We start from the raw sequence: 56493 nt of genomic DNA on the forward strand, positions 1-56493 counted from the left end.
CTTCCAGCTTGGGGTACAGCGCGTAGATGCGGTTGAAGATGCGCAGCAGGGTGGACTTGCCGCAGCCGGACGGGCCGATCAGCGCGGTGACGCGCTTCTCGGGGATTTCCAGCTCGATGTTCTTCAGGGCGTGGAATTTGTCGTAGTAGAAGTCCAGCCCGCGCGCGGCCAGCTTGATCGGCGCCGGGGTCTGCAGGCTTTCATGCGAGGCCGGGACCACGATGCGCTGCATCGGCACGGCGTTGGAGAGGTCGTTCATGGCGAGGTCCGCGGAAAGGTCAGTCATGGGAGATACGGTTGCGCAGCAGGATGCCGCGCGCGGAGAGGCTGACCAGCAGGACGAACACGGTCAGCACCAGCGCACCGGCCCAGGCCAGCGTCTGCCAGGATTCATACGGGCTGCCGGCGAACTGGTTCATCACCACCGGCACCGAGGCCATCGGCTGGAACACGTTGCTGTTCCAGTACTGGTTGCCGAAGGCGGTGAACAGCAGCGGGGCGGTCTCGCCGGAGATGCGGGCCAGCGCCAGCAGGATGCCGGTGACGATGCCGGCGGCGGCACTGCGGTACAGCACCTGCACGGTCACCTTCCACTGCGGGATGCCCAGCGACAGCGCCGCTTCGCGCATCTGCGAGGGCACCAGGCGCAGCATCTCATCGGTGGTGCGCACCACCACCGGCAGCACGATGAAGGCCAGCGACAGCGCACCGGCGAAGGCCGAGAACTGCCCGCCGGTCTGCATCACGTACAGGGTGTAGACGAACAGACCCAGCACGATGGAGGGCGCCGACAGCAGGATGTCGTTGACGAAGCGGACCACCGTGCCGGCCTTGCGGAAGTTGCCGTACTCGGCCAGCCAGGTGCCGGCGAGCACGCCGAGCGGGGTGCCGATCGCGATCGCCAGGCCACACATCACGGCACTGCCGAAGAACGCATTGGCCAGGCCGCCGTCCTGCATCGGCGGCGGTGTCATCTTGGTGAACAGGTCCAGGTTGATCCCGGCCAGGCCCTTGGAGGCCAGCGTCCACAGAATCCAGCCGAGGAAGAACAGGCCGAACAGGGCGGTCAGGCAGGACAACAGCAGCGCGACCACGTTGACGATGCGGCGGCGCAGGTACAGCGGCTGGGAAGCGGTGTTGACGACGGCGGACATCAGTTGCCCTCCTTGCGGGACAGACGCATCAGCATCAGGCGGGCGATCGCCAGTACGACGAAGGTGACGATGAACAGGACGAAGCCGAGCAGCAGCAGCGCCGAGCGGTAGGTTTCGGTGGCTTCGCCGAAGTCATTGGCGATCAGCGCGGCGATGGTGGTGCCGGGCTCCAGCAGCGACGGCGACAGGCGCACGCTGTTGCCGATCACGAAGGCCACCGCCATGGTTTCGCCGAGCGCGCGGCCCAGGCCGAGGAAGATGCCGCCGATCACCGCCGAGCGGGTGTAGGGCAGCACGATGTCCCAGCTGACTTCCCACTTGGTGGAGCCCAGCGCATACGCCGATTCCTTCAGGCGGGTCGGCACGGTGAGGAACACTTCGCGCATCACCGAGGAGATGAAGGGGATGACCATGATCGCCAGCACGAAGCCGGCGGTGAGCACGCCGATGCCCAGCGGCGGGCCCTGGAACAGCGGGCCGATGATCGGCCACTCGCCCAGGGTTTCGTTGAGCGTGGGCGTGACGTACTCGGTCATCACCGGGACCAGCACGAACAGGCCCCACATGCCGTAGATGATCGAGGGGATGCCGGCCAGCAGTTCGATCGCGGTACCGATCGGCCCGCGCAACCAGCGCGGCGCCACCTCGGTGAGGAAGAAGGCGATGCCGAAGCTCACCGGTACGGCGATGACCATCGCGATCAACGCGGTGACCAGGGTGCCGTAGATCGGGGCGAGGGCGCCGAATTTGTTCTCGACCGGATTCCATTCGGAGGAGTAGAAGAAGCTCAGGCCCTGTTCCTGCAGGGCATGGCGACCGCCCCACAGCATCGAGAGCGCAGCGCAGGCCAGGGCGGCCAGCACCAGGATGACGGTGGCGATCAGCACCCAGCGGAACAGCTTGTCGTTGCGGGCATCGCGCAGGTCGCGGGTGGACGGTGCGGGGACTGGCTGGGCAATGGCATTCATGGCAAAGGCTGGGGCCCAAAATGAGGTGAGGTAGTGCCAGGCCGGGCCTGGCAGAACGGTGGCATGGTGCGAAGCAGCGGACCCGCGCAGTGCGCGGGTCCGCTCCGGATCACTTGAATTCAGCGGTCCAGTACGCCTCGATCTGGGTCACCAGTTCGGCCGGCAGCGGCACGTAGTGCAGTTCGTTGGCCTGCTTCTGGCCGTTTTCGAAGGCCCACTTGAAGAACGCCAGGGTGTCCTTGCTGCGCTGCGCATCCTTGGGCTGCTTGTGCATCAGCATGAAGTTGGTGGCGGTGATCGGCCACGCCTGGTCGCCCGGGGCATTGGTGATGACCAGGTTGAAGTCCTTGGCGCTGGCCCAGTCGGCGCTGGCGGCCGCGGCGGCGAAGGTCTCGGCGGTCGGCTGGACCCAGTTGCCGGCGGCGTTCTGCATGGAGGCGTACGGCATGCCGTTCTGCAGGGCGTAGGCCAGTTCGACGTAGCCGATCGAGCCCTTGATCTGCTTCACGTAGGAGGCCACGCCTTCGTTGCCCTTGCCGCCGACGCCGTCGGGCCACTGCACCGAGGTGCCTTCGCCGACCTTGCTCTTCCAGTCCGGGCTGACCTTGGACAGGTAGTTGGAGAAGTTGAAGGTGGTGCCCGAGCCATCCGAACGGTGGACCAGGGTGATCTTGCCGTCGGGCAGCTTCACGCCCGGGTTGGCGGCGACGATGGCCGGGTCGTTCCAGGTCTTGACCTTGCCCAGGAAGATGTCGGCCAGCAGCGCGCCGCTCAGGCGCAGCTTGCCGGCGTCGAGGCCTTCGATGTTGACGACCGGGACGACGCCGCCGATGGCGGACGGGAACTGCCCGAGGCCGGCCTGGGCGAGTTCTTCGCTGCTCAGCGGCTTGTCGGTGGAGCCGAAGTCGACGGTGCCGGCCTTGATCTGGGCGATGCCGCCGCCGGAGCCGATGGACTGGTAGTTGATCTTGGCGCCGGTGGCGGTGTTGTAGTCGGCCGACCACTTGGACACCAGCGGGAAGATGAAGGACGCGCCGGCGCCGGAGATTTCGGCGGTGAGCTTGTCGCCGGCGGCCGGGGCCGCGGCGGGAGCATCGGTGGCCGGCGCGCCGGCCTGGCCTTCGGCGCCCGGCTTGCAGGCGGAAAGGCCCAGCGCGATGGCCAGGGAAAGGGCGGTCAAGCCAGCCGTGTGCAGTTTCATGCGTCACTCCGTAGCGGGATAGGGGCCGGTCTCTCCGGCGACGCTGCTATGAAATGATGTTTTTGTTACAGCCGTATGACGGTGTGACCTGGGGCACGTGGAGGGCTTGTGGGGCGTGGGTTTCCCCAAAATCCCAAAGCGGTACGCATGAAGCGCGGGGTGCAGGGTGCGCCTTGGCTGGGCGGGGGTGTGGGGTGTGGGGGGGCACGCGGCAACTACGTGCTGGGTTGGCCCTTGGGGCTTGGGGTTGCCCAAAATCCTGGAGCGGGAAGCGGGAAGCGGGAAGCGGGAAGCGGGAAGCGGGAAGCGGGAAGCGGCGGGTGCAGGGTGCGGCTTGGGTGGGCGGGGGTGTGTGGGTTCGCGGGACACGCTGCAAGTACATCCTTGTAAGCTCGCGTACGCCATCCATGGCGTACGACGGTCCCGCGAACCCACACACCCCCGCCCCAGACAGTGGGCCGGTGGCCATGGGCACTACCAACAACCACAGCCAACAACCACTACCAGAGCCAACCACACGGTCACTGACGTCGGAGCGGTCGCATTCCCAAACACGTGACTTGCATGAGGCAGCGCGTCTGCTCCCCTGTGAGAACCGGAAAACTGTCGGGGCGGGTGGGGGGCCTCCATCGCATGGATGCGGTGGTGGAGCTTGCATGGACGTACTTGCAGCGTGCCCCGGCTACCCACCCCCACCCGCCCAGCCCCCGGAGCCAACACAGCACGACGTTTTCTGCTCGGCTCTGCTCTGCGCTTTCCGTTTTTAAAAGAAAAGAACCACAAAAAGAAAAGGCGCGGATCTTTCGATCCGCGCCCGGCGGCGGCAGGGGGAGAGAGGACCTGCCGCCGCCATTGCCTCGTTGTTACCCGCCCTGCGTACCGACCCGCGGTCGGCACCTGCAAGGGGTACTCAGTACTTCAGGTTCTGCGACCAGTAGGTCTCGATCTGCTTGACCAGGGTGTCCGGCAGCGGCACGTAGTCCAGCTGCTTGGCCTGGGCATCGCCGCTCTTGTAGATCCAGCGGAAGAAGTCCTGGGTGGCCTTGGCGTTGGCGACGTTCTTGGGCTGCTTGCGCACCAGGATGAAGTTGGTGGCGGTGATCGGCCATGCGTCGGCGCCCGGGGCGTTGGTCATGACCAGATAGAAGTCCTTCGCGCTGGCCCAGTCGGCGCTGGCGGCCGCGGCGGCGAACGAGGTATCGCTCGGCAGCACCACCTTGCCCGACGCGTTCTTCATCGCCGCGTAGGACATCTTGTTCTGCAGCGCGTAGGACAGTTCGACATAGCCGATGCCGCCCTTGATCTGCTTCACGTAAGCGGCCACGCCTTCGTTGCCCTTGCCACCGATGCCGACCGGCCACTGCACCGAGGTGCCTTCACCGACCTTGCTCTTCCACTCCGGGTTGACCTTGGAGAGGTAGTTGACGAAGTTGAAGGTGGTGCCCGAACCGTCCGAGCGGTGCACCACGGTGATCTTGCCGTCGGACAGCTTCACGCCCGGGTTCAGCGCGGCGATCGCCGGGTCGTTCCAGGTCTTGATCTTGCCCAGGAAGATGTTGCCCAGGGTCGGGCCATCCAGCTTCAGCGCACCCGGGGCGATGCCGGCCACGTTGATCACCGGCACCACGCCGCCGATCACCGACGGGAACTGGGCCAGGCCGGCCGCCGCCAGTTCTTCCGGCTTCAGCGGGGCATCGGAGGAGCCGAAATCAACGGTCGCCGCCTTGATCTGGGCGATGCCGCCGCCGGAACCGATCGACTGGTAGTTGACCTTCTTGCCGGTCGCGGTGCTGTAGTCGGCCGACCACTTGGACATGACCGGGTAGATGAACGAGGCGCCCGCGCCGGTCACATCGGCGGCGTTGGCGGCGAACACGGACGACGCGGCGAGGACGGCAACGGCGGCGCGCGACTTGAAGGCGTGGATCACGGGGTGGCTCCTGGGATGGATGACGGTGCGGGGTGTCCCGCCCGGCGCTCATTCCATAACCATTCGATGACAGTGCAGCGACTGTCATATGACGGCCTGGTTACATGCATCCCGGGGTGCCGGTCACAGCGGCTGCAAGGCCGCCGGAACCGTGTACTGGCGACCGTCATAGCGCAGCACGCGGCGCTCGCCTTCCACCGGCGTGTCCTGGTCGTGACAGTCTTCGCCGTCCATCCAGCTGCGCGTGCTGACCCGGCGTTCGCGCAGCACCAGGTCGGCCAGGCCGTTCCTTGCCTGGGGGCCGACCGCCACGGTGCGTGACACCTCGGTGGACTCACCGGCGCAGCGCGTGTCCCATTCGGCCTGGAACCGCCGCACGACGATCGGTGCGCCGAGCACGCGCAGCGCGCCTGCCTGCAGTGCCAGCAGCTGCAACTGCTCTTCGCTGAAGGGATTGGGGCCGGAACCATTGCGTCGCTGCACGCGCAGCCCGAAGGCGAGCGTGCCGGGCGCGAGCTGGTAGCGCGCGGTATCCAGCTGCATGCCGTCGAAGAAGATCGCATCGCTGTCCAGCGCACCGGGCAGCACCGTCCACGCGCGCGGTGCCAGCGTGTCGCTGTCGATCACCATGACCTCCACATCGCCATCGCGAGAATCGTTGTCGCCGCCATCGCGCCACACCGGCGTTGCCAGCAGGGTCAGCTCGGGGCGCGCCGGCCATCGACGGCAGACGCTGGCGGCGGTGTCGCGGCTGTAGCCGAGGCGATCGGGCAGCACGTTGTCCGCCCGCCCCACGTACGCCTCCTCCGCCGCCGCCCGGGCGTCGTGGCAGTCCTGCGCGTGGGCGGGCAGGGCAGCGCCGCACACGGCGGCCAGCAACAGCGACAGGGCGATACGCATCGGATTCCATCCATGGGCAGGGGCGCCCAGCATACCCGCGCATTCCGCGGCGGTAGAGCCACCCCATGGGTGGCTGCACGCGGTGCCGGACAGTAGAGCCACCCCATGGGTGGCTGCACGCGGTGCCGGACAGGTAGAGCCACCCGATGGGTGGCTGCACGCGGTGCCTGAGCGGAGCGCAGCCACCCATCGGGTGGCTCTACAGGGGCACAAAAAAGGGCGCAGCCCAAGCTGCGCCCTTTCTGTCACACCTTTGCCGCAACGCTTACCAGAAGAACTGCAGGCGCGCTTCGAGGATGTTCGGGTCGTCGTTGACGAAGGTGCGGGCGGTGGAGCTGTACTTCTTGCTGTCCACCATCACGTAGTTCAGGGCGAACTTGGTGTTGGAGCGCCAGTAGTAGTTCACGCCCACGGTCCAGATGTCCATCTTGCCGCCCAGCACGCCATCGACGATCGGCGGGCGACCGGCGACCGGGTTGGCCGCCAGGTTGCCGTCGTTGAGGTCCATGTGGTCGTAGCGCGCGCCCAGCTGCCACATGCCACGGCCCGGCTCGTCCGGCAGGCCGGTGGTCGGGGTGCCGCCCTTGTAGCCCCAGGTCTCGCCGCTGATGTTCCACAGGCCGCTGACGTAGTAGCCGTCGCTGCTGTAGTTGTCGTGCGCGTAGCGCTTGGCCTTGCTGGTGTAGTACTCGGCCTGGGCCTTGAACGGGCCGCCGATGTACATCGCTTCGGCGCCGATCGTGCTGACGCGGTCGGTGTCGACCAGGTTGCCGCTGTCGACCAGGCGTGCGGTGGCCAGGTCGGCGTTGGGACGGGCGCGCACGCGCAGGGTGTCCGCGTCGGTGTCGTAGTCGACATAGCTCAGGCCGAAGTGGAGGACCTGGCCCTTGTCGTTGATCGGTGCCCAGGTGCCACGCGCGCCGTAGCCGCTGCCGTGGGCCAGGTTGCGGGTCAGCTCGCGACCGAAGGCGCTGGCGGTGACCGACCAGTTGTTGTCGCCGATGCTGTAGGCGCCGCCGAGGCGACGGGCCACCGCGTAGGTGTTGGTGACCGCGGCCTTGGAGATGAAGTCGTTGTTCTTGGTGCTGGACAGTTCTTCCAGGCTGTTGGGCTGCTTGAACTGGCCGAACTGCACGAAGTGGTTGGCATTGCCGGCCAGCTTGTACTTCAGGTTGGTGTCCAGGAACTTGTCGGCCTTGGCGTCGTAGCCAACCACCCACTCGATGTTGCCCGGGCCCTTGCCCTTGAGCACCAGCTCGGCGCGGCGCAGTTCGAACTCGCTGTCCTTGCCGTTGCCGGCATCGCCGCCGTTGAGGTCGGTCAGGTCGTTGTCGAACCAGTTGCCGTCAGCCTGGACCAGGCCTTCGAAGGTGATCTCCGAGCCGCCGATCACGTCGATGGCCACTTCGGCGTGTGCAGCCGGGACGAACAGCGCAGCCGCAACGGCCGCAGTCAGGAGTTGGCGATGCAGTTTCATGGAGAGCCTTGCAGGCAGGTGGGAAGTTGCTGCGCAGGCTAGTTAGTGAAGATTGCGTAAATATGACAGTTTCGGACAAACCGACGGCCGGCCGGGGCCCAGCCACGTCAGGGCCCGCCATTGATGCCCGACGCAGATGACGGCCGGGTTGCGCGGATATGGCAGTCGCGACCGCGCCTCAGGCGGCGGTTTTCTGCTTGAACCGGCACAGGTCGCGGATCACGCATTGCGGGCAGTCCGGCTTGCGCGCCTTGCACACATAACGCCCGTGCAGGATCAGCCAATGATGGGCATCGAGCAGGAACTCGGCCGGGATCACCTTCACCAGCAGGTCCTCCACCGCGCGCACGTCCTTGCCCGGGGCCAGCCCGGTGCGGTTGGAGACGCGGAAGATGTGGGTGTCCACGGCCATCACCGGCTCGCCGAACGCGGTATTGAGCACCACGTTGGCGGTCTTGCGCCCGACCCCGGGCAACGCTTCCAGCGCGGCGCGGTCGCGCGGCACCTCGCCACCGTGCTGCTGCACCAGCAGCGCGCAGGCGGCGATCACGTTCTTGGCCTTGGCGTTGTACAGCCCGATGGTGGCGATGTATTTCTTCAGGCCGTCCTCGCCCAGGTCGAGGATCGCCTGCGGCGTGTTGGCCACCGGGAACAGTTTGCGCGTGGCCTTGTTGACGCCCACGTCGGTGGCCTGCGCCGACAGCGTGACGGCGACCAGCAGTTCGAACGGCGAGCTGTACTCCAGTTCGGTCTTCGGGTGCGGGTTGAGTTCGCGCAGGCGCGTGAACATTTCGACCACGTCGGCCCGGGGCATGCGCGCGCTGCGCGGCGCAGGCTTGGCCGGCGCGGATGTCTTCACGGTACTCATCAAGGGATTTTTCCGGCGGCCTTGGCTTTGGCGCGCGCCAGGATCGCGGCGGCGGCGGGCGGCAGGGCGGGTTTCAATGCAGGGGTGGGCGCGGGGGGCGCACGCCGCGCGTCCCGTTCGGCGGCGCGACGCGCCAGCCGCTGGCTGCGCTGGCGGTAGCGTTCGCGCGCGGCCCAGGCGCGTTGCAATTGTTGCTGGGCATGCAACAGGCGCGCCGGCAGGTCGGGGTGTCCGGGCAGCAGGTCGACGTCACCGGGCTGCGGCACGTAGTCCATCAGCCCGGCGTCGAGCGCGGCGTCGAGGTCGTCTTCAAGCACCAGGTGCAGCAGGCGCGCGGGCAGGGCGGGATCGGCGTGCGGCATGGTTCAGCGGTTCTGGAACACCGGCGGGCGCCGGGCAAGGAACGCCGCGGTGCCTTCGCGCATGTCTTCGGTGGCGAACATCAGACCGAACTGCGCGCTCTCGTACTCCAGCCCTTCGCCCAGCGCGCATTCGCCGCCGACGTGGATCGCGTCAAGAATGCCGCGCAGCGCCAGCGGCGCGGCCGTGGCCAATTGCGACGCCAGTGCGGCCACGCGTGCGTCCAGTGCCTCCACGCCCACCACTTCATTGACGATGCCCAGCTGCAGGGCGCGTGCGGCGTTGATCGGGCTGCCCAGCAGGCACAGTTCCAGCGCGGCGGCGCGGCCACACAGGCGCAGCAGGCGCTGGCTGCCGCCGAAGCCGGGGATCAATCCCAGATTGATCTCCGGCTGGCCCACGTTGGCCGTGTCCGCGGCGATGCGCAGGTGGCAGGCCATGGCCAGTTCCAGGCCGCCGCCCAGCGCAAAACCGTTGATCCGGGCCAGTACCGGCTTGGGCATGCGTTCGATGCGGCGCATCACCTGCTGGCCCAGCAGGGAGAAGTCACGTCCCTGAACCGGGCTCAATCCGTTCATTTCAGCGATGTCGGCGCCGGCGACGAAGGCCTTCGGCCCGGCCCCGGTCAGCACCACCACGCGCACGCCCGGGTCGGCGGCGGCGTCTGCAAACGCGGCGTCCAGGGCCTCCAGGGTGGCGCGGTTGAGCGCGTTGAGCTTGTCCGGGCGGTTCACGGTGACGGTGCGGACCGCGCCGTCGTCGGCGATCTGGACCGGGGCGGGGGCGATGGGGGCGTCGACCACGGCGGGGCTCCTGAAAACGTTAAAAAAAAGTGATGTTGAACTCTTGAAACGAAGTCAGGTCAGAGCCTGCGTCGTTAGTGGCGGTTCAACGTTGCGGCGGCTATCCTAACCCGTCGCCTCAGGGCGGCCCAACGCGTCCTGAGTTACCACCCCTGGAGAAAAGTTTGATGAAGTTGCGTTCTATCGCGGTCGCCGTCGCGGCCCTGGCCCTGACGGGCAATGCCTTCGCCCAGGACACCTCGTCCGAAAAGGGCAAGCTGAGCTATTACTTCGGTTACGACTACGGTAACAACCTGGCTGAACTCACCTCGCGTGGCGAGCAGCTGGACATCAACTCGGTGGTGAAGGGCCTGCAGGATGCCTACGCCAAGAAGCAGCCGTCGATCACGGCTGAGCAGTTGAAGCCGGCCGTCGAAGCCTTCCAGAAGCGTGAGCAGGGTCGTGCCCAGGCCGCCAAGGCCGAGTACGAAAAGGCTGCCGCTGAAAACAAGACCAAGAGCACCCAGTTCCTGACCGCCAACAAGGCCAAGGCCGGCGTGCAGGCGCTGCCGAGCGGCGTGCAGTACCGCGTGATCGAAGCCGGCAAGGGCGCCAAGCCGACCCAGGCCAGCACCGTGCAGCTGGAAGTCGCCGGCCCGTACCCGTATGGCACCCGTCCGACCGATGCGCGCCCGGCGCAGCAGATTCCGTCGATCAAGGTCAGCGAAGTCGAAATGAAGGCCATGCGCGAAGTGCTGCTGCAGATGCCGGCGGGTTCGAAGTGGGAAGTCACCCTGCCGCCGGAACAGGCTTACGGTGCCGACCCGCGCACCCCGTTCCCGCCGAACGTGGCCGTGCAGTTCGAAATCAAGCTGATCAGCGTCAAGTAAGCAACAGCGGTCAACCAGAACGCGCCGGTAGTTTCTACCGGCGCGTTTTTTGTTTCCGGCATCCACTGCCGTCGCCGCATCCGCCCGCCAATCGCGCTACTGTTGCCCGGTGAATCCCACGGAACGTCCCACCCATGCGATACCCACGCCCTGCATCGGCCTCTGCGCACTGGACCGCGCCGGATACTGCGCGGGCTGCCTGCGCAGCGTGGATGAAATCACCCGCTGGTCAACCATGAGCCGACACGAACAGGACCACCTCATGCAGCACGCGCTGCCGCTGCGCGAGCAGTTGCGGCAGGCACTGCATGGCTCGCCGGTGGAGCACGAACGCCTGCTGCGCGCGCTGCACCCGCTCGATCAACCGCCTGCTGGCGATGGCTGGAACCGCAGCGAACTGAGCGACCTGCTGCCCCCGGGGCCGCCGGTCGAGGCGGCGGTATTGGCCGGCATCGTGCCGCGCGCCAGTGGCGCGCAGGTGATCCTGACCCGGCGCACCGAAACCCTGCGCCAGCACGGGGGCCAGGTCGGTTTTCCCGGCGGACGTACCGAGCCGGACGACCGCGATGCGGTGGCCGCGGCGCTGCGCGAAAGCCAGGAAGAAATCGCCTTGTCGCCCGGGCAGGTGCAGGTGCTGGGGTACCTGGATCCGTTCGTGACCATCACCGGTTACCGGGTGATGCCGGTGGTGGCGGTGATCGATCCTGCGTTCGTGGCGGTACCGCAACCGGAAGAGGTGGCCGACGTGTTCGAAGTACCGCTGGCCTATCTGATGGAGCCGGCCAACCTGCACCAGATCGAGATCAACCACCGCGGCCGCGTCCGCCACGTCCTCGAATACGGCTGGCCCGGCCAGCGCATCTGGGGCGCGACCGCCGCCATCCTCTACAACCTGCGTCGTCGCCTGGAGCAGACCGAATGAATGCCGCCGTTCCCACCTGGACTACCCTGGTCGATGCGGCCGCGCTTGCCGACGTGCTGGGCCGCGACGGAACCCGGGTCATCGATGCGCGCGCCACCGCCAGCACCGCGGTGCGCGTGGTGGATGCGCGGTCCTCGCTGGCCGATCCCCCATCGGGCGCACAGGCGTATGCGCAGGGGCATCTTCCCGGCGCGTTGCATGCCGACCTCAATGGCGACCTCGCCGACATGGACAAGGTCGGCCACGGCCGCCACCCGCTGCCCGACAGCGACGCATTCGCGGCCACCGTCGGCCGTTGGGGCATAGCGCCGGACACCCAGGTGGTCGTGTACGACGCCGGCGACGGCAGCATGGCCGCCGCGCGGCTGTGGTGGTTGCTGCGCCTGCTGGGGCACACCCGCGTGGCGGTGCTGGATGGCGGGCTGGCGGCATGGACGGCGGCAGGGCAGCCGCTCACCCCGGCGCTGCCGGACGTGGCGCCGTTGCCGGCCTACCCTGGCCGCTTCGACCAACGCCAGATCGCCTCGGTGGACGAGATCGCCGCACGGCTGAAACACGCCCCCGGCTGGTTGCTGGACGCGCGCGCCGGCGAGCGCTTCCGTGGTGAGGTGGAACCGCTCGACCCGGTGGCCGGGCATGTGCCTGGCGCGGTCAACCGGCCCTTCGCCTTGAACGTGCACGACGGTCGCCTGCGCCAGGCGGCCGAGCTGCGCGCGGCCCTGCAAGCGTTGATCGGCGCGCATGATCCGCAGCAGGTGGTGTTGATGTGCGGCTCGGGCGTCACTGCCTGCCACCTGCTGCTGGCGATGGAAGTGGCCGGCCTGCACGGTGCCCGGGTCTACGCTGATTCGTGGAGCGGCTGGGTCGGCGATGCCTCGCGCCCGGTTGCCACCGGCGCCTGATCAGCCGCGCAGTTCCTGCAGCGGTGCCGCCGCCAGGACCCGCGGCCAGGGGAACAACGGGCCGGGATCGCGCTTGCGCGGCACGCGCCGCTCGGGATCGTCGCTGGCCACTTCCTCGCGGGTGTCCAGCCACTCGTGGCCGGCGATGTGGCGCAGGCTTGGCACGGCCTGGCACAGGTGCTGCAGCAGGTCGATCAACGCGGCGATCTGCGCATCGGGGTAGGCCTCGTCCATGGCCTGGTGGCGCGAGTCCAGCCAGTGCGGATAGCGCCCGCGGTTGACCAGCTCGATGCCGATCGAGCGCGGGTTGAACCCACTGACATGGTGGGCCACGCGCTCCAGTGCGACGTACTGCACGATGCTGCCGTCGCGGTCGATGTAGAAATGCCCGCTGTTGCCGCTGCCGCTGGCATACAGCACGCGCTCGCCGTACGCGCGGGCCATCGCCAGGTCGGGCAGTTCGGTGCAGTGGATCACCACCAGGTCGATCTGTTCCGGGGCGCGTGCGAGCAGACTGTCCTGGTAGGGCAGGGGCTGCTGGGCGATCGGTGGCGGGGTGCGGTCGGGCATGCGCCGAATGCTAGCATTCCGCCATGACTGCCCACATCCAAACCCGCCCGGTGCACGCATGAGCCGGGGCCACTGCATCCTCTCCCATGGCTTCGAAAGCGGCCCGGACGCCACCAAGGTGACCGCGCTGGCCGAGGTCGCCCAACGCCTGGGCTGGACCCACGAACGCCCCGACTACACCGACCTGGACGCGATGCGCGAGGTCAGCAGCGTCGGCGACGTGCGCGCCCGTCTGCAGCGCCTGCTGGCGCGGGCGACCGAGGCGGCGGCGGAGGGCCCGGTGGTGCTGGCCGGTTCCAGCCTGGGGGCCTACATCTCGGCCATCGCGTCGCTGCAGGTGCCCACCCGCGGCCTGTTCCTGATGGTGCCGCCTACCAGCATGGGCCCGATGCCGGCGCTGGAGGCCGCCAAGGTGCCCACCAGCGTGGTCCACGCCTGGCACGACGAACTGATCCCGGCCGCCCAGGTGATCGCCTGGGCCCAGGCGCGCTCGGCGCGGCTGCTGCTGGTCGATGACGGGCACCGCCTCAACAACCACGTGGCCGCGTCGGCGACCGCGTTCGAGGAACTGCTGCGGTCGCTTTGACCGGGGCGTGAGGGCGCCTGCCCACGGCCGGCATCACCCGTGTCAGGCGCCTGGGACGGCTCGCGTCCGGCGCCGTGCCCGGCCGCATCCCGGCGATTCCGTCCCGGTCACGTACAATGCCCCTCCTGGCGCCTGCGCCAGGCCGCGTGCCGTGCCCGAGGGCACCCCCTTCCGCTGACCTGCGATACCGATTCCGTGAAATTCTTTGTTTCCTGCGCCAAGGGCCTGGAGTACCTGCTCGCCGACGAACTGCTGGCGCTCGGCCTGGACAAGGCCACCGCCACCATCGCCGGCGTCAACGCCGAAGGCGAGCTGCCGCAGGCGCTGCAGGTGGTGTTGTGGTCGCGGCTGGCCAGCCGCGTGCTGTGGCCGCTGGCCGAGTTCGACTGCCCCGACGAAGGCTCGCTGTACCAGGGCGTGTCGGGCATGGCGTGGGAGCAGCACATCAGCCCCGAGTTGACCCTCTCGGTGGACGCGCACGTGTCCGGCACCGAGATCACCCACGCGCGCTTCGCCGCGCAGCGGGTCAAGGACGGCGTGGTCGACAGCCTGCGCTCGCAGGGCCTGGAGCGGCCGTCGGTGAACACCGAGTTCCCCGACGTGCGCATCAACCTGTCGCTGCGCAAGGGCCGGGCCACGATCTCGATCGACCTGGGCGGTGGCCCGATGCATCGCCGTGGCTGGCGCATGGCGCAGAACGATGCGCCGCTGAAGGAAAACCTGGCCGCCGCCGTGTTGCTGCGCGCCAACTGGCCGAAGATCCACCGCGAAGGCGGCGGCCTGCTCGACCCGATGTGCGGCAGCGGCACGCTGCTGATCGAAGGCGCGCTGATGGCCGCCGACGTCGCCCCGGGCCTGCAGCGCCACGGCAGCATCCCGCCGAGCCGCTGGCTTGGCTTTGATCGCGACGCCTGGAACACCCTGCTGGCCGACGCGCGCGCGCGCGAGACGGCCGGCCTGGCCGCGCTCAAGCAGGTGATCCATGGCAGCGACGTGGACCCGCATGCGATCCATGCCGCCAAGCAGAACGCGGAAACCGCCGGGGTCGCGCATGCGATCTGGTTCGGCGTGCGCGACATCGCCGACGTGCAGGTGCCGCCGCAGGAGACCGGCTGCGTGGTCTGCAACCCGCCCTACGATGAGCGCCTGGCCGCCGACGCGGTGCTCTACCGCCGCCTGGGCGACGCGCTCAAGCGTGCGGTGCCGCAGTGGCGTGCCAGCCTGTTGTGCGGCAGTGCCGACCTGGCCTTCGCCACCGGCCTGCGCGCCAACAAGAAGTACCAGCTGTTCAATGGCGCGATCGAGTGCGCGCTGATCGTCTGCGACCCGATCGCGGTGCCGCAGCGCGAGAACGCCGGCCAGCCGCGCGAGCTCAGCGAAGGCGCGCAGATGGTAGCCAACCGCCTGCGCAAGAACATCAAGAAGTTCAAGAACTGGCGCGCCCGCGAGGCCATCACCTGCTATCGCGTCTACGACGCCGACCTGCCCGAGTACGCGGCGGCCATCGACGTGTACGAAGAAGATGCCGGCGCCCGCCGCACCTTCCTGCACGTGCAGGAATATGCCGCCCCGGCGACCATCCCCGACGTGGACGTGCGCCGCCGTCGCAACGAGTTGTTGTCGGCCGCACGCGAGGTGTTCCAGGTGCCGGCCGAGCAGGTTGCGCTGAAGTCGCGCGAACGCGGCAAGGGCGGCAGCAAGTACGGTCGTTTCGAACAGCGCGGCGAGTTCGTGCTGGTCCGCGAGAACGACGCGCTGCTGCGGGTGAACCTGTTCGACTACCTCGATACCGGCCTGTTCCTGGACCATCGCCCGCTGCGCTGGCACATGGCCCAGGAAGCGATCGGCAAGCGCTTCCTCAACCTGTTCTGCTACACCGGCGTGGCCAGCGTGCAGGCCGCGGTCGCCGGCGCGGCATCGACCACCAGCGTGGACCTGTCCGGCACCTACCTGCAGTGGTGCGCCGACAACCTGGCGCTGAACGGCAAGGGCGGCAGCGCCCACCAGTTGATCCAGGCCGATGCACTGGCCTGGCTGGAAGCCGAGCGCCATCGCTTCGACGTGATCTTCTGCGATCCGCCGACCTTCTCCAATTCCGCGCGCGCCGAAGACTTCGACGTGCAGCGCGAACACGTGCGCCTGCTGCGCGCGGCCGTGGCGCGGTTGAGTCCGGAGGGCGTGCTGTACTTCTCCAACAACTTCCGCCGTTTCAAGCTGGACGAAGACGCGATCAGGGAATTCGCCGAGTGCAAGGAGATCTCCGCCGACACCATCGGTGAGGATTTCGAACGCAACCCGCGCATCCATCGCGCCTGGGAACTGCGCCGCTACAGCGCATGACGGACGGGGCCGCCATGGACGATCGCCCCCTCCACGCCGACGGCCTCCTCCTGCGTCCTTTCGAGGAGGCCGATGCCGCCGCGTTCGCGGCGTCGGTGCGCGAGTCGGCCCTGGGCATGCAGCGCTGGATGCCGTGGTCTTCAGCCGATTACAGCGCCGACCAGGCGCTGCAGTGGTTCGACGCCTGCCGCGATGGCTGGGCGGCAGGCTCGGCCTGCGAGTACGGGATATTCGAGCAGGACACGGCCGCGTTTGTCGGCGGCGCGGGATTGAACAAGATCCAGCACGATCCCCGGTTCTGCAACCTGGGCTACTGGGTGCGGCAGTCCTGCCGTGGCCAGGGCGTGGCGCCCCGCGTTGTCCGGGCACTGGCTGCCCAGGCGTTCGGGCCGCTGGGCCTGCAACGGGTGGAGATCGTGGTGGCGGTGGGCAACCTGGCCAGCGAACGGGTGGCGGTGAAGTCCGGCGCATTGCGCGAAGGCGTGGCGCGCAACCGGCTGGTCATCGACGGTCGTCCTGCCGACGCGCACATGTTTTCACTCGTTCCCTGACCGGGTAACCCCGTTGCGCCGGGCACAGCCCGGCACGACGTGCAGATCCCTGATCCGCCACGCCTGACCGGCGGCTGGTTGACCCCGTAGAGCCGACCGTTGGTCGGCTGCTGTCCGCGCAACATCGATTGCCGGGCACAGCCCGGCACGACGTGCAGATCCCTGATCCGCCACGCCTGCCCGGTGGCCGGTTGATCCCGTAGAGCCGACCGTTGGTCGGCTGCTCTCCGCGCAACATCGATTGCCGGGCACAGCCCGGCACGACGTGCAGATCCCTCATCCCCAACGCCTGCCCGGCGGCTGGCTGACCCGTAGAGCCGACCGTTGGTCGGCTGCTCTCCACGCAACATCGATCACCGGGCACAGCCCGGCACGACGCCTCAGCGCGCGACCACCGCCACCACCAGTCCCACCAGCGGCAACACCCACGCCAGCGGCGCGATCCAGCGCGGTCGGAACGGGTACAGGCCAAAGGCGATCAGCATGCCGCTGACCGTCATCGCCCCCAGCCACAGCACCGGGCCGGCGGCCCAGCCGTGGTCCCATACGCACAGCCCGAAGCCCAGCGCCAGCAGCGTCCAGCCCAGCCAGCGCCACAGCCGCATGCGCGCAGGCGTGGCTGCCGCCTTGCCGTGCAGGTCGAGCTGGTGCTTGTCCATTGCCAGCGACAACGCGGTGAAGGACGAGAAGCACACGGCGATCGCCAGCAGCATCATGCGTTGACCTCCGTGCCCGCGCTTGCCTGGGCCTTGGCTGCCGCCGCCGTGGCCGCCTGGCGCTTCTTCTTCTCGGCCGCGCTCAGCGCCGGCTGCCAGCGCTGCATGCGCAGGCCGCAGTACGCCAACATGGCGCCGAAGGCGAGCATCACCAGGTCGAACCCGGCCAGCACCCAGTCACCGTTGCGCAGGGTCACGCCCAGGTGCGCGTGGGTGGTGAGCGCGTTGACCACCGGGATCAACGCGAACAGCGCCGCGCCCAGGTACAGCTGCCATGCCCACATCAGCCGTTTCGGCCAGAGGAAGGCGGCCAGCAGCGCCGCGCCCCATGCGTAGAAGAAGACGTTGGCTTCCGCATCGGCGCGTTCGGCAAGCTGCACGGGCAACAGCCGGTTGCCCAGGAAGTAGGCCGCAAACGCGATCGGCAGGCCGGCCACCGCGCCGATGTTGAGCGCGTCCACCAGGCGCAGGCCGACGCCGATCCTGCCGGACTTGGCATGCTTGGGCCGTTCCTTCACCGCCCACAGGACCACGCCGCTGGCCACCATCAGGCAGCCGATCAGCCCGGACACGAAGAACAGCGCGCGCAGCCCCCAATCGGCGAAGCGCGCCAGGTGCAGGCCGTACATCACCCCGCGGGTCTGGGTGGCGCCACCGGACAGCGGGCTGGCCTCGATCAGCGTTCCGTTCACCGCGTCATAGCGCAGCGATGGGGTATCCACCGACAGGCGCTTGCCGTCGCGCTGGTACACATCGATCACCGCATTGGCGCCGCCGGGGTGGTACAGCGTGAACCCGCTGACCTGCGCGCCCTTCCATTCCGCGCGCGCAGCGTCCAGCAGCTGCTGGATCGGCAGCGCGGTGGCGGTGCCTTCGGTCGGGGTGTCGATGTCGGCCAGGCGCGCGAAGGCCTCGCTGAAGAACGCCTCCTCGTCCTTGGGGTAGGCCACGTTCACCCCCCACGGCAGGTACATGAACATCAGCGTGACGATGCCGGTGTAGGTGATCATCGCGTGGTAGGGCAGGGCCATCACCGCGCTGACGTTATGGAAGTCCAGCCACGACCGCAGGCCCTTGTCCTTGCGGAAGGTGAAGAAGTCCTTGAAGATTTTCTTGTGGGTGATCACCCCGGTGATGATCGCCACCAGCATGAACATCGCGCAGAAGCCGACCAGGTAGCGGGCCCACAGCACCGGGATGTAGTGCAGGTCGAAATGCAGGCGGTAGAAGAAATCGCCGCCGCGGGTTTCGCGCGCGGCCACTTCCTCACCCGTGCCCGGGTCGACGGTGGCGTCGCCGAAGCGCCCGCCGCCGCGGCGACGGCGCTTCTCGCCCTCGGCCGGTGGCTTGACCATCGATTCGGGGTTGCGCCAGAACATCCGCATCGCCGGGTTGCGCGGGTCGGGCAGGGTCACGTTCCAGCTTTCGGCCTGCGGTGCCTTGTGCTGCAGGAACGCGATCGCGCGCTCGGCGGCCACCTCGCTGGTGACCGTACTGCGCGGCAACTCCGGGCGCATCCAGCGGCTGATCTCCTCGCGGTAGTAGCTGGCGGTGCCGGCCATGAAGATCAGCAGCAGCAGCCAGCCGACCAGCAACCCGGTCCAGGTGTGCAGCCAGGCCATCGACTGGCGGAATCCGTTCTTCATGCGCTGGTCCTCAGCAGGGCGGTGCCGATCCAGAACGCGGCGGTCGGCAGGGCGATGCCCACCCAGGCGCGCAGCGCGGTGCGGGTGGCAAAGGCCCACAGGGCCGCGCAGGCGCACAGCACGATGGCCACCATCATGCCGGTCAGGACGGCCTGCCCGCGCGCGATCGGCAGGGCTACGGCGAAGAACATCGAACAGGTTGCCGCCAGCGCATAGCCACCGAAGATGGCGGCCAGCGAGCGCGACAGCACCCCCGACCAGGGGCGGGCGAAGAAACGTCCGAAACGGCTGAACCAGCTGGCGTCAGGCGTGCTGTCCACGGGAACCTGCCATGTAGAGTCGATCAACGGACATCACCGGCCGCGGCCGGTGATGCATGGAATAGTGGCCGTCCATGGCCGTGTCGCTGCACAGGGCAACGTTCCCTTGGAGAACGGTTACAGCGTCCAGCGCAGGGTCGCCATCACGTTGCGCGGCTCGCCCCAGTACACGCCGTTGTAGAAACCGACGTTGCTGTAGTACTTCTTGTCGAGCAGGTTGTTGATGTTGAGCTGCGCCGAAAAATTCGGGGTGAAGCGATAGCCGGCGAACACGTTGACCAGGTAGAACGCGTCCTGGGTGATCAGCGCCGATTCGGTGCGGCCGCTGGTCAGGTAATCGGCGCGGGGCTTGGTGCTGTTGCGGTAGATCCTGCTCTGCCAGGTCACCCCGCCGCCCAGCGACAGCCGGTTTCCCGCAACGCCCGGGCGCCAGCTGGTGTTGAGGCGGAAGGTGTCCACCGGGTTGGTGGTGTTCTGTGCCACGCCGGCCTGGTTACGCACGGTGGTGTGGGCAAAGCCACCGGAGATGTTCCAGGTCTCGGTGATGCTGCCCTGGGTTTCCAGCTCCCAGCCCTTGACCTTGTTGCCCTTGCCGGTGGAGCGGTAGGCATCGGTGCCATCGGGCAACGCACCCGGCGGTACCGAATCGTCCACCTCGGCCACGTTGTCCTTCTCGCCCTTGAATACCGCAGCCGACGCATTGAGGCGACCGCCGAAGAACTCGCCCTTCAGGCCGGCTTCCCACATGTCGCCGACCACCGGCTCGAGGTAGCTGTTGTTGCGGTCGCGGTAGTTCTGCGGCTGGAAGATGTCGGTGTAGCTGACATAGGCGCTGAGATCGCGGCTGACGTCGTAGATCACGCCCAGGTAGGGCGTGAGCGAATCGTCGGGCTTGTAGCCGCCGCGGGTGGTGCCGGTGAGCCTGCCGGCCTCGTCGTGGGTGTAGGCCCAGGTGCGGGTTTCCCAGCTGCCGTACCGCGCGCCGACCACCGCCAGCAGCGGGTCGGCCAACTGCAGGCGCGCAGCCAGGTAGGCGGCCTTCTGCTTGAGTTCGTTTTCCGAGGACAGCCAGTCGTAACGGGTCACCGGCAGCGGGGGGACATCGCCGGTCCAATGCCGCCAGTCCGGGACCTGGTCGTAGGCGCCGGTGTAGTCGTAGTCGGCGGCGGGCACTTCGCCCTTGCGCACCGACTGGCCGATGCCGACCACCAGCTCATGTTCGCGGCCGAACAACTGGAACGGGCCGCTCGCATTGAGGTCGAACACGTTCATCCGGCTGCGCTCGGCGAAGTGCGAGATGAAGCCGGACACGCCGGTGCCGTCCGCGCGCGGATAGCCCGAGGCGCCGTACCAGACGTCGCCGTCGGTATCGCGTTTGGCTTGGGTGGCGGCCGCCTTGAGCGACCAGCCGTTGCCCAGCTGCTGTTCCAGCCGCGCGAAGGTGGTCTTCTCCACGATCGGCCAGCTGCTCCAGGTGGCGGACAGGTTGGTCGAGCGCGGCAGGTTGGCCGGTTTGCCATCGGCGCCCCAGTACGGCACCACGCCCCAGGTGACGCCGGTGGTCCTGGGCGACTGGTAGTCATAGCCCACTTCCAGCAGGGTACGGTCGCCGAGGTCGGCCTGGACGATGCCGTAGAACACGTCCTTGTCCAGCGCGTAGACATCACGGAACGAATCGCTCTGCTGCTTGGCGGCGACAAAACGTGCACGCACGCGCCCCTCCAGCGCGATCGGGCCGCCGATGTCCGCTTCCAGGCGCTGGTTGCCCCAGCGGCCCACGGTGAGCCCGGCGCTCATCGCCACGTCGGTGGTCGGGCGCTTGCGCACCATGTTGATCGTGCCCGAGGGGTCGCCAGCGCCGGTGGTCAGGCCGGTGGCGCCGCGCACCACGTCAATGCGTTCGTAGATCACGCTGTCGGTGTTGGTCTTGAGCGACCCGCCGAACGTGTTGAGCATGCCGTCGATCTGGAAGTTGTTGATGGCATAGCCACGCGAGATGTAGCTGATGCGCTCGCTGTCGGTGACCGAGACATGCACGCCGGTGACCTGGCCCATCACGTCCGACAGCGCGTACAGGCCCATGTCATCCAGGCGCTGTCGGGTGACCACGGTCACCGACTGCGGCGTGTGGCGCAGCGACAGGTCCAGCTTGGTCGCGGTGCGCGCCTGCTTGACCGTGTACGAGGTGGGGATATCGCCGTCGGCGGTGACCTTGACCGTGTCCAGCGTGGTGGCGTCGGCCGGCGCGGCGTCTGCCAGCGCCATGGGGGCATGCCCGGCAAGCGCGGCGAGCAGGGCAAGGGCGAGCAGCGACGGTCGGGACGGCGGCGAGGCAGGTGCGGCAGACATGTCAGGCATTCCTAAGGGGTGAAGTGGCGTCAATGCAATCCATTGCGGGCCGCGCCGGGCGCGACGCCACGTTGCCGGCGGCAACACCGGCAGGTACGGAATCGAAGCAGGGGATGTACGCGGGGCGCAGGCGGCGAGGCACGCAGGGTGGCGTCGGAGCCGATGGGCTGGGCGTACACCCATTGCCTGAATGATAGTCATTATCATTTCGTTCGGCAAGCGTCCTGCATGGGTTCGACACGTCGGCGTGGCCATACTGGCGTCCCCGAACACAACAGGAAAATCGATGAGCGATCCGGTGGCGCTGCCTGCAATCGATGGGCGCTCGCCTGCGCAACTGGCCGGCGACGAGGCCTGGTGGGGGCAGGTGCGCGCGCTGTACGACCTCACCGACGAGGTGGTCATGCTCGACAACGGCTACTGGGGGGCGATGGCGCGGCCGGTGCTGCACGCCTACCAGCAGGCCACGGCCACGGTGAACGCCGGCAACGCCTGGTTCGGGCGGCTGGCGTTCCCGCCGCTGTTCGACCAGGCCCGCGTGCAGCTGGCCGAGGCCCTCGGCGTGGAGACCGATGAGATCGTGCTCACCCGCGGCGCCACCGAGGCGATGCAGGCATTGATCGGCGGCTACAACGCGCTGGCCCCGGGGGACGGCGTGCTGTACGCCGATACCGACTACGACAGCATGATCGCGGCGATGCAGTGGTTGCGGGCGCGCCGCGGGGTGGAGGTGCAGCACATCGCGCTGCCCGAGCCATTCGACCATGACAGTGTGATCGAGGCCTATCGCCAGGCGCTGGCGCGCTACCCGCGCACGCGGCTGTTGCTGCTTACCCAGGTCAACCACCGCAACGGCATGCTGCTGCCGGTGGCCGAGATCGCCGCGATGGCGCGTGCCGCAGGCGTGGAGGTGATGCTGGATGCCGCGCATGGCATCGGCCAGGTGGAGACGCCGCTGCGCGCACTCGGCGTGGATTTCGTCGGCATCAACCTGCACAAGTGGATCGGTGCGCCGGTGGGGATGGGGGCGATGTACGTGCGCCGTGGCCGCGTACGTGACCTCGACCCCTACATGGGCGAAGCCGACCACGATGACATCGGTACCCGCATCCACACCGGCACGGTCAACTTCGCCGCCTACCTGGCGCTGCCGGTCGCGCTTGAACTGCACCAGCGGATCGGCGTGGCCAACAAGCGCGCCCGCCTGCTGTACCTGCGCAACCGCTGGCTGGAGGCGCTGGCCGGGGACGATCGCGTGCAACTGCTGGCATCGCCCGACCCGCGCCTGTCCAGCGCGATCGCGTCCTTCCGCCTGCGCGGGCAGGCCAGCATGGCCGCCAACACGGCCACCGCCGAGCGCATGGTCCGGCAGTCCGGTGTGTTCGTGGTGCCGCGCGACGGGCTGGCCTCCGGTGCCTGCCTGCGCGCCACCCCGGGCATCTTCAGCACGCCGGCGCAGATGGACGCGCTGGTGGCGGCGGTGCGGGCGCTCAGCGCGTCGCGCACGCCTTCTTGATCTCGTCGTCGATGCGCGGCGGCGGTGCGCGCCCGAAGGCCTCGCTGATCTCGCGGCGCATGCGCAGGTCCTCGCATTTCTCCGGGTCCACCGCGCCATCGATGACGGTGCCACGCACCGCCGGCTGGCCCCGGCCGGCGTCGGCCTGCATGCGCCGGCGCGCGTCGTACAGCTCGCGCTGGGCGCGGCTGCGCTCTTCCCAGGTGAGGTTGGGGTCCTTGGTGATCGGCCGGGTCACGCCGGTATCGTGCTCGGGCGCGCAGGGCACGGTCTGGTAGCTGGTCTGGCCGCCGGCCAGGCATTTGTAGACGCGCCCGGCATGGGCGCTGCCGGCCAGCGCACACAGCGCCAGCACGAAAATGGTTCGTCGCATGATTCCCCCTGTGGGCCACTCCGGCCCGGAATGCGCGGCAGAATACGCGAACCATTTCACAAAAACACCCGGTCAATTCGTCAACCGGCTGGCCGTGCTACCAGTGCATCCACACCGTCAGCGCGTGCAGCAGCAGGCCGATCAGGCCACCGACCAGGGTGCCGTTGAAGCGGATGAACTGCAGGTCGCGGCCGACGCTCAGTTCCAGTTGTTCGACCAGGTGGCGCTCGTCCCAGCCCTTGACGGTCTGTGCGATGTGCTGGGTGACGCCCTCGCGCAGGCGGCTGGTGAGCCGTTCGGCGCCGTCCATGAGGTGCTGGTTGAGTGCCTCGCGCAACGAGGGATCGTCCTGCAGGGCCTGGCCGACCGAGGCCAGGCTGCGGCGCAGGTGGCCGGCGAGCGCGGAGTCTTCGCTGGAGAGGTCGGCGCGCAGGCTGGCGTGGATGCGCTCCCACAGCCCCTGCACATAGTCCTGCACGGCCGGGTGGTCGATCACCTGCTGCTTGATCTGGTCGATCTTCCCGGCCAGCGCCGGGTCGCTGCGCAGGCGCTGGATATAGTCGGCCAGCCAGGTCTCGTAGTCGCGGCGCAGCGGATGCTCGGGCTGGGCCAGGATCTGCTGCAGCTCGCCCAGCACCGCGTGCGCCATGCGCTCGGCCAGGCTGTCGCCGATCTCGTCGATCGGCTTGACCCAGTTCACCGTGCTGGCCAGCTTGGGCCATTCGCGCTGGATGTAGCGCACGATGAGTTCGGAGGCGCGCTGTTTGACCGCGGGGGTGTCCAGCCACTCGCCGACCCGGGTCAGGCCTTCATCGAGCACGCGCTGGTGGCGGTTGTCGGCGGTGAGCAGGCCGAGCAGTTCACCGGCGGTCGCCGCGGCATTCCACTGCCGCAACTGCTGGATCACGAAGCCCTGGATGCTGCGCCGGACCGCGGCCTCGTCGAGGAAATCCAGCGCCTGCAGGGCCCAGCCGCGGGCCATGTCGGCCAGCAGCCTGGAGCGCGCCGGATCGGCCAGCCAGCTGCCGAGCCGGCTGGCCGGGTCGAAGACCTGCAACCGCGCCAACAGCGCCTGCGGTTCCAGGAACTGGTCGCGCACGAACACCGCCAGGCTGTCGGCGATGCGCTCCTTGCTGTGCGGGATGATCGCGGTGTGCGGGATCGGCAGGCCGAGCGGACGGCGGAACAAGGCCACCACCGCGAACCAGTCCGCCAGCGCGCCCACCGCGGCGGCCTCGCAGAAGGCCGAGACCCAGGCCCAGATGCCGCGTTCGCCCTGCAGGTGGCTGATCACAAAGCCGGCCAGCATCGCCAGCAGCATGGCCAGCGCGATCAGCTTGAGGCGGCGTAGTTGGGCGCGGCGCGGGTCGGGGGATGAGATGGGCGTCATCGGTCCAGTCTACCCATCCCCGCATGAGCGTTCGGTGGTGCCGGCCGCACCCCCTCCGACGAAGTACCGCCGTGCCGGCCGTTGGCCGGCAACCACGTTCATCCCGCCGCGCGTTGAGGCGGGTGCCGGCCAACGGCCGGCACGACCTCAGGCCTCGGCCAACTGCCTGCGCAGCGCGGCCAGCTGCTGGCGCAGGGCGTCGTTTTCCAGGGTCAGGGCGATTACGCGCTGGCGCAGCTCGGCCGGGCCTTCGCCCAGCGCAGTGAGCGCCTCGGCGATCTCGGCCTCCCGGCTCGGGTCGATTTCCATGCCGTCATCGGCGCTGTGCAGCACCTCCTGTACCGGCTTGCGCGGCTTGCGCTTGGCCTCGCGCACGCGCTTGGCCGCCTGCTTCAGTTCGTCCTTGCCGCCGACCGCCGCCGCGCGCTGCTCCTCTTCGGGCAGGTCGGCCACCGCCGCGGCCGCGCTGATCGAGATGACGCCGGTCTTGACCGCTTCGACCAGCTCCGGCGCGGCCTGCTTGTGGATGCGCTCGATCATCGTCACCTGACTGCTGCTCAGGCGGGCCTCGCGCGCCATGTCGGCACGGCTGACCTTCGGGGCCGGTGCCCACGGCGGGCTGTCTTCATCGCTGGCCACGGCGGCATCGGCAATCTCGCCGTCGCTTTCCTTCTGCAGCTCGGCCTGCTCGATACGGTGGCGCTCGGCCAGGATGTCGCGCTTGCGCAGGGCCAGCACGCCACGCTGGAAGTCCGAGACGCTGCGCCGGCCCAGGTGCTGCTCGATCATCCACAGGTGCACGTCGTCCATCGACTGGAAGCGCGTGTTCTGCACGGTCTGGAACGGCAGCCCGTGCTTCTGGCAGATGCCGTAGCGGTTGTGTCCGTCCACCAGCACATCACCCCACAACACCAGTGCATCGCGGCAGCCTTCGGCCAGGATGCTGCGCTCCAGGGCGTCGTGCTCGTCGGGGGTCAGGGGATCGATGTAGGCCTTGAGTTCTTCTTTGACGACAATGTCCATGCAATCCGGTACGCGAGCGAAACGTGACCGACCATTGTAAGGATCGCGGCGGTCGCCGTCGTCGCCCGGGGATTCAGGCTCAGCCGGTGGCGTTGATCATGTCGCCCAGGATCTCCACGATCCGGTCGATCTGCGCCTTGTCGATGATCAGCGGCGGCGACAGCGCGATCACGTCGCCGGTACAGCGCACCAGCAGCCCGCCGTCGCGGAAGCAGCGCTCGAACACCTCGTAGCCGCGCGCGCCCGGGGCATCCTTGCGGGGCATCAGTTCCACCGCGCCGACCAGCCCGAAGTTGCGGATGTCGATCACGTGCGGCAGCCCGCGCAGGCTGTGCAGCGCCGACTGCCAGTACTCGCCCAGTTCGATCGCGCGCTCGAACAGGTGCTCCTCGGCGTAGGTGTCCAGGGTGGCCAACGCGGCCGCGCAGGCCAGCGGGTGGGCCGAATAGGTATAGCCATGGAACAGCTCGATCGCCGCCGGCGGGCCCTGCATGTAGGCGGCATGCACCGCATCGGAGACCAGCGTGGCGCCCATCGGCACCGCGCCGTTGGTGAGCCCCTTGGCGAGGGTCATCAGGTCCGGAGTGACCCCGAAGCGCTGCGCGGCGAAGGCGTTGCCGACCCGGCCGAAGCCGGTGATGACCTCGTCGAACACCAGCAGGATGCCGTGCTGGTCGCAGATTTCGCGCAGCCGTTGCAGGTAGCCCGGGGCCGGGAGGATCACCCCGGCCGAGCCGGCCACCGGTTCGACGAACACCGCGGCAATGGTGGAGGCATCATGCAGCGCGATCAGCCGCTCCAGGTCCTCGGCGAGCTCGGCACCGTTGCGCGGCAGGCCGGGGCTGAACGCGTTGCGTTGCAGGTCCAGGGTATGCCGCAGGAAATCGCTGCCGGCCAGCAACGCGCCAAACTGCTTGCGGTTGTTGGGCAGACCGCCGATCGACAGGCCGCCGAAACCGACCCCGTGGTAGGCCTTTTCGCGCCCGATGAAGCGCGTGCGCTGGCCCTCGCCGCGCAGGCGGTGGTAGCCGAGCACGATCTTCATCGCGGTATCCACCGCTTCGGAGCCGGAGTTGCTGAAGAATGCGTGGTTGAGCGTTGCCGGGGCCAGCGCGGCCAGCCGCTGGGCCAGCACGAAGGGCAATGGCGAGCCCATCTGGAAGGGCGGGGCGAAGTCCAGCGTGGCGGCCTGCTGCTGGATGGCCTGCACGATCCGCGGGCGGGCGTGGCCGGCATTGCAGCACCACAGCCCGGCGGCGGCATCCAGGATCGGGCGGTCGTCGACATCGTGGTAGTACATGCCCTCGGCCCGCACCAGCAGGCGTGGCGCGGCCTTGAACTGGCGGTTGGCGCTGAACGGCATCCAGAACGCCTCCAGCGACTCGGGGCGCTGCTGGGACAGGGACGACAACGGGCTTTCGGCACGGCGCATCGGCAACTCCGCAGGGACCGGATGGTCACGACTCTATCGCAGATGCGTCACGGCGCGGGGCCGGCGCGCTGGGTATAAAGGGGGCCGATACCGCTGCTGGAGACCGTGATGACGACTGTCCGCACCCGCGAGGAATGGCAGGCCCAGGCCGACGCACTGGTGGTGCATGCGCAGGCCTTCATCGATGGACGGTACGTCGATGCCGCCGATGGCGCGCGCGCTGCCTGCATCAGCCCGATCGACGGCCGCGTACTGGCCCAGGTGGCCGACTGCAGTGCCGCCGACGTGGAGCGCGCGGTGGTTGCCGCGCGGCGTGCCTTCGACGCCGGCCACTGGTCGCGCGCCGCGCCGGTGCAGCGCAAGAAGATCCTGCTGCGCCTGGCCGACCTGGTCGAACAACATGCCGACGAGCTCGCCCTGCTGGAAAGCCTGGACATGGGCAAGCCGGTGCGCGACGCGCGCCAGGGCGACCTGCCGGGCGCGGTGCGCTGCCTGCGCTGGACCGCAGAGGCGATCGACAAGGTGTACGGCGAGATCGCCCCCACCGCGCCGGATACGCTGGGCCTGGTCAGTCGCGAGCCGGTCGGCGTGGTCGCCGCGATCGTGCCGTGGAATTTCCCGTTGCTGATGGCCTGCTGGAAGATCGCCCCGGCGCTGGCCGCGGGCAATTCGCTGATCCTCAAGCCCTCCGAACGCTCGCCCCTGAGTGCGATCCGGCTGGCCGCGCTGGTCGCCGAGGCCGGCATCCCCGATGGCGTGTTCAACGTGCTGCCCGGCGACGGTACGCGCGCCGGCGAGCCGCTGGCGCTGCACATGGACGTGGATGCACTGGCCTTCACCGGGTCCACCGCAGTGGGCCGGCGGTTGCTGCAGTGTGCGGGCTTGTCCAACCTCAAGCGGACCTGGCTGGAATGCGGTGGCAAGAGCCCGAACCTGGTGTTCGCCGACGCGCCGGACCTGGACAAGGCCGCGCAGGCGGCGGCCACCGGCATCTTCTACAACCAGGGCGAGGTCTGCACCGCGGCCTCGCGGCTGCTGGTGCAGCGCTCCATCCAGGACGAATTCGTGACCCGGGTGCTGGCCCATGCGCGGCGCATGCAGCCGGGCCATCCGTTCGACCCGGACGCGCCGATGGGCGCGCTGGTCGATGCGGCCCATGCCGAGCACGTGCTGGCGCACATCAACCGCGGTCAGGCCGAGGGCGCGCGCCTGCTGCTGGGCGGCAAGCGGGTGGAGGTGGTGGCCGGTGGCAGCTACGTGCAGCCGACCGTGTTCGACGAGGTCGATGCAGGCCACGCGATCGCCCGCGAGGAGATCTTCGGCCCGGTGCTGGCGGTGCTTGGCTTCGACCACGAGGCCGATGCGCTGCGCCTGGCCAATGATTCCAGCTACGGGCTGGCCGCCGGCCTGTGGACGCGCGACCTGGGCCGCGCGCATCGGGTGGCGCGCCAACTGCGTGCCGGCAGCGTCTGGGTCAACCAATGGGATGGCGGCGACATGACCGCGCCGTTCGGTGGCTACAAGCAGTCCGGCATCGGCCGCGACAAATCCCTGCACGCCTTCGACAAGTACACCGAGATCAAGGCCACCTGGATCCACCTGGGCGAGTGAGCCCGCTCAGCAGTCCTGGCGCTGGCTGACCAGCGCCTCGCGCAGCAGGTCGCGGTCGCGCTCGTCCACCGCGTTCTGGAAATAGTCCACCTGCGCGGTGCTCAGCCGGCAAGGATCGACGACGTAGCCCGGCGGCCACATCTGCAGGGCCTGCGCGATGCCCTGCACGAGCTGCTCCGGGGTCAGGCCGCGCTTCATGCGGAAGCGGCGGGGCGGTGGCGCGAAGGCGGCGTGTACCTCGCGCCGCCCGATGACCGGCGCGACGAAGGTGGCCGCGTCCACGCCATCCTGGCCCGGCCCGAGCGCCGGCACGCGCAGGTCCAGCGGCCGTGCCGCCGGCGCCGCTACGGGAGGGGAGGCAACGGCCTGGATACGGGCCGGCGCCGGCACCGGTGGCCGTGGCGTAGACGCAGCCGCGGCGGCCGATTGCCGCTTCAGCGCCGGCGGCGGCACCGGCTCGGGGCGCGATAGCCAGCGCATGCGCAACCGGTCGTCGTGCTCGCCGATGCCTGCCGGCGGGGCTGGCGCCAGCAGCACCTGCAAGAACAGGCCGTGTACGGCGATCACTACCGCGATCGCGCAGGGCCGGCTCCAGCGTGGCGCAGGCGGGGACTGCATCGATGACGACATTCCCTGTCCATCCTGACGGAATCGACCTGCTCTGACCGCGGGTCGTGCCGGGAGTTCCGCGCGGGTGTGCCAGTTGCGGGCGCGGTCACAGCCCGACCGTCACGTCTGCAACCATCGTTCGCGCCGGGCCGGGCGCGTGGCAGAATCCGGTAGCTGCCTCCTTGCGTGTACCCGATGTCGACTCCTGCCGCACCTGCCGCCAATTCGCCCCGCCGCATCCTGCTGGCCAGCCTGATCGGCACCACCATCGAGTTCTTCGACTTCTACATCTACGCCACCGCCGCGGTGCTGGTGTTCCCGCACCTGTTCTTCCCGGAAAGCAGCGATGGCGCGGCGTTGCTGCAATCGCTGGCGACCTTCGCGGTGGCCTTCATCGCGCGCCCGGTGGGCTCGGCGGTGTTCGGCCACTATGGCGACCGGATCGGGCGCAAGGCCACGCTGGTGGCGGCGCTGCTGACCATGGGCGTGTCCACCGTGGCGATCGGCCTGCTGCCCACCCACGCCAGCATCGGCATCCTCGCCCCGGCATTGCTGGCGCTGTGCCGGTTCGGCCAGGGCCTGGGGCTGGGCGGCGAGTGGGGCGGGGCCGTGCTGCTGGCCACCGAGAACGCGCCCCCGGGCAAGCGTGCCTGGTACGGCATGTTCCCGCAGCTGGGCGCGCCGCTGGGGTTCCTGCTGTCGGCCGGCATCTTCCTGCTGCTCGGTCGCGCGATGAGCGACGCCGACTTCCTGCAATGGGGCTGGCGCGTGCCGTTCCTGGCCAGCTCGCTGCTGGTCGCGGTCGGCCTGTGGGTGCGCCTGAACATCCACGAGACGCCGGCGTTCCAGGCGGCGCTGGACCGCAACGAGCGGGTCAAGCTGCCGATGTGGACGGTCATCCGCGACCACGGCGTCACCCTGGTGCTGGGCACGCTCGGCGCCTTCGCCACCTTCGTGCTGTTCTACCTGATGACGGTGTTCACCCTGGGCTACGGCACCACGGTGCTGCACTACAGCCGCGAACAGTTCCTGCTGCTGCAGATGGTCGGGATCCTGTTCTTCGCCGCGGGCATCCCGCTGTCGGCGTTGTATGGCGACCGCTGGGGCACGCGGCGCACGATGATCGTGGCCAGTGGCCTGATCCTCGCCTTCGGGGTGATATTCGCGCCGCTGTTCCAGGCCGGCAGCCCGTGGATGGTGCTCGGCTTCCTGTCGCTGGGCCTGTTCCTGATGGGCCTGACCTACGGCCCCTGCGGCACCTTCCTGGCCGAGATCTACCCGGTGCAGGTGCGCTACACGGGTGCGTCGTTGTCGTTCAACCTGGCCGGCATCCTCGGCGCGGCACCGGCGCCCTACGTGGCTACCTGGCTGGCCGAACGCTTCGGACTGCTCGCGGTGGGCTACTACCTGTGCCTGACTGCGCTGGTCACCATCCTGGCGCTGCTGGCGATGGGGCGCCGCGCCGCGCTCAGCGGAAGAAGCGCTTGAGCGTACGTCCCAGCCAGCCCCCCTGCTGGTGCTCGCGGGCGAACTGGTTCAGGTGCAGCTTGACCTGCGGCGCATAGGCCTTGTCGTCGCCCCGGATGTGATTGAACAGCCAGCGCGACAGCATGGTGCGCAGTTCGTCGCTGATGTCTTCGCCGGCCTGGAAGCGCAGGCGGTACTCGGCCACGCGCTTGATGAAAATCTCATGCACGCGCTTGTGCGCCGCGCAGAACGGGTAGCCGGCTTCTTCCATCAGCTCTTCCTCGAAGGCGAAGTGCGACAGGGTGTAATCCACCAGCTCGTCGATCACCTCGGCCACCGCCAACCGCTGCAGGCTGGTCTGCGCCACGTGCAGGTGGTTGAGCATCTCCACGATCCGCATGTGCTGGTGGTCGATGACGTCGATGCCGATGTTCAGGTCGTCCTGCCAGACCAGAAGTGCCATGGTGCGTTCCCCGTGATGTTCAACTGGGAACGACTCTAGGTGGCCGGCACCGGGCCTGCGTTGATCTCGATCAAGGCACCAGGGCCGCTTCCCGGGCGGCGCTGGCCACGCTGGTGCAGCTCACCCGGTTGCGGCCCCCAGCCTTGGCCAGGTACAGCTGGCGGTCGGCCTCGGAGATCAACCGGTGCAGCGAATCGCGCTGCGGGCGCAGGCAGCACAGCCCGATGCTCACGGTCATGCGCAGGGTGGTCTCGCCAAGCATCACCTCCAGCGCGGCGATGCGCTCGCGCAGCATCTCGAAGTAGCCCAGCGCCTCGTCTTCTTCCAGCCCCGGTACCAGCAGGCAGAATTCCTCGCCGCCGAACCGCGCGATCAGGTCCTGCTCACGCGCATGCCCGGCCACGGCCGCCGCCACCGCGCGCAGCGCATCGTCGCCGGCCTCGTGGCCGTAGGTGTCGTTGATGTGCTTGAAGTGGTCGATGTCGATCATCGCCACCGCCACCAGCGCGTCGTTGAGGTGCAGCTGCGGCAACTGGCGCTGGCTCTGTTCCAGGAAGCTGCGCCGGTTGGGCAGCCCGGTCAGGAAATCGCGGGTGGCCAGGTCCTGCAGCGTGCCGATCAACTCCAACTGGTCCACGTTCTGCGAGGTCCGGCAGAAGAACTCCTCGCGCGAGAACGGCTTGCGCAGGAAGTCGTTGGCGCCGTTCTTGAGGAAGCGCGGGATCAGCGACGGGTCGGTGTTGCCGGAGATCCCGATCACCGCGACCTTGTCGCGCGAGCGCAGGGTGCGCAGCCGGCGGGTGAACTCCACCCCTTCCATGCCCGGCATCTCCTGGTCGACCACGGCCAGGCGGATCGCCGGGTGCGCTTCGATCGCCTTCAGGCCTTCGGCGCCGTCGGCGGCTTCGTACACGGTGTGGCCGTACATGCGCAGCAGCGAGGCCGCGTACATCCGCGCCGACATCGAGTCGTCCACCACCAGGGCGGCGATGCGCCGGTTGCGTTCCAGCCGCTGCACCAGCCACACCAGGTAGTCCACGCTGCCGGGGGTGTTCTTGAGCACGTAGTCGATGATCTGCTGCTGCAGCACGCGCTTGCGCAGGTCTTCGTCGTACACGCCACTGACCACCACCGTGGGCAGGCCGCGCGAGACGAAGAACTCCACCACCGTGTCGCGGTCGCCGTCGGCCAGCACCAGCCCGGTCAGCACCAGGAACCAGCCCTGCTCCTGGTCGAGCAGCCGGCCGGCCTCGGCCAGGCTGGTCGCCACCGACACCGGCAGCTCCAGCCGTTGTTCGATGGCCTCGCCCAGCATGCTGGTGAACGTGCGCGAGTTTTCCACCAGCAGGATCCGCTGGGGGAGGGCATCACCGGGGTCGCTGTCGAAAGCGCCCTGCAACAGTGCCGGCATGTGGCGTACGCTCGGATTCGAGTGGGTCGGCAGAGTTAGCGGCGATTTCACATGCAACTTTAGGGTGGATGTCGGACGCCTGGATCAGACTGCCTGAGCCCGATGCGACAGTGGTCGTCTGCTGCGACCCGGGCGGTCATCGGATTTGTGTCAAAAGCCCGGGCCGGACCCGAACCCTTCCATCTATAGCGGTAGTATCGCTGGCGTCGTCAGCTGCCCGGCCTGGCTACCCGTGGCTTCCAGCCGTCCTATGGCCCGCAACGTGCGTCGTTGTTCACCCCCGGGCGGCAGAAGATACTGTCGTCGGAGTACCCCTCGCTAAACTCGACCTGGAGGCTAATGTGCGGATTTCCCATTTTAGACATGCAGTTGGTATTTTGATCCTGGCTGCGGTACCGATGTTCGCATCGGCACAGTCCGATAATCATGGCGTACAGCTCGCAAAGCGAGGCCTGGGTCAGTCCCAGCCGCTTGCTCTCAACCTGAGCCTGGACCCCGGCTGGCGCCTGTATGGATTTCAGCGGGATGGGATCACTTATTACCAGGTGAATGATCTGGCAGGACGAGTACAGTTGATCATCGGCAACGCGGATGACGTGTTCTGGGTCCTGCCGGCAGGGGACAGTTCCGCGCAGGTGTCGTTGCCGGAAGGGCCCATCCAGGCCCCTGCCAGTGCAGTGCGGTCCCTGGTTTACCAGAATCAGACGTTTGCCCTGGTCCTCTATCGCAGTGGAGCAGGTGTCCTGTGGTCGGTTGAAGCCCTCGACTGATGGAGAAATGACCTGCGGGTGGCGCAGCCCACCTGCAGGTTCCCTTGTCGGGCGGGCCTCAGGTCAGCGCCTGATGGTTGTCACTGCCAGCGGCCCCGATGGGCGCGAAGCCGCTGTAATCCTTGACTTCGGACGGGGTTCTTGTCGGGCCTTCCATCAGAACCATCCTGATTCGATTCTGGCGGCAATGGATAACGCCGCCATAGGCAAGTATTCGCCCCGCCAGTCGCTCCATGGCCAGTGTTTCTGTTGCTCCGGAAAGCGCGCGCTTGGCATCCAGTAACGCCACCGTGACCAGTATTCCGCTCCTCCCTTCGAATCGACCACACCGTGCCCGAACCCGGATCTGTCCGGATTCGTGCTTCAGCAGTAGCGACACGCTGTCTGTGAGTGCGCGGTAAGTGGCAAGCTGAACTTCAATGCTCAACTGACACGGGTCACCGGTCAGTTGAGGGCGAACGACCCGGTGGGTGAGGTCCCACGCCTCGCGCACGCCGCCCGCCTGTAGCGCCACATACAAACCCACCTGTTCAAGTGCGGTGGGGTACACCATGCTGGCTTGCTCGCGGAACTGGCGCGAGTGCACGGCCGAGGTATGCAGGAGACTGGTTGCGATTGCATGGTGGCCTTGTTGCTTGAGCCAGTTCACCACTTCGGTGAGAGACATGTCGATGCCATCACCCAGCTTCTTCAGGTGGATGGCACGCTCGCGCAGATCCATTTCGCTGGCCCTGTGCGAGCTCCTGGCTAGCTTGATCGCATTTTTCTCATTGACATCCCGAATGCGGTAACGGTGGTAGTAATGCGTGATGCGCGCGCCCAGCACAAACAGCGCCGCACCGGCGATCGCCATGACCTGCTGGGTGGCGAAGGATGCAGGATCAAATGATGACGGATAGGGGCCCGGGGTAGTCAGCCCAATGATCAGGTTCAGCGCCGGCACCCCCATGGCCGCGCCACGCCAGCCGTGCAGGCACGTCAGTGCAATCGCAGGGACGGCCATCAGCAATTGCACGCTGGTCTTCGCCGTTGCTGATTCAGGTGGAATCAACATGGCGGAAAGCCCGAGCAGCAGCATCAGCGATAGAGCCGCAAGGGTCTGCCTGCGAAATGCGGTGGTCCACTCCGGTTCCGCATGTCGGCGTGCCCAGAGCAGGGCAAGGGGGGCAACCGTCAGGATGCCGATGAAGTCACCTACGATGTAACGGGCAATACCGGTGGCTGCCGGCATTTCCGGGGGAATGGGCCAGAGTAGTTCGGACAGAGCGATATTCAGCGATGTCACCACTACCGCCGATGCTGCTGCGACGGAAATGAGCCACATGGTCTTGGTTGCGGCCATCATCTTTCGGTGCAAGCGCACTACCAGCATTACTGCCGGCATCAAACTGGCGGATGCCAGAATCACCCAGGTAAGTCCGTACTTTTCCACCATCGGGTAGCGCATCTGCATGAAGTAGGCGTATTCGCCCAGCAACAGATACGGCCAAAACCGCGGCGGGCACAACAGGACCGCTGCTACGCGAACGCCCGCGGGTAGGTAGAACTGATCCAGTGAAAGTTGGCGCGCGGCCCAGCAGGCGATGGCATACGCAGCAGCCAACACGAATCCAGCCGGACGAATGTGAAGGTTTACTTGAAGCCCGTCTTTCCACCAATCCAGTTGCACGCGTTCCCTCCCGTTCGTGCCCAGCCACGGTCCATGTACTGGACTATTCCGTTCAGACAGGACGGTATCGGCAGAAGTCGGTTTATGCAATTGCAGACGGCGATTATCAGAATCGAATGAGGCGGCGACGTGCCGGTGGTCACACCGATAAGCGTTTTACAAATGAGATGGTTATCTCAATCTCCAGCCACCTTCACCACAACACATCGCGCAGCTTGTACCAGGACATCGCCGCCACCAGCAGCGGCGTGCGCAGCAGCCGGCCGCCGGGGAAGCGGCGGTGGGGAATGCGCTCGAATACATCGATGCGTTCGTTCTGCCCGGCGATGGCCTCGGCCAGCACTGCCCCCGCCAGCCCGGTCGCGGCCACGCCATGGCCGGAGAAGCCCTGGGCGTAGTAGACGTTGGGGGTGAGGCGGCCCCAATCGGGCGCGCGGTTGCGGGTGATGTCCACGTAGCCGCCCCAGACCTGCTCCATGGCCACATCGGCCAACTGCGGAAACACCTGGTGCATGCGCCGGGTCATCACCCCGCGCAGCCCGGGCGGCGGCAGCGCCGAGTAGCTGGCCCGTCCGCCGAACAACAGCCGGTGGTCGGCGCTGAGCCGGAAGTAATCCAGCGCCCAGCTGACGTCGGCCACGGCCATGTCGTTGTGGATCAGTCCGCGCGCCCGCTCGGCCCCCAGTACCGGGGTGGCGCCGATGTAGGTGCCCACCGGCATGATCCGCGCTTCCAGTTCCGGTGCGATGCCCTGCAGCAGCGCATTGCCGGCGATCACCACGTGGTCGGCGCTGACCGTGCCGTGGGCGGTGCGCAGCTGCGGCCGCGGGCCGCGGATGAGCTGCAGCACCGGCGACTGTTCCAGGATGACCACCCCCTGCTGTTCAGCGGCGCGTGCCAGCCCCTGCGCATAGGCGAGCGGATGCAGGTGGCCGCTGGCCGCATCGAACATCGCCCCGCTGTAGCGCGGGCTGTCCAGCTGCTCGCGCAGTTGCTGGCGGTCCCACCACTGCAGCGGATAGTCGTAGCGTTCGGCCAGTTCGATCATGCCCGCGCGCAGCGTACGCTCCTGGCGCGGGCGGATCGGCACGCTGGCATGGCCGTCGCGCCAATCGCAGTCGATCTGGTAACGCTGCAGGCGATGCCGCAGCAGGGCCATGCCCTCGCGCGAAAAGTCGAACAGGTGGCGAGCATCGTCCGCGCCGACCAGCGCTTCGAGCGTGTCCACCTCGCAGCCGTAGCCGACGATGGCCTGGCCACCGTTGCGCCCGGACGCACCCCAGCCGACCCGCTGCGCCTCCAGTACCACCACGCGGAAGCCGCGCTCGGCCAGCGACAGGGCCGCCGACAGGCCGGTGTAGCCGGCACCGAGCACGCACACGTCGGTGTGCAGATCACCCGCCAGCGGCGCACGCAGGGGCTGCGCCGGCACGCTGTCGGCGTACCAGCTGGCAACGTGGTCCTGGCCGGAACGGCTCGAAAAAACGGCACTCATGGCGACAGCATGCCAGCAACCCGGCCCCGGAACAGCGGACAGTCTGTCGCAGGCACGCGCGCAGGCATGTGACGGCCCACCGTCGGTTGCGTCCGGTCGCACGCCGGCGGTAACGTGCGCGCAGGTCATCCGAGCATGACGCATGGTCTCGTCCCCCTGGGTCGGCCTGCCGACCGACAGCACGACGCTGGGCCACCACCGCTTCGCCGTGGCGGGCGAAAAATACGTGCGCGCGCTGTGCCTGGCCGCCGGCGCCACCCCGGTGCTGCTGCCCAGCCTGCAACCGCCGCTGCCGGCCGAGCCCTGGCTGGACCGCCTCGACGGCCTGTTGCTGACCGGCGCGGTGAGCAACATCGAGCCGCATCACTACGGCGGCGCGCCCAGCTGGGCGGGCAACCTGCACGATCCCGCGCGCGATGCCACGGCGCTGTCGCTGCTGCAGGCCGCACTCGCCCGCGACCTGCCGGTGCTGGCCATCTGCCGCGGCTTCCAGGAACTCAATGTGGCCCTCGGCGGCACCCTGCACCAGCGCGTGCACGCGGTGACCGGCCTGATGGACCACCGCGAAGATCCGGACGCACCGGTCGAGCAGCAGTATGCGCCGGCGCACCCGGTGCGGCTGGTCCAGGGCGGGTGGCTGTCGGACTGGGCCGGGGCCGCTGCGGTCACGGTCAATTCGGTGCACGGGCAGGGCATCGATCGGTTGGCCGCGGGCCTGCGCGTGGAGGCCCGCGCCGACGATGGCCTGGTCGAGGCCGCGCGCAGCGACGCGCATGCCTTCGTGCTCGGGGTACAGTGGCATCCGGAATGGCGTGTCACCGACACCCCGTTCCATCACCGTATTTTCCAAGCCTTCGGCGATGCTTGTCGCCGTTACTCCTGCAAAGCAGACCGGTCATGACCACCCGAACGCGTTCGCGCAAAACCGCTTCCCCGTCGCGCAAGGCGGCCAGTCCTTCGCGCAAGGCCGCCGCGCCGCCCGTGCCGGAGGAGAGCGCGCTGCTGCGTTGGCTCAAGGAACGGCGCATCACCGAGGTGGAGTGCCTGGTGCCGGACATCACCGGCAACGCGCGCGGCAAGATCATCCCCGCCGACAAGTTCTCGCACGATTACGGCACGCGCCTGCCCGAGGGCATCTTCGCTACCACGGTCACCGGTGAATTCCCGGACGATTACTACGAACTGACCTCGCCGTCGGACTCGGACATGATCCTGCGCCCGGACCCGGACACCGTGCGCATGGTGCCATGGGCCACCGACCCGACCGCGCAGGTCATCCACGATTGCTACACCAAGCATGGCGAGCCCCACGAGCTGGCCCCGCGCAACGTCCTGCGGCGGGTGCTGGACGCCTATGCCGAACTGGGCCTGCGCCCGGTGGTGGCGCCGGAGCTGGAATTCTTCCTGGTGCAGAAGAACACCGACCCGGACTTCCCGCTGCTGCCGCCCGCCGGCCGCTCCGGCCGCCCGGAGACCGCGCGCCAGTCCTACTCGATCGATGCGGTCAACGAGTTCGACCCGATCCTCGACCTGATGTACGACTACTGCGATGCGATGAAGCTGGACGTGGACACGCTCATCCACGAATCCGGCGCGGCCCAGCTGGAGGTCAACTTCACCCACGCCAACGCGATGGACCTGGCCGACCAGGTGTTCCTGTTCAAGCGCACGATGCGCGAGTCGGCGATGCGCCACGGCGTCTACGCCACGTTCCTGGCCAAGCCGATGGAGAACGAACCGGGCAGCGCCATGCACATCCACCAGAGCCTGCTGCGCATCAGCGACGGCCACAATGTGTTTACCGGTGAACACGGCGGCGAGGACTTCAGCCCGCTGTTCGGCCACTACCTGGCGGGCCTGCAGAAATACGTGCCGATGGCGATGGCATTCTTCGCCCCGAACGTGAATTCCTACCGCCGGCTGGTGTTCGGCGAGGTCTCGCCGAGCAACGTGCACTGGGGCTTCGACAACCGTACCTGCGGCCTGCGCGTGCCGCTGGATACCCCGGAGAACATGCGCGTGGAAAGCCGCTTCGCCGGCTCGGACGCCAACCCCTACCTGGCCATGGCCGCCACCCTGGCCGCCGGGTTGCTGGGCATCCGCGAGCAGGGCTCGCCGACTGCCCCGATCAGCGGCAGCGCCAAGGAACTGGGCTACGACCTGCCGCGCTCGCTGGGCGAGGCGCTGGACGGGCTGGAAGGCTGCCCGGAGCTGCGCGAGATGCTGGGCGAGCGTTTCTGCCGCGCCTATGTGTCGGTCAAGCGCAAGGAGTACGAGACCTTCTTCCGCGTGATCAGCTCCTGGGAGCGCGAGTTCCTGCTGCTCAATGTCTGAGCGCGCCGTCCCGCCAGGTCCGGCATGGCCGTGAGGGCGGCGTGCTGGGAAAATGCGGGCGTGCCCGGTAGGCTGGCACCCGTCGTACCGGTCCTGCCGGTTCCCCCATCTCGCACCTGACCTGTGGAGAGTCCGATGAAGCTGCGAATCCTCACCCTCGGCATTGCCGTATCCGTACTCAGCGCCTGTGGCGGCGGCAAGCAGGACGACAGCAAGGTGCTGAACGTCTACAACTACAGCGATTACATCGCCGAAGACACCATCCCCAATTTCGAAAAGGCCACCGGCACCAAGGTGACCTACGATGTGTTCGACAGCGACGAGATGGTGGAAACCAAGCTGCTGGCCGGCAACAGTGGCTACGACGTGGTGGTGCCGACGCTGAACTTCTTCGGCCGCCAGATCAAGGCCGGCGTGTTCCTGCCGCTGGACAAGAGCAAGATCCCGAACCTGGCCAACCTCGATTCGGAGGTGATGAAGCGCATCGCCCAGCAGGACCCGGGCAACCAGTACGGCGTGCCGTACATGATCGGCACCACCGGCATCGGCTACAACGTCGACATGCTCAAGCAGCGCTTCGGCGGCAGCACCGACATCGCCAACAGCTGGGACCTGATCTTCAAGCCCGAAAACATCGCCAAGATGAAGGACTGCGGGATCACCATCCTCGACACGCCCTCGGACATGATCCCGATCGCGCTGCACTACCTGGGCGAGGATCCGCACAGCCAGGACCCGGCCACGCTGGAAAAGGCCGCCGCGCTGCTCAAGGGCATCCGCCCGTATGTGCAGAATTTCCACTCCTCCCAGTACGTGGGTTCGCTGGCCAACGGCGGCACCTGCCTGGTGGTGGGCTGGTCGGGCGACATCATCCAGGCCCGCGACCGCGCCGCCGAAGCCAACAATGGCGTGACCGTGGCCTACTCGATCCCGCGCGAAGGCGCCCCGCAGTGGTTCGACATGCTGGCCATCCCCAAGGATGCCAAGCACCCGGAGGCCGCGTATGCCTTCATCAACTACCTGCTGGAACCGAAGGTGGCCGCGGCCAACACCAACTTCATCCATTACGCCAACCCGGTGACCCAGGCCACGGCGCTGGTGGACGAGGCGATCCGCACCGACCCGACCATCTACCCGCCGGCCGACGTGGCCGCCAAGATGTTCACCTACTCGATCAACACCCCGGAGGTGGACAAGCTCTACACCCGGTTGTGGACCGAGGTGAAGACCGGTCGCTGACCGCCCCTGCGACGCCGGCCCCGTGCCGGCGTCGTCGTTTCAGGGGATCGTCCCGCCGGTGGGCGGCAGGGCAGGCCGCCCGATCCGGTCGCACATGACGCCGCCACCACCGGTAAAATGGGATGCTCCCCCCGTCCTGCCGCCGCTCCCGGAGCCGCTCCCCATGCCATTTGATGCCAAGCCGGAAGGCGAGGTCGTGCCGGTCCTCGACCCGGGCTATCTGTCCATCCGCGCGCTGCGCAAGGAATTCGACGGCTTCGTCGCCCTCGACGATGTCAGCCTGGACGTGCGCAAGGGCGAGATCTTCGCCCTGCTCGGCGGCTCGGGCAGCGGCAAGTCGACCCTGCTGCGCTGCCTGGGCGGCTTCGAGACGCCCACCAAGGGCAGCATCGAGCTGGACGGCCAGCGCATCAACGACCTGCCGCCGTACCAGCGGCCGATCAACATGATGTTCCAGTCCTACGCGCTGTTCCCGCATATGACGGTGGAGCAGAACATCGCCTTCGGGCTGAAGCAGGACGGCCTGGCCCGCGATGCGATCCGCACGCGCGTGGGCGAGATGCTGGAGCTGGTGCAGCTGGGCAAGCTGGCCAAGCGCAAGCCGCACCAGTTGTCCGGTGGCCAGCAGCAGCGCGTGGCGCTGGCGCGGTCCCTGGCCAAGGGGCCCAAGCTGCTGCTGCTGGACGAGCCGATGGGCGCGCTGGACAAGAAGCTGCGCTCGCAGATGCAGCTGGAGCTGGTCAACATCATCGAAACGTCCGGGGTGACCTGCGTGATGGTCACCCACGACCAGGAAGAGGCCATGACCATGGCCACCCGCATCGCGGTGATGGACGCCGGCTGGATCCAGCAGGTGGGCAAGCCCGACGAAATCTACGAGCAGCCGGCCAACCGCTTCGTGGCCGAGTTCATCGGGTCGGTCAACCTGTTCGACGGGGTGATCGACGAGGACCTGCCCGAGTACGTCACCGTGCGTACGCCGCTGTTCCCGGCGCCGATCTACGTGGCCCACGGCATCACCGGCTACGAAGGCCAGCCGGTGGCGTTCGCGCTGCGCCCGGAGAAGGTGATGATCGGCAAGGAGGAGCCGGCCGGGGACACCAACAAGGCACAGGGCGTGATCGAGGATATCGCCTACTTCGGCAGCCATTCGGTCTACCACGTGCGCCTGCCGAGCGGGGCCAAGGTGCTGTCCAACTTCGCCAACTCGCAGCGCTGGGCCAGCGACGGACTGACCTGGGGCGACAGCGTGTGGGTGTGCTGGCGCGACAACGACGGCGTGGTGCTCACCGCATGAACGCCGCCGGCTGGAAGCGTTGGCTCCCCGGTACCCGCGGCAGCGTGATCGCCGCGCCGTACCTGTGGCTGCTGCTGTTCTTCGCGGTGCCGTTCGTGATCATCCTGATGATCTCGTTCGCGCGCACGCAGGTGGGCTCGCCGCCGTACACCTGGCTGCTGGAGTACGTGGATGGCGCGTTCTCGCTCAAGCTCAACCTGGGCAATTACGCGGCGCTGGTGAAGGACAGCCAGTACGTACTGGCGTACCTGAGTTCGATCAAGATCGCGGTGATCGCCACGCTGCTGACGCTGCTGATCGGCTACCCGATGGCGTATGTGATTTCGCGGATGTCGCCGGCCGCGCGCAACGTGGCGATGATGCTGGTGGTACTGCCGTCGTGGACCTCGTTCCTGATCCGGGTGTATGCCTGGATCGGGATCCTGGACCGCAACGGGCTGCTCAACCAGCTGCTGCTGAAGCTGGGGCTGATCGATGCGCCGCTGCAGATCCTGTACACGCCGACCGCCGCCTACATCGGCATCGTGTACTGCTACCTGCCGTTCATGGTGCTGCCGCTGTACGCCAACCTGGTCAAGCTGGACAACCGCCTGCTCGAGGCCGCCTACGACCTGGGCGCGCGGCCGTGGCAGGCGTTCCTGCGGATCACGTTGCCGCTGTCGCGCACGGGCATCATCGCCGGCTGCATGCTGGTGATGATCCCGGCGGTGGGCGAGTTCGTGATCCCGGAGATGCTGGGTGGCCCGGATACGCTGATGATCGGGCGGGTGCTGTGGGGCGAGTTCTTCAACAACCGCGACTGGCCGACGGCCTCGGCTGTGGCGATCGTGATGCTGCTGTTGCTGCTGGTGCCGATCCTGCTGTTCAACCGGGTCCAGCAGCGTGAGCTGGAAGGGAAGCTGCTATGAGCATGGTGCGCGGCAGCCGGTGGTTGGGGTGGTCGGTGCTGGGGCTGGGATTTGCGTTCCTGTACCTGCCGATCCTGCTGTTGATGATCTACTCGTTCAACGAATCGAAGCTGGCCACGGTGTGGTCGGGCTTTTCCACGCGCTGGTACGGCGAGCTGTTCAACAACCGGCAGATCCTGGATGCGCTGTGGATCAGCCTGGAGGTGGCATTCTGGACGGCATGCGCGTCGACCGTGCTGGGCACGATGGCGGCGATGGTGATGACGCGGTTCAAGCGCTTCCCGGGCAAGACGATGTTTGGCGCGCTGATTACCGCGCCGCTGGTGATGCCGGAGGTGATCCTGGGCTTTTCGCTGATGACGCTGCTGGTGGCGATGGGCGGCATTCCGGGCTTCCCGGCACGCGGAGTGACCAGCATCTGGATCGCGCATGTGACGTTCACGCTGTCGTTCGTGACGGTGGTGGTGTCCTCGCGGCTGCAGGAGCTGGACCGGTCGCTGGAAGAGGCGGCCATGGACCTGGGCGCGAGCCGGTTGAAGGTGTTCTTCCAGATCACCTTGCCGATCATCGCGCCTGCCCTGGTCGCCGGCTGGTTGCTGGCGTTCACGCTTTCGCTGGACGATGTGGTGATCGCCAGTTTCGTGGCGGGGCCGAATTCGACGACGTTGCCGATGAAGGTGTTCGCCTCGGTGCGCATGGGGATCAAGCCGGAGATCAACGCGCTGGCCACGCTGATGGTGCTGGCGGTGTCGATCGCGGCGGTGGTGGGCTGGTTTGTTACCGCGCGCGGCGAGAAACGTCGCCAGCGCGACATGCAGATGGCGTTGCAGGACAAAGGGTAGGGTGGGCCGGCTGGTCTTTTCAGAGCAACAGCGGGGCGGATGCTGCGTTGGCGCTGGGGAGGGCCTCAAGAGCAGCCGGGCATGGCCCGGCTCTACCCATTCAACGGTGTACTGATCCCACGGCAGAGCCGAGCCATGCCCGGCTGCACGCAGCCTCCGAACCACGGCCAACCGGCAAAGCCGGGCCATGCCCGGCTGCACACGTTCTCCAAACCACGACCAACCGGCAAAGCCGGGCCATGCCCGGCTGCACACAGCCTCCAAACCACGACCAACCGGTAGAGCCGGGCCATGCCCGGCGGCACGCAGCCTCCAAACCACGACCAACCCGTAGAGCCGGGCCATGCCCGGCTGCACACAGCCTCCAAACCACGACCAACCGGTAGAGCCGGGCCACGTGCCCGGCTGCACGCAGCCTCCAAACCACGACCAACCCGTAGAGCCGGGCCATGCCCGGCTGCACACAGCCTCCAAACCGCGACCAACCCGTAGAGCCGGGCCATGCCCGGCTGCTCTTCGCTCCCCCTCCCAAAAAACGGGCGGCCGGCGCTTGCTCTCAATCCGGCCCCGGCCAACTGTCTGGGCACGGTGCGGGTGGAATGCCGGGACCGTCGGGCGCCATGGATGGCGCCCGCGAGCCTCCATGAGTGAAGGCGCATTGCTTGCGAGGCACCGCCTCGCATGCGACTGAACGCACAGCCGCCAGCGGCTGGGCCGGGCCGCGGAGCGGGATTCACGGCGTGTCCCGGCATACCACCCGCACCGTGCCAACCGCACGCCAGTGAAACGTCGCTTTCTGCATCCCACCCGCACCGTGCCAACCACACGCCAGTGAAACGTTGCTTCCCGCATACACCCAAACCTGCGACCCCATGTCGCAACCCAAACAGCCTTCCCGACGCATCCGGCAACATCCGGCTCACAGGCCCCGGCGCACAATGAGCGCCTGTCTTTCGGAGTACCGCGATGACCGTTGAGATCGTCAACCCCGCCACCGGCCAGGTGAGCTACCGCCACGAACTGCTCGATGCCGCGCAGATCGAACAGCGCCTCGCCGCCGCCGCCACCGCCTTCCCGAGCTGGTCCGCGCAGACCCTGCAGGCCCGCGGCGCCATCCTGCGGGGCATCGCTGCCCAGTTGCGCGCACGCAAGGGCGACATCCAGCTGGCCATGACCAGCGAAATGGGCAAGCTCAAGGCCGAAGCCCTCGCCGAAGTGGACAAGTGCGCCCAGGCCTGCGAGTTCTACGCCGACCACGCCGCCGACTACCTCAAGCCGCAGATCATCGACACCGAAGCCCAGCGCAGTTACGTCCGCTATGAGCCGATCGGCTGCGTGTTCGCGGTGATGCCCTGGAACTTCCCCATCTGGCAGGTGTTCCGCTTCCTTGCCCCGGCATTCATGGCCGGCAATGTCGCCCTGCTCAAGCATGCCAGCAACGTCCCCCAGTGCGCCGACCTCATCCTCGCCGTGTGCCGCGATGGCGGACTGCCCGAGGGCGTCTTCGACGTGCTCCACATCGACAACGACCAGGCCGCCGAGGTGCTGCGCGACAAGCGCGTCAAGGCGGTCACCCTCACCGGCAGCGAGCGCGCCGGGCGTTCGATCGCCGCCAACGCCGGCGACCAGCTCAAGAAGTGCGTGATGGAACTGGGTGGCAGCGATGCCTTCGTCGTCCTCGACGATGCCGACCTGGACAAGACCGTCGCCGCCGCAGTGAAGTCGCGTTTCGACAACAGCGGCCAGACCTGCATCGCCGCCAAGCGTTTCATCGTGGTCGATGCCATCGCCGATGCGTTCGTGGAGAAGTTCGTGGCCGCCGCCGCCAAACGCGTCTACGGCGACCCGCAGGACGAGACGACCACGCTGGCCCCGATGGCCCGTGCCGATCTTCGCGAGGAGCTGCACAAGCAGGTACAGGCCAGCGTCGCCAAGGGCGCCACGCTGCTGCTCGGTGGCGAGCCGGTCCCGGGCAGCCACGCCGGTTATCCCGCCACCATCCTCGACAACGTGGCCCCCGGCATGCCGGCCTACGAAGAAGAGCTGTTCGGTCCCGCCGCGGCCATCCTGCGCGTGCGCGACGACGCGGAAGCGCTGCGCGTGGCCAATGACACCACCTTCGGCCTTGGCGGCAGTGTGTGGAGTGGCGATGCGGTGCGTGCGGAGAAGCTCGCCCAGCAGCTCGAATGCGGCGCTGCCTTCGTCAATGCCATCGTCAAGAGCGACGCACGCCTGCCGTTCGGCGGCACCAAGCGCTCCGGCTTCGGCCGCGAACTGGCGGACCACGGCATCCATGAGTTCATGAACATCAAGACCGTCTACGTCGCCTGACCGGAGGCGCGCGGCCGCGCGCCCTACATCGGTAGAGCCGACCGTGGGTCGGCTCCCCGAATTGCCAGCCTGCGCCGCGTGGAGCCGACGCTGCCGGGAGCCAGCCAACGGCCGGCACTACGGGGCGCAGGGAGCCGCCTGCCTCAGAGCCAGTGGACGCGCTTGAACAGGCGGTACAAGCCCACGCAGACCGCACCTACGCCCACGATCATCGCCGGATAGGCCCACGGCTGGTTCAACTCGGGCATGTGGCTGAAGTTCATGCCGTACCAACTGGTGATCAGCGTCGGCGCGGCCAGCAGTGCCGCCCACGCGCCGAGTCGCTTCACCGTCTCGCCCTGGGCCAGCGTTACCAGCGACAGGTTCACGCTCAGCGCGGTGCCCAGCATTTCGCGCAGGGTGTCGATCACATCGCTGATCCGCACTGCGTGGTCATGCACGTCGCGCAGGTACAGTTTCACCTCGTCGGGCACCAGGTCGCCCTGGTAACGCTTGATCTGCGCCAGCATGTCCTGCAGCGGCGCCACGGCCATGCGCATCTTGTTGAGCTCGCGCTTCAACTCGTACAGGCGCACCACGGTCTGGCGCTTGTAGCTGTCCGAGAAGATGTCCTTCTCCAGCAGCTCCAGTGTCTCGCGGTAGCGCTGGGTGATGGGCAGGTAGTTGTCCACCACGAAATCGAGTACCGCATACAGGCAGTAGGACGGCCCCATCCTGCGCAGCAGCTCCGGCTCGCGTTCCACCCGCGCGCGCGGGGCCGCGTAGGACAGCGAAGCGCCATGCCGCACCGTCACCAGGAAGCGTGGGCCGAGAAAGGCGTGGGTTTCGCCGTACTGGATGCGCTCGTCCACCATCTGTGCGGTGGTGACCACCACGAACAGCGAGTTGCCGTACGACTCCACTTTGGGCCGCTGGTGCGCGTTGCGGGCGTCTTCGATCGCCAGCGAGTGCAGGCAGAATTCTTCCTGCAGCTTCAGCAGCACGCTCTCGGCCGGCTCGTACAGGCCGACCCAGACGAAGCCGTTGCCGCTTTCGATCACATCGCTGATCGCATCCAGGCTGATGTCGTGGCGCTTGCCCTGATCATCGTAGTGCACGCAGTTGATGACGCAGGGAGGATTGACGGGTGCGGTGGTGCTTTCCATGGGCAGCATCGTGCGTCAGCGGCCCGTGATGGACGGGTCACGACGCCCCAGCACCCAGGCCAGGGCCAGGTGCACCGGTAGCAGCAGCACGATCCATTGCAGGTTGACCTGCGCCTGCAGGCTCAACCAGTGCAGCACCAGGCCCAGCGCCGCCAGCAGCGCAACGGCCCACAGCAGGATGCGGAACCAGGCGCGCGGGGCGCGCCGACGCAGCAGGGTGATCGCGCCGGGCACCAGCAGCAGGCACAGCGGCGACAGCACCAGCAGATTGCGATTGGCCCACGCGGCCTGGTGTGCGCTGAAGCCCCACAGGTAGGTGAGCAGGGCGCCGGCGATGCCGCAGAACAGCCACAGCGGCAGTGCGATGCCACCCAGCAGGCGCTGGCGCCGGCGCAGGGCCAGCACGCCGGCAGCGGCCAACAGCCCGCACAGCAGCCACGGCCACCAGTGGCGCGGCGCTTCCTTGGGTTCCGGGTCGATGTGATGCTCCAGCAGCTCGGTCTCGGCCATCACCAGCGGGCGGCCCTCGCTGTTGCGTGCCTGGCGCAGCGCGTCGGCCAGGCGCATCGGCACGAAGGCCTCCTGCCAGCGCGACAGCGGCTGGTCGGCGAACGGCCCCAGGCCGATGTCGAAGCCCAGCCACATCCACGGCGACGGCGACGCCAGCCGCACCGATTCGCTGCGATAGGTATTGCCGCGCGAGCGCCCGGACAGCTGCGCGTGCAGGCCGCCACCGAGCGCGCGGTCGATGGTGTCGCGCACCATCGTGGCGCAGTTGGCGGTGTAGTAATCGTAGCGGTAGCGCGCGTTCTCCGGCTTGGCGCGTTCGGCCAGCCCATCGGCCAGCGCCCGCGCCTGCGCCGGGGTCAGGTCCAGCCACTGGATGCTGGCGCCGCGCCCGCTATGCCGGTAGTAGGACAGGTCCTCGTCCAGCGGCAGGGCGACCAGGTAATACATCATCTCCCCGCGCACGAAGCGACCGACGAAGTCGGTCTCGCCCGGGTCGAAGTAACCGAAGTTGTAGGAGGTGGCCGTGCCGCTGGTTGGGTCCAGCACCACCAGCGCGTCGTGGCCGAAGCGCTCGAAGAACACTTCGCCCGGCTGCATGGTCAGCACCCCGATCTGCGGGACCGGCGCGGCGTCGGCGCTCGCGGCGGCGGCCGCCGGCGGTGGCACCGGGGCCGCGCCCTGCTGGGCCAGCGCCGCCAGGGGCAGGCTGGCCAGGGTGAGCATCCACGACAGGAACAGCAGGCGGCACGACGGCCACCGATTGAGCAGGGGCCGCATGGTGTGGATCAGTCCTCGTTGTCCGTGTCCGCCGGCAGCACGGTCACGTGGAAAGCCTGTACGCGGCGCGCATCGGCGCGCGCCACCCGGAACACGAAGCGGTCCAGGCTGAGTTCGTCGCCGGTCTCGGGCAGGTGGCCGATCGCCTCGGTGACCAGGCCGCCGATGGTGTCGTAGTCGTCATCGGGGAAGCTCGCGCCGAAGCGTTCGTTGAAGTCCTCGATCGCGGTCAGCGCATCGACCACGTACTGGCCGTCGGCCTGGATGGCGATCTGCGCGGTGTGGTCCTCGGCCTCGTCGTGCTCATCGTCGATCTCGCCGACGATCTGTTCCAGCACGTCCTCGATGGTGACCAGCCCGGACACGCCGCCGTACTCGTCCACCACGATCGCCATGTGGTTGCGCGAGAGCCGGAACTCCTTGAGCAGCACATTGAGCTTCTTGGCTTCGGGGATCAGCACCGCCGGGCGCAGCAGTTCGCGCACGTTGGCCGGGCCGTTGTCGGCCACCACGCCGCGCAGCAGGTCCTTGGCCAGCAGCACGCCGAGGATGTCGTCCTTGTTGTCGCCATGCACCGGGAAGCGTGAATGGCCGGATTCGACCACCTGCTTCATCAGCTCAAGGAACGGCGCCTCCACCGGCAGCGAGACCATCTGCGAGCGCGAGATCATGACATCGCCCACGGTCAGCTCGGCGACCGCGATGGCCCCTTCCATCATGCGCAGGGTATCGGCGGCGATCAGCCCATCCTCCTGCGCGGTGTGCAGGACCGCCACCAGCTCGTCGCGGGTGTGGGGTTCGCCGGAGAAGGCAGAGGTCAGGCGTTCGAGCCAGCTCCGCTTCTTTTCATTTTGCTCCAGGTTGGAGCCACTACTGTCGTCTTCAGACATCTCTGGAAAAAAAGGCACCCGGCTAGCCGGGCGTTGGATTCAGTCTAGCAGGATGCGCGGCGCTGTCAGCGCCTGCCGCCCACGCCCGCATTCATGCCTTGGAAGGGACCGGCGGGGCAGGGGCGGGAGCCGGGGCAGCGCCGGGGGCCGGTTCCTCCTCCGGCGGCAGGTCCAGGCTGTAGGTGCAGCCGGCCAGGGTCTTGCCGGGGTGGGTCTTGACCGTGGACAGGCTCAGGATCACCGATTCGATCATCGGCTCGCCGGTGCGCGGGTCGGTGACATCGCGGCTGACCAGCTCGCGCCCGGCCATGAACTTGTCCGGGGTGTCCACCCCGTCCTCCAGGGCCAGCGATCTGGCCAGCGGGCGCGGGTCGGCCAGGTCGAGGATGGCCATGATGCTGGCCCCGGCCACCGCCACGTATTCGGTGCGCTGGCCGAACACGGTCAGGGGCGTGGCCAGGCGGAACTCGCTCATGAACTGGTTGGACTGCGGCAATGGCTGCAGGCCGGCGGCCACCGCCTTGAGCGGGTCGGCCACCACCGGGGCCACGGCGCTGTAGTCGGCCAGGCCCTGGCGGCATTCGATCAAGGCGGCCAGGTCCAGCGGAGCGGCCGGGGCGGCGGCCGGGAGCAGGGCCAGCAGGCCCAGGCAGAGGGTCTTCGAAGCAGTCATCGCAGGTCCGTGGGTCAGCGCCGTGGCGGCTCAGTGCTCATTGGCGTAGGGGTCGTCGATACCCAGCTCGGCCAGGATGTCGCGCTCCAACTGCTCCATCGCCTCGGCCTCCTTGTCGTCCTCGTGGTCCCAGCCCAGCAGGTGCAGCACGCCGTGCACGGTGAGGTGCGCGTAGTGCGCATTGAGCGCCTTGGCCTGTTCGTCGGCCTCGCGCGCCACCACCGGGGCGCAGATCACCAGGTCGCCCAGCAGCGGGAACTTCACGCCCTTGGGCAGGCCTTCGGGCACCTCGGCCGGGAAACTCAGCACGTTGGTGGCGTAATCCTTGCCCCGGTAATGCCGGTTCAGCGACTGGCCTTCCTTGGCGTCGACCAGGCGGATGGCCAGGTCGGCCTCACGGATGCGGCCCTTGAGCGCGGCGGCAACCCACTTGCGGAAACTCACCGCCGAGGGCAGCCCGGCACGGGGCAGGGCGTAGCTGACGGCGACATCGAGGCGGATGGGACCTTTGGTCATGACGGGCAATTCCGGGTAATCAAACAACACAGGTGACAAGGTGGAAGAACGGGGTGCCATTTTCCAATCGATAGCTCTGGATGGCCATGGGGCGCGTCTCGCAACCGTTCTCGCCGGTAATGATGATCGCCGCTTCCGGGCGCCCACGCCCGTCCACCGTGACCATCGCCTGGCCGGCCTGCAACACGTGGCCCAGCAGGTACTGCGCATCAGCGATGTGTTCGAGTGGCAGGCTGCGGCATCCATGGCGGTCGGTCGCATCGGTATCCAGTCGGAGCAGCGCCTCTGCCCGGTCGCCCCAGATGCGCGCCATGCGGTCCTGCTCGTACGCTTCGCGCGGCCCCGGTCCGGTCGGCCGCGCGGCCACATAGCGCTGCAGCAGCGGCTCGGAAACGGCGACCGATACGCTGTTGGATACCCGCACCGACAGACAGGGCAGGGTGATGGTCTGCTGCGTGTCCACGCGCTGGGGCTCCGCAGGCGGGGGCGTGCCAACGTTCGCACCGGCGGTCGCCAGTGCGGCCAGTGCATAGCCAAACAGCAGCGCTTGGGCGGGCATGGTGCTTACTCGGCTCCCGGCTTGAGCTGCTGCAGGTCGCGGCGGTCATACGCGCTGACGATGCGCGCCACCAGCGGGTGGCGGACCACGTCGCGGGCCTCGAAGAAGGTGAAGCTCACCCCGTCCACGTCGCGCAGTACCTCGATCGCATCGCGCAGCCCCGACTTCACGTGCTTGGCCAGGTCGGTCTGGGTCAGGTCACCGGTGACCACCGCGGTCGAGCCGAAGCCCAGCCGGGTCAGGAACATCTTCATCTGCTCCACGGTGGTGTTCTGCGCCTCGTCCAGGATCACGTAGGCATCGTTGAGGGTGCGCCCGCGCATGTAGGCCAGCGGCGCGATCTCGATGACGTTCTTCTCCAGCAGCTTGATCACCTTCTCCACGCCCAGCATTTCATACAGCGCGTCGTACAGCGGGCGCAGGTACGGGTCCACCTTCTGGCTCAGGTCGCCGGGCAGGAAGCCCAGCTTTTCGCCGGCCTCCACCGCCGGGCGCACCAGGATCAGGCGCTGCACGCGCGACTCGTTCAGGGCCTCCACCGCGCTGGCCACGGCCAGGAAGGTCTTGCCGGTGCCGGCCGGGCCGATCCCGAAGTTGATGTCGTGGGTGGTGATCTGGTGCAGGTAGCGGGCCTGGTTGGCCCCACGTCCACGCACCGTGCCGCGCTTGACCTTGATGGTCACGTCCTGCGCTTCGTACGCGCGTTCCACCACCTGGTCCAGGTTGGCCTGGTTCAGGCGCAGGTGGATGGCATGGTTGTCGAACACCACCTCGCCCGCTTCCTTGTACAGCGCCTCGATCAGGATCTGCGCCTCTTCGGCGACGCGACGCGGGCCGGTCACGCGGAACACCGCGCCGCGGTTGGCGATCTCCACGCCGAGCTTGAGTTCGATCTGGCGCAGGTGTTCGTCGAACGGACCGGCCAGGTTGGCCAGGCGCTCGGTGTCTTCCGGGTCCAGGGTGAAGTCGCGTTGGGACAGTGCCGTCATTGCGTGTGGCGGCCAGCGGTCGAAGCGACCGGGCCACAGGATAGGGAAAGGAAGCACAGGGTAGCGCGCGGGTAAGGTGGCCGCTACCGGGCCGGGTTCTCCACAGCGGCTGTGCAACGGCACCGCAGCAACCTGTGGATAGCCTGCGTGCGGCCTACTGCCGCAAGGCGTGGGCGCGCATGGTCAAAAAACAGCCACGCACGCCGCGTTCATCCATAGCCACTGTGGGTGGTTGCTGGAGAAACATGTGGATAAGCGAGCGCGCCCCAACGGTGGCAAGGGTTGCGGCAGCGTGATCATTTCATGACCATGCCCGCGTTGCGCTGACCCCGCCTTCACGGAGGTGTGCGCAAGGTGACGACGCATCTCCTCCGCCGAGGCCGACCGATGTCCAGGCATGCATGGGTGTCCCTCCGCTGGCTGCCGCTGGCCGCGATGCTCGTGCTGCCCGCGGCCTGCGCCGAGCATGACCCGATTGCCTTGGGCACGCTGGAATGGGACCGCATCAGCGTGCCGGCACCGGCGGCGGAAACCATCGTGGCCCTGCAGGTGCGCGAAGGCCAACGGGTCCGCGCCGGCGCCGCGCTGCTGCAGTTGGAACCAACCCGCACGGCGGCGCAGCTGCAGGCATTGCAGGCGCAGGCGCAGCAGGCGGGCGAGGCGCTGCAGGAGCTGCGCAATGGGCCGCGCAGCGAAGACATCGCGCAGGCGCAGGCCACGCTGGGCGCGGCGCGCGCGCAGGCGGCCGATGCGTCGGCGTACTACGCGCGCCTGCAACCCCTGGGGCGCCAGCGCCTGGTGGCGGCCGCCGACGTCGATCGGGCGCGCGCCGCCGCCGGCAATGCACAGGGCGCGGTGCGCGTGGCCGAGCAGGCGCTGTTGGCGCTGCAGCACGGCACCCGGGTGGAACAGGTGGCGCAGGGCGAAGCGGCGCTGCAGGCCGCCCAGGCGCAGGCTGCCGCGCAGGCGGTGACCCTGCGCAAACTGGACCTGCTGGCCCCGCGCGATGGCCTGGTCGACGCGCTGCCCTACAAGCTCGGCGACCAGCCGCCGGTTGGTGCGCCGCTGGTGGTGATGCTGGTGGGTGAGCGCCCCTATGCCCGTGTCTACCTGCCGCAGGCACTGCGCCTGCAGGTCCGGGTGGGGCAGGCCGCGCACATCCAGTTGCAGGGCCGCGACGGCACGCTGTCCGGCCGCGTGCGCAGCATCCGCAGCGATCCAGGCTTCACCCCGTACTACGCCTTGAGCGGCGGCGATGCCGCGCGGTTGAGCTGGCTGGCCGAAATCGAACTGAGCGCGGACAACGACCCGGCACGCATGGCCAACCTGCCGGCGGGCATGCCCCTGCAGGTGCGGTTCTGAACACCGTGCCGCCTGCTGCTGCCGCTGCCGATGCGGGCCCTGGCCAGGGCAAGGACGCCCTCGCCATCCGTGCGCGCGGGCTGACCAAGCGTTTCGGCGCGCTCGTGGCGGTCGACCATGTGGACCTGAGCGTGCCGGCTGGCACGGTGTACGGGTTCCTCGGGCCGAACGGGTCGGGCAAATCCACCACCATCCGCATGCTGTGCGGCCTGCTCACGCCCAGCGAGGGCGACATCGACGTCCTCGGCCTGCGCATTCCCGAGCAGGCGGAAGACCTGCGCCGGCGCATCGGCTACATGACCCAGCGCTTCTCCCTGTTCGATGACCTCAGCGTGCGCGAAAACCTGGAGTTCCTCGCCGCCGTGCAGGACATCCCGCGCGCGGCGGCCCGCCAGCGCATCGACGCACTGGTCGAGCAGTACCACTTCCAGGACCGGCAGAAGCAGTTGGCCGGCACCATGAGCGGCGGCCAGAAACAGCGCCTGGCATTGGCCGGTGCGGTGATCCAGCAGCCGGAGCTGCTGTTCCTGGACGAGCCCACCAGTGCGGTCGACCCGGAGTCGCGGCGTGATTTCTGGGAAAAACTGTTCGACCTGGCCGACGCAGGTACCACCCTGCTGGTCTCCACCCACTACATGGACGAGGCCGAGCGGTGCCATCGCCTGGCCATCCTCGACCAGGGCGTGCTGGTCGCCGACGGCAGCCCGGCCGAACTCACCGCCGCGCTGCAGGGCCGCACCCTGGCGGTGATGGCCCGCCAGCCGCGCCAGGCACAGCGCCTGCTTGCCGGCCTCCCCGGGGTGCTCAGCGTGGCCCAGATCGGCAACACCCTGCGCGTGCTGCTGGCGCACCCGGGCGAAGGCGAGGAGCGGATCCGCCAGGCGCTGCGCGGCGACGGGCAGGGCGCGGAGGTGACGCAGGTGGCCGCCAACCTGGAAGACGTGTTCGTTTCGGCCACCCGCGGCCGCGAGGACGCGTCGGCATCGGTGCCGGCGCCATGAAGCCGCGCCGGCTCTGGGCGATCGTGCTCAAGGAGCTGCGCCAGATGCGTCGCGACCGCGTCACCCTGGCCATGATCGTGGGCATCCCGGTGATGCAGTTGGTGCTGTTCGGCTATGCGATCAACCTCAACCTGCGCCATCTCGACACCGGCATCGCCGACCAGGCCAATACCTCGGCCTCGCGCGCGCTGCTGATGGACATGGTCGCCACCGACGTGATCACCCCGACCCTGCGCGTGGACACCCCGGACGCGCTGATGCACGCGCTGCGCGAAGGCCGGATCAGCATCGGCGTGGTGATCCCGCCGGACTTCGAGCGACGTCGTTACGAGGGCCGCGAAGCGGTGCAGGTGCTGGTCGACGGCAGCGACACGGTGGTGCAGAGCGCGGCGGTGCAGTTGGCCCAGGTGCCGCTGCAGTCCCAGCCGCTGGCCAACGACCGGCCGCTGCGCGCCGGCGCGGTCGGCAGTGCCGGGCAGGTCAGCGTGGTGGCGTTCTACAACCCGCAGCGGCGCTCGGCGATCAACATCGTGCCCGGCCTGATCGGCATCATCCTCACCATGACCATGGTGATGTTCACCGCGGTGGCGATCGTGCGCGAACGCGAGCGCGGCAACATGGAACTATTGATCGCCACGCCCTTGAGCAGCAGCGAACTGATGATCGGCAAGGTGCTGCCCTATGCGGTGATCGGGCTCATCCAGACCACCCTGGTGCTGCTGCTGGGCATGTGGCTGTTCGACGTGCCGGTGCGTGGCAGCGTGCTGGATGTCTACCTGGCCGCGATGCTGTTGATCACCGCCAACCTGGCGCTCGGCCTGCTCATCTCGACCAAGGCGCAGTCGCAGTTCCAGGCGATGCAGATGACGATGTTCGTGTTCCTGCCGTCGATCCTGCTGTCCGGCTTCATGTTCCCGTTTGCCGGCATGCCCCGCCCGGTGCAGTGGCTGGCCGAGGTGCTCCCGCTCACCCATTTCCTGCGCCTGGTGCGCGGCATCATGTTGCGCGGCGCCCGCTGGTGGGAGCTGTGGCCGGAGGTGTTGGCCCTGCTGGGCTTCATCGCGGTGATGATGACCCTGGCCATCCTGCGGTTCCGCAAGCGCCTGGATTGACCGGCGCCGCTGAAGGCCGGCGCCGCTGAAGGCCGGCGCTGCGATGCGCCGGCCTGCGTTCGACGTCGAGGTGCAGCCGGCCAGCGGCCGGCACGCGCCGTCAGGCCGTCACCATCCGTGCGCGCAGCGAATTGCTGTACGCCTCGGTGATCACCACGTCCACGAACTGCCCGACCAGGCGCGGATGCCCCGGGAAGTTCACCGAGCGCATGTTTTCGGTCTTGCCGGTCAGCTCGTTCGGGTCGCGCCGCGACGGGCCTTCCACCAGCACGGTCTGCACGGTGCCGACCATCTTCTCGGAGATGCTCGCGGCATGCGCGTTGATCCGCGCCTGCAGGCGCGACAGCCGCGCATGCTTCTCGGCATCGCTGATCGTGTCTTCCAGGTCCGCAGCCGGGGTGCCGGGACGGCGCGAGTAGATGAAGGAGAAGCTGTGGTCGAAGCCGATGTCTTCGACCAGCGTCATGGTCTTTTCGAAATCGGCATCGGTCTCGCCGGGGAAGCCGACGATGAAGTCCGAGCTGATCGAGATGTCCGGGCGCACGGCGCGCAGCTTGCGGATCTTGGCCTTGAACTCCAGCGCGGTGTAGCCGCGTTTCATCGCCGACAGCACCCGGTCGCTGCCGGCCTGCACCGGCAGGTGCAGGAAGTTGGCCAACTGGGGCACGTCGCGGTAGGCGTCCACCAGCGAGTCGCTGAACTCCAGCGGGTGCGAGGTGGTGAACCGGATCCGGCCGACGCCATCGATCTCGGCGATGGTGCGGATCAGCAGGCCCAGGTCGGCGAACTCGCCGTCGCCATACGGGCCACGGTAGGCGTTGACGTTCTGGCCCAGCAGGTTGATCTCGCGCACGCCCTGCGCGGCCAGCTGCGCCACTTCCACCACCACGTCCTCGAACGGGCGGCTCACCTCGGTACCGCGCGTGTAGGGCACCACGCAGAACGAGCAGTACTTGGAGCACCCCTCCATGATCGACACGAAGGCCGAGCCGCCTTCGGCGCGCGGCTCCGGCAGGCGGTCGAACTTCTCGATCTCCGGGAAGCTGATGTCCACCTGCGACTTGCCCGATTCGCGCCGTTGCCGGATCAGTTCGGGCAGCCGGTGCAGCGTCTGCGGGCCGAACACCAGGTCCACGTGCGGGGCCCGCTTGATGATCGCCTCGCCTTCCTGCGAGGCAACGCAACCGCCCACGCCGATGATCACGCCGCGGCCGTTGTTCTTCAGTGCCTTCCAGTAGCCCAGTTGGCTGAACACCTTTTCCTGGGCCTTCTCGCGGATCGAGCAGGTGTTCATCAACAGCACGTCGGCCTCGGCCGGGTCGTCGGTCAGCTCCAGGCCTTCGGCGG

General features: G+C 68.0%; 52 protein-coding genes (2 of these 52 running past the window's edge). 20 read left to right on the forward strand and 32 right to left on the reverse strand.

Annotated features, from left to right (window positions below; genetic code table 11):
• The 10 genes from pstB to M2421_RS06490 all read right to left on the reverse strand — a co-directional run.
• A protein-coding gene (gene pstB / locus M2421_RS06445) for a phosphate ABC transporter ATP-binding protein PstB (RefSeq protein WP_259205020.1) crosses the window boundary here: on the reverse strand, positions 1–259 show its start. Its footprint begins 572 nt before the window's first position; 259 of the gene's 831 nt are visible here — the first part of the coding sequence; the start codon lies at positions 257–259; its stop codon lies beyond the left edge, outside the window.
• 19 nt (positions 260–278) lie between these two features.
• Complete coding sequence (gene pstA, locus M2421_RS06450; RefSeq protein WP_259204267.1) at positions 279–1154, reverse strand: phosphate ABC transporter permease PstA; 876 nt, start codon at positions 1152–1154, stop codon at positions 279–281.
• Positions 1154–2122, reverse strand: coding sequence for a phosphate ABC transporter permease subunit PstC (gene pstC / locus M2421_RS06455; protein WP_259204269.1), 969 nt, complete (start codon positions 2120–2122; stop codon positions 1154–1156). Before pstC ends, pstA begins: the two co-directional genes overlap by 1 nt.
• Before the next feature lie 109 nt (positions 2123–2231).
• Positions 2232–3323 carry a phosphate ABC transporter substrate-binding protein PstS gene (gene pstS, locus M2421_RS06460; RefSeq protein WP_259204270.1) on the reverse strand — a complete coding sequence of 364 codons (1092 nt, stop codon included), beginning with the start codon at positions 3321–3323 and terminating at the stop codon, positions 2232–2234.
• A gap of 910 nt (positions 3324–4233) precedes the next feature.
• A complete protein-coding gene (gene pstS / locus M2421_RS06465; protein ID WP_259204272.1) occupies positions 4234–5253 on the reverse strand; it encodes a phosphate ABC transporter substrate-binding protein PstS in 1020 nt (339 codons plus the stop codon).
• A gap of 123 nt (positions 5254–5376) precedes the next feature.
• Positions 5377–6153, reverse strand: a complete 777-nt coding sequence (locus M2421_RS06470; protein WP_259204274.1) for a hypothetical protein — start codon at positions 6151–6153, stop codon at positions 5377–5379.
• Between the two features lie 265 nt (positions 6154–6418).
• Positions 6419–7630: an OprO/OprP family phosphate-selective porin gene (locus M2421_RS06475; RefSeq protein ID WP_259204275.1), complete on the reverse strand. Its 1212-nt coding sequence runs from the start codon at positions 7628–7630 to the stop codon at positions 6419–6421.
• A 178-nt stretch (positions 7631–7808) separates the two neighbouring features.
• Positions 7809–8498: an endonuclease III gene (gene nth / locus M2421_RS06480; RefSeq protein WP_259204278.1), complete on the reverse strand. Its 690-nt coding sequence runs from the start codon at positions 8496–8498 to the stop codon at positions 7809–7811.
• Positions 8498–8860 carry a hypothetical protein gene (locus tag M2421_RS06485; RefSeq protein ID WP_259204279.1) on the reverse strand — a complete coding sequence of 121 codons (363 nt, stop codon included), beginning with the start codon at positions 8858–8860 and terminating at the stop codon, positions 8498–8500. The genes nth and M2421_RS06485 overlap by 1 nt, the downstream gene beginning before the upstream one ends.
• Positions 8861–8863: 3 nt before the next feature.
• Entirely contained in the window at positions 8864–9646 is a 783-nt protein-coding gene (locus M2421_RS06490; RefSeq protein ID WP_259205021.1) for an enoyl-CoA hydratase-related protein, read from the reverse strand.
• A 182-nt stretch (positions 9647–9828) separates the two neighbouring features.
• Here M2421_RS06490 and M2421_RS06495 point away from each other — a divergent pair, with 182 nt between their 5' ends.
• From M2421_RS06495 to M2421_RS06505, 3 genes are all read left to right on the forward strand, one after another.
• Positions 9829–10530: an FKBP-type peptidyl-prolyl cis-trans isomerase N-terminal domain-containing protein gene (locus M2421_RS06495; RefSeq protein WP_259204280.1), complete on the forward strand. Its 702-nt coding sequence runs from the start codon at positions 9829–9831 to the stop codon at positions 10528–10530.
• A gap of 139 nt (positions 10531–10669) precedes the next feature.
• Entirely contained in the window at positions 10670–11452 is a 783-nt protein-coding gene (locus tag M2421_RS06500) for a CoA pyrophosphatase (RefSeq protein WP_259205022.1), read from the forward strand.
• Positions 11449–12354 (forward strand): sulfurtransferase, encoded by a 906-nt coding sequence (locus M2421_RS06505; protein ID WP_259204281.1) that lies wholly within the window; start codon positions 11449–11451, stop codon positions 12352–12354. Before M2421_RS06500 ends, M2421_RS06505 begins: the two co-directional genes overlap by 4 nt.
• On the opposite strand, the gene M2421_RS06510 is transcribed toward M2421_RS06505, so the two are convergent.
• Positions 12355–12924: an N-acetylmuramoyl-L-alanine amidase gene (locus M2421_RS06510; protein WP_259204282.1), complete on the reverse strand. Its 570-nt coding sequence runs from the start codon at positions 12922–12924 to the stop codon at positions 12355–12357.
• Positions 12925–12982: 58 nt separating this feature from the next.
• Between M2421_RS06510 and M2421_RS06515 the strand changes: the two genes are divergently transcribed.
• From M2421_RS06515 to M2421_RS06525, 3 genes are all read left to right on the forward strand, one after another.
• Positions 12983–13510, forward strand: a complete 528-nt coding sequence (locus M2421_RS06515) for a hypothetical protein (protein ID WP_259204283.1) — start codon at positions 12983–12985, stop codon at positions 13508–13510.
• Between the two features lie 195 nt (positions 13511–13705).
• Positions 13706–15850: a bifunctional 23S rRNA (guanine(2069)-N(7))-methyltransferase RlmK/23S rRNA (guanine(2445)-N(2))-methyltransferase RlmL gene (gene rlmKL, locus M2421_RS06520; RefSeq protein ID WP_259204286.1), complete on the forward strand. Its 2145-nt coding sequence runs from the start codon at positions 13706–13708 to the stop codon at positions 15848–15850.
• 14 nt (positions 15851–15864) lie between these two features.
• On the forward strand, positions 15865–16401 hold the full coding sequence (locus M2421_RS06525; RefSeq protein WP_259204287.1) for a GNAT family protein: 537 nt from the start codon (positions 15865–15867) through the stop codon (positions 16399–16401).
• Between the two features lie 380 nt (positions 16402–16781).
• Here the strand turns inward: M2421_RS06525 and M2421_RS06530 are convergent, their stop codons facing one another.
• The 4 genes from M2421_RS06530 to M2421_RS06545 form a co-directional block, all read right to left on the reverse strand.
• On the reverse strand, positions 16782–17117 hold the full coding sequence (locus tag M2421_RS06530) for a DUF3325 domain-containing protein (protein ID WP_259204288.1): 336 nt from the start codon (positions 17115–17117) through the stop codon (positions 16782–16784).
• Positions 17114–18763: a PepSY-associated TM helix domain-containing protein gene (locus M2421_RS06535; RefSeq protein ID WP_259204289.1), complete on the reverse strand. Its 1650-nt coding sequence runs from the start codon at positions 18761–18763 to the stop codon at positions 17114–17116. The genes M2421_RS06530 and M2421_RS06535 overlap by 4 nt, the downstream gene beginning before the upstream one ends.
• On the reverse strand, positions 18760–19083 hold the full coding sequence (locus M2421_RS06540) for a DUF3649 domain-containing protein (RefSeq protein WP_259204290.1): 324 nt from the start codon (positions 19081–19083) through the stop codon (positions 18760–18762). The genes M2421_RS06535 and M2421_RS06540 overlap by 4 nt, the downstream gene beginning before the upstream one ends.
• 117 nt (positions 19084–19200) lie before the next feature.
• Positions 19201–21432, reverse strand: coding sequence for a TonB-dependent siderophore receptor (locus M2421_RS06545; RefSeq protein ID WP_259204292.1), 2232 nt, complete (start codon positions 21430–21432; stop codon positions 19201–19203).
• 286 nt (positions 21433–21718) lie between these two features.
• Here M2421_RS06545 and M2421_RS06550 point away from each other — a divergent pair, with 286 nt between their 5' ends.
• Positions 21719–22948 (forward strand): aminotransferase class V-fold PLP-dependent enzyme, encoded by a 1230-nt coding sequence (locus M2421_RS06550; protein ID WP_259204293.1) that lies wholly within the window; start codon positions 21719–21721, stop codon positions 22946–22948.
• On the opposite strand, the gene M2421_RS06555 is transcribed toward M2421_RS06550, so the two are convergent.
• The 4 genes from M2421_RS06555 to M2421_RS06570 all read right to left on the reverse strand — a co-directional run bounded on the left by M2421_RS06555 (position 22923) and on the right by M2421_RS06570 (position 27166).
• Complete coding sequence (locus tag M2421_RS06555) at positions 22923–23321, reverse strand: DUF4124 domain-containing protein (RefSeq protein ID WP_259204294.1); 399 nt, start codon at positions 23319–23321, stop codon at positions 22923–22925. The two genes, M2421_RS06550 and M2421_RS06555, sit on opposite strands and share 26 nt — an antisense overlap.
• 97 nt (positions 23322–23418) lie before the next feature.
• Entirely contained in the window at positions 23419–24711 is a 1293-nt protein-coding gene (locus tag M2421_RS06560; RefSeq protein ID WP_259204295.1) for a DUF445 family protein, read from the reverse strand.
• Between the two features lie 147 nt (positions 24712–24858).
• Positions 24859–25734 carry a plasmid replication/partition related protein gene (locus M2421_RS06565; RefSeq protein WP_259204297.1) on the reverse strand — a complete coding sequence of 292 codons (876 nt, stop codon included), beginning with the start codon at positions 25732–25734 and terminating at the stop codon, positions 24859–24861.
• 79 nt (positions 25735–25813) lie between these two features.
• Positions 25814–27166, reverse strand: coding sequence for an aspartate aminotransferase family protein (locus M2421_RS06570; protein ID WP_259204299.1), 1353 nt, complete (start codon positions 27164–27166; stop codon positions 25814–25816).
• A gap of 108 nt (positions 27167–27274) precedes the next feature.
• Between M2421_RS06570 and M2421_RS06575 the strand changes: the two genes are divergently transcribed.
• Positions 27275–28777, forward strand: a complete 1503-nt coding sequence (locus M2421_RS06575) for an aldehyde dehydrogenase (RefSeq protein ID WP_259204300.1) — start codon at positions 27275–27277, stop codon at positions 28775–28777.
• A 6-nt stretch (positions 28778–28783) separates the two neighbouring features.
• Here the strand turns inward: M2421_RS06575 and M2421_RS06580 are convergent, their stop codons facing one another.
• Entirely contained in the window at positions 28784–29407 is a 624-nt protein-coding gene (locus M2421_RS06580; protein ID WP_259204302.1) for a hypothetical protein, read from the reverse strand.
• Positions 29408–29581: 174 nt separating this feature from the next.
• On the opposite strand from M2421_RS06580, the gene M2421_RS06585 reads away from it, so the two are divergent.
• Positions 29582–30874 carry an MFS transporter gene (locus tag M2421_RS06585; RefSeq protein ID WP_259204303.1) on the forward strand — a complete coding sequence of 431 codons (1293 nt, stop codon included), beginning with the start codon at positions 29582–29584 and terminating at the stop codon, positions 30872–30874.
• Here the strand turns inward: M2421_RS06585 and M2421_RS06590 are convergent.
• Positions 30855–31316: a bacteriohemerythrin gene (locus M2421_RS06590; RefSeq protein WP_259204304.1), complete on the reverse strand. Its 462-nt coding sequence runs from the start codon at positions 31314–31316 to the stop codon at positions 30855–30857. The genes M2421_RS06585 and M2421_RS06590 overlap by 20 nt on opposite strands.
• A 70-nt stretch (positions 31317–31386) precedes the next feature.
• Complete coding sequence (locus M2421_RS06595; protein ID WP_259204305.1) at positions 31387–32727, reverse strand: diguanylate cyclase; 1341 nt, start codon at positions 32725–32727, stop codon at positions 31387–31389.
• A 341-nt stretch (positions 32728–33068) separates the two neighbouring features.
• On the opposite strand from M2421_RS06595, the gene M2421_RS06600 reads away from it, so the two are divergent.
• Positions 33069–33497 carry a hypothetical protein gene (locus tag M2421_RS06600; RefSeq protein WP_259204306.1) on the forward strand — a complete coding sequence of 143 codons (429 nt, stop codon included), beginning with the start codon at positions 33069–33071 and terminating at the stop codon, positions 33495–33497.
• A gap of 58 nt (positions 33498–33555) precedes the next feature.
• Here M2421_RS06600 and M2421_RS06605 read toward each other — a convergent pair whose 3' ends face one another.
• Entirely contained in the window at positions 33556–35166 is a 1611-nt protein-coding gene (locus tag M2421_RS06605; RefSeq protein ID WP_259204308.1) for an MASE1 domain-containing protein, read from the reverse strand.
• Between the two features lie 193 nt (positions 35167–35359).
• Positions 35360–36661, reverse strand: a complete 1302-nt coding sequence (locus M2421_RS06610; RefSeq protein WP_259204310.1) for an FAD-binding oxidoreductase — start codon at positions 36659–36661, stop codon at positions 35360–35362.
• A 142-nt stretch (positions 36662–36803) separates the two neighbouring features.
• Here M2421_RS06610 and M2421_RS06615 point away from each other — a divergent pair, with 142 nt between their 5' ends.
• The 7 genes from M2421_RS06615 to M2421_RS06645 all read left to right on the forward strand — a co-directional run bounded on the left by M2421_RS06615 (position 36804) and on the right by M2421_RS06645 (position 45612).
• A complete protein-coding gene (locus tag M2421_RS06615) occupies positions 36804–37562 on the forward strand; it encodes a gamma-glutamyl-gamma-aminobutyrate hydrolase family protein (protein WP_259204311.1) in 759 nt (252 codons plus the stop codon).
• A complete protein-coding gene (locus M2421_RS06620; protein WP_259204312.1) occupies positions 37559–38995 on the forward strand; it encodes a glutamine synthetase family protein in 1437 nt (478 codons plus the stop codon). The genes M2421_RS06615 and M2421_RS06620 overlap by 4 nt, the downstream gene beginning before the upstream one ends.
• 135 nt (positions 38996–39130) lie before the next feature.
• Positions 39131–40234: a polyamine ABC transporter substrate-binding protein gene (locus M2421_RS06625; protein WP_259204313.1), complete on the forward strand. Its 1104-nt coding sequence runs from the start codon at positions 39131–39133 to the stop codon at positions 40232–40234.
• Between the two features lie 163 nt (positions 40235–40397).
• On the forward strand, positions 40398–41531 hold the full coding sequence (potA, locus tag M2421_RS06630; RefSeq protein ID WP_259204315.1) for a polyamine ABC transporter ATP-binding protein: 1134 nt from the start codon (positions 40398–40400) through the stop codon (positions 41529–41531).
• Positions 41528–42439 carry an ABC transporter permease subunit gene (locus M2421_RS06635; RefSeq protein ID WP_259204319.1) on the forward strand — a complete coding sequence of 304 codons (912 nt, stop codon included), beginning with the start codon at positions 41528–41530 and terminating at the stop codon, positions 42437–42439. Before potA ends, M2421_RS06635 begins: the two co-directional genes overlap by 4 nt.
• The gene (locus tag M2421_RS06640; protein WP_259204322.1) at positions 42436–43281 is read left to right on the forward strand and encodes an ABC transporter permease subunit; all 846 of its coding nucleotides are present in this window, start codon (positions 42436–42438) and stop codon (positions 43279–43281) included. The genes M2421_RS06635 and M2421_RS06640 overlap by 4 nt, the downstream gene beginning before the upstream one ends.
• Positions 43282–44247: 966 nt before the next feature.
• A complete protein-coding gene (locus tag M2421_RS06645) occupies positions 44248–45612 on the forward strand; it encodes an NAD-dependent succinate-semialdehyde dehydrogenase (RefSeq protein ID WP_259204323.1) in 1365 nt (454 codons plus the stop codon).
• A gap of 143 nt (positions 45613–45755) precedes the next feature.
• On the opposite strand, the gene M2421_RS06650 is transcribed toward M2421_RS06645, so the two are convergent.
• The 7 genes from M2421_RS06650 to M2421_RS06680 form a co-directional block, all read right to left on the reverse strand.
• Positions 45756–46757, reverse strand: a complete 1002-nt coding sequence (locus M2421_RS06650; protein ID WP_259204324.1) for a magnesium and cobalt transport protein CorA — start codon at positions 46755–46757, stop codon at positions 45756–45758.
• A 15-nt stretch (positions 46758–46772) separates the two neighbouring features.
• Positions 46773–47990 carry a DUF4105 domain-containing protein gene (locus M2421_RS06655; protein WP_259205029.1) on the reverse strand — a complete coding sequence of 406 codons (1218 nt, stop codon included), beginning with the start codon at positions 47988–47990 and terminating at the stop codon, positions 46773–46775.
• A gap of 62 nt (positions 47991–48052) precedes the next feature.
• Complete coding sequence (locus M2421_RS06660) at positions 48053–48934, reverse strand: transporter associated domain-containing protein (RefSeq protein ID WP_259204327.1); 882 nt, start codon at positions 48932–48934, stop codon at positions 48053–48055.
• Between the two features lie 91 nt (positions 48935–49025).
• Positions 49026–49607: a hypothetical protein gene (locus M2421_RS06665; RefSeq protein ID WP_259204328.1), complete on the reverse strand. Its 582-nt coding sequence runs from the start codon at positions 49605–49607 to the stop codon at positions 49026–49028.
• A 30-nt stretch (positions 49608–49637) separates the two neighbouring features.
• Positions 49638–50123: an rRNA maturation RNase YbeY gene (gene ybeY, locus M2421_RS06670; protein WP_259204330.1), complete on the reverse strand. Its 486-nt coding sequence runs from the start codon at positions 50121–50123 to the stop codon at positions 49638–49640.
• A gap of 19 nt (positions 50124–50142) precedes the next feature.
• On the reverse strand, positions 50143–50586 hold the full coding sequence (locus tag M2421_RS06675; RefSeq protein WP_259204332.1) for a hypothetical protein: 444 nt from the start codon (positions 50584–50586) through the stop codon (positions 50143–50145).
• 101 nt (positions 50587–50687) lie between these two features.
• Complete coding sequence (locus tag M2421_RS06680; protein ID WP_259204333.1) at positions 50688–51671, reverse strand: PhoH family protein; 984 nt, start codon at positions 51669–51671, stop codon at positions 50688–50690.
• A gap of 435 nt (positions 51672–52106) precedes the next feature.
• Between M2421_RS06680 and M2421_RS06685 the strand changes: the two genes are divergently transcribed.
• From M2421_RS06685 to M2421_RS06695, 3 genes are all read left to right on the forward strand, one after another.
• Entirely contained in the window at positions 52107–53033 is a 927-nt protein-coding gene (locus tag M2421_RS06685) for an HlyD family efflux transporter periplasmic adaptor subunit (protein WP_259205030.1), read from the forward strand.
• A 65-nt stretch (positions 53034–53098) separates the two neighbouring features.
• Positions 53099–54034, forward strand: a complete 936-nt coding sequence (locus M2421_RS06690; RefSeq protein ID WP_259205031.1) for an ABC transporter ATP-binding protein — start codon at positions 53099–53101, stop codon at positions 54032–54034.
• Positions 54031–55146, forward strand: coding sequence for an ABC transporter permease (locus tag M2421_RS06695; RefSeq protein ID WP_259204335.1), 1116 nt, complete (start codon positions 54031–54033; stop codon positions 55144–55146). Before M2421_RS06690 ends, M2421_RS06695 begins: the two co-directional genes overlap by 4 nt.
• 100 nt (positions 55147–55246) lie before the next feature.
• On the opposite strand, the gene miaB is transcribed toward M2421_RS06695, so the two are convergent.
• A protein-coding gene (miaB, locus tag M2421_RS06700; protein ID WP_259205039.1) for a tRNA (N6-isopentenyl adenosine(37)-C2)-methylthiotransferase MiaB crosses the window boundary here: on the reverse strand, positions 55247–56493 show its 3' portion. 187 nt of this gene lie beyond the right edge of the window; 1247 of the gene's 1434 nt are visible here — the last part of the coding sequence; its start codon lies beyond the right edge, outside the window — the gene reads right to left on this strand; its stop codon occupies positions 55247–55249.

Source organism: Stenotrophomonas sp. BIGb0135 (genome assembly GCF_024810105.1).
GTDB classification, from domain to species: Bacteria; Pseudomonadota; Gammaproteobacteria; order Xanthomonadales; family Xanthomonadaceae; genus Stenotrophomonas; species Stenotrophomonas maltophilia_AB.

What these genes read in the sequence shown, in the direction of transcription:
- M2421_RS06565 (WP_259204297.1), bottom strand. Translation starts at nt 25,734, where the DNA reads ATGGACATTGTCGTCAAAGAAGAACTCAAGGCCTACATCGATCCCCTG.
- nth (WP_259204278.1), bottom strand. Translation starts at nt 8,498, where the DNA reads ATGAGTACCGTGAAGACATCCGCGCCGGCCAAGCCTGCGCCGCGCAGC.
- M2421_RS06505 (WP_259204281.1), top strand. Translation starts at nt 11,449, where the DNA reads ATGAATGCCGCCGTTCCCACCTGGACTACCCTGGTCGATGCGGCCGCG.
- M2421_RS06515 (WP_259204283.1), top strand. Translation starts at nt 12,983, where the DNA reads ATGAGCCGGGGCCACTGCATCCTCTCCCATGGCTTCGAAAGCGGCCCG.
- M2421_RS06620 (WP_259204312.1), top strand. Translation starts at nt 37,559, where the DNA reads ATGACCACCCGAACGCGTTCGCGCAAAACCGCTTCCCCGTCGCGCAAG.
- M2421_RS06590 (WP_259204304.1), bottom strand. Translation starts at nt 31,316, where the DNA reads ATGGCACTTCTGGTCTGGCAGGACGACCTGAACATCGGCATCGACGTC.
- M2421_RS06510 (WP_259204282.1), bottom strand. Translation starts at nt 12,924, where the DNA reads ATGCCCGACCGCACCCCGCCACCGATCGCCCAGCAGCCCCTGCCCTAC.
- potA (WP_259204315.1), top strand. Translation starts at nt 40,398, where the DNA reads ATGCCATTTGATGCCAAGCCGGAAGGCGAGGTCGTGCCGGTCCTCGAC.
- M2421_RS06530 (WP_259204288.1), bottom strand. Translation starts at nt 17,117, where the DNA reads ATGATGCTGCTGGCGATCGCCGTGTGCTTCTCGTCCTTCACCGCGTTG.
- M2421_RS06645 (WP_259204323.1), top strand. Translation starts at nt 44,248, where the DNA reads ATGACCGTTGAGATCGTCAACCCCGCCACCGGCCAGGTGAGCTACCGC.
- M2421_RS06610 (WP_259204310.1), bottom strand. Translation starts at nt 36,661, where the DNA reads ATGAGTGCCGTTTTTTCGAGCCGTTCCGGCCAGGACCACGTTGCCAGC.
- M2421_RS06615 (WP_259204311.1), top strand. Translation starts at nt 36,804, where the DNA reads ATGGTCTCGTCCCCCTGGGTCGGCCTGCCGACCGACAGCACGACGCTG.
- M2421_RS06635 (WP_259204319.1), top strand. Translation starts at nt 41,528, where the DNA reads ATGAACGCCGCCGGCTGGAAGCGTTGGCTCCCCGGTACCCGCGGCAGC.
- M2421_RS06665 (WP_259204328.1), bottom strand. Translation starts at nt 49,607, where the DNA reads ATGACTGCTTCGAAGACCCTCTGCCTGGGCCTGCTGGCCCTGCTCCCG.
- M2421_RS06570 (WP_259204299.1), bottom strand. Translation starts at nt 27,166, where the DNA reads ATGCGCCGTGCCGAAAGCCCGTTGTCGTCCCTGTCCCAGCAGCGCCCC.
- M2421_RS06550 (WP_259204293.1), top strand. Translation starts at nt 21,719, where the DNA reads ATGAGCGATCCGGTGGCGCTGCCTGCAATCGATGGGCGCTCGCCTGCG.
- pstA (WP_259204267.1), bottom strand. Translation starts at nt 1,154, where the DNA reads ATGTCCGCCGTCGTCAACACCGCTTCCCAGCCGCTGTACCTGCGCCGC.
- M2421_RS06650 (WP_259204324.1), bottom strand. Translation starts at nt 46,757, where the DNA reads ATGGAAAGCACCACCGCACCCGTCAATCCTCCCTGCGTCATCAACTGC.
- M2421_RS06525 (WP_259204287.1), top strand. Translation starts at nt 15,865, where the DNA reads ATGGACGATCGCCCCCTCCACGCCGACGGCCTCCTCCTGCGTCCTTTC.
- M2421_RS06640 (WP_259204322.1), top strand. Translation starts at nt 42,436, where the DNA reads ATGAGCATGGTGCGCGGCAGCCGGTGGTTGGGGTGGTCGGTGCTGGGG.
- M2421_RS06685 (WP_259205030.1), top strand. Translation starts at nt 52,107, where the DNA reads ATGCTCGTGCTGCCCGCGGCCTGCGCCGAGCATGACCCGATTGCCTTG.
- M2421_RS06475 (WP_259204275.1), bottom strand. Translation starts at nt 7,630, where the DNA reads ATGAAACTGCATCGCCAACTCCTGACTGCGGCCGTTGCGGCTGCGCTG.
- M2421_RS06470 (WP_259204274.1), bottom strand. Translation starts at nt 6,153, where the DNA reads ATGCGTATCGCCCTGTCGCTGTTGCTGGCCGCCGTGTGCGGCGCTGCC.
- pstC (WP_259204269.1), bottom strand. Translation starts at nt 2,122, where the DNA reads ATGAATGCCATTGCCCAGCCAGTCCCCGCACCGTCCACCCGCGACCTG.
- M2421_RS06495 (WP_259204280.1), top strand. Translation starts at nt 9,829, where the DNA reads ATGAAGTTGCGTTCTATCGCGGTCGCCGTCGCGGCCCTGGCCCTGACG.
- M2421_RS06660 (WP_259204327.1), bottom strand. Translation starts at nt 48,934, where the DNA reads ATGTCTGAAGACGACAGTAGTGGCTCCAACCTGGAGCAAAATGAAAAG.
- M2421_RS06535 (WP_259204289.1), bottom strand. Translation starts at nt 18,763, where the DNA reads ATGAAGAACGGATTCCGCCAGTCGATGGCCTGGCTGCACACCTGGACC.
- M2421_RS06560 (WP_259204295.1), bottom strand. Translation starts at nt 24,711, where the DNA reads ATGACGCCCATCTCATCCCCCGACCCGCGCCGCGCCCAACTACGCCGC.
- M2421_RS06580 (WP_259204302.1), bottom strand. Translation starts at nt 29,407, where the DNA reads ATGTCGTCATCGATGCAGTCCCCGCCTGCGCCACGCTGGAGCCGGCCC.
- ybeY (WP_259204330.1), bottom strand. Translation starts at nt 50,123, where the DNA reads ATGACCAAAGGTCCCATCCGCCTCGATGTCGCCGTCAGCTACGCCCTG.
- M2421_RS06555 (WP_259204294.1), bottom strand. Translation starts at nt 23,321, where the DNA reads ATGCGACGAACCATTTTCGTGCTGGCGCTGTGTGCGCTGGCCGGCAGC.
- M2421_RS06595 (WP_259204305.1), bottom strand. Translation starts at nt 32,727, where the DNA reads ATGCCGGCACTGTTGCAGGGCGCTTTCGACAGCGACCCCGGTGATGCC.
- M2421_RS06545 (WP_259204292.1), bottom strand. Translation starts at nt 21,432, where the DNA reads ATGTCTGCCGCACCTGCCTCGCCGCCGTCCCGACCGTCGCTGCTCGCC.
- M2421_RS06680 (WP_259204333.1), bottom strand. Translation starts at nt 51,671, where the DNA reads ATGACGGCACTGTCCCAACGCGACTTCACCCTGGACCCGGAAGACACC.
- M2421_RS06585 (WP_259204303.1), top strand. Translation starts at nt 29,582, where the DNA reads ATGTCGACTCCTGCCGCACCTGCCGCCAATTCGCCCCGCCGCATCCTG.
- pstS (WP_259204270.1), bottom strand. Translation starts at nt 3,323, where the DNA reads ATGAAACTGCACACGGCTGGCTTGACCGCCCTTTCCCTGGCCATCGCG.
- M2421_RS06485 (WP_259204279.1), bottom strand. Translation starts at nt 8,860, where the DNA reads ATGCCGCACGCCGATCCCGCCCTGCCCGCGCGCCTGCTGCACCTGGTG.
- M2421_RS06655 (WP_259205029.1), bottom strand. Translation starts at nt 47,990, where the DNA reads ATGCTCACCCTGGCCAGCCTGCCCCTGGCGGCGCTGGCCCAGCAGGGC.
- M2421_RS06575 (WP_259204300.1), top strand. Translation starts at nt 27,275, where the DNA reads ATGACGACTGTCCGCACCCGCGAGGAATGGCAGGCCCAGGCCGACGCA.
- M2421_RS06625 (WP_259204313.1), top strand. Translation starts at nt 39,131, where the DNA reads ATGAAGCTGCGAATCCTCACCCTCGGCATTGCCGTATCCGTACTCAGC.
- M2421_RS06695 (WP_259204335.1), top strand. Translation starts at nt 54,031, where the DNA reads ATGAAGCCGCGCCGGCTCTGGGCGATCGTGCTCAAGGAGCTGCGCCAG.